Annotated in this window: 37 protein-coding genes, 1 tRNA gene and 2 riboswitches (1 of these 40 cut by a window edge); of the genes, 25 read left to right on the top strand and 13 right to left on the bottom strand. The window is 65.6% G+C overall.

The features are described 5' to 3' along the window. The coding region (locus QRX40_RS05065) for an InlB B-repeat-containing protein (RefSeq protein ID WP_313836721.1) at positions 1-2,538 on the bottom strand (2,538 nt) is incomplete at its 3' end. A gap of 196 nt (positions 2,539-2,734) precedes the next feature. Then, positions 2,735-2,881, bottom strand: a complete 147-nt coding sequence (locus tag QRX40_RS05060) for a hypothetical protein (RefSeq protein ID WP_313836719.1) — start codon at positions 2,879-2,881, stop codon at positions 2,735-2,737. A gap of 232 nt (positions 2,882-3,113) precedes the next feature. On the opposite strand from QRX40_RS05060, the gene QRX40_RS05055 reads away from it, so the two are divergent. The 6 genes from QRX40_RS05055 (at position 3,114) to QRX40_RS05030 (ending at position 9,220) form a co-directional block, all read left to right on the top strand. Then, positions 3,114-4,493: an alpha/beta fold hydrolase gene (locus tag QRX40_RS05055; protein ID WP_024627310.1), complete on the top strand. Its 1,380-nt coding sequence runs from the start codon at positions 3,114-3,116 to the stop codon at positions 4,491-4,493. 10 nt (positions 4,494-4,503) lie between these two features. Next, positions 4,504-5,307 (top strand): pyrroline-5-carboxylate reductase, encoded by an 804-nt coding sequence (gene proC, locus QRX40_RS05050; RefSeq protein WP_313836718.1) that lies wholly within the window; start codon positions 4,504-4,506, stop codon positions 5,305-5,307. A gap of 42 nt (positions 5,308-5,349) precedes the next feature. Then, positions 5,350-6,456 (top strand): redox-regulated ATPase YchF, encoded by a 1,107-nt coding sequence (gene ychF, locus QRX40_RS05045; protein WP_045924585.1) that lies wholly within the window; start codon positions 5,350-5,352, stop codon positions 6,454-6,456. Next, positions 6,453-7,253 (top strand): alpha/beta hydrolase, encoded by an 801-nt coding sequence (locus QRX40_RS05040; RefSeq protein ID WP_313836716.1) that lies wholly within the window; start codon positions 6,453-6,455, stop codon positions 7,251-7,253. The genes ychF and QRX40_RS05040 overlap by 4 nt, the downstream gene beginning before the upstream one ends. Before the next feature lie 74 nt (positions 7,254-7,327). Further along, positions 7,328-8,092, top strand: a complete 765-nt coding sequence (locus QRX40_RS05035; protein WP_313836714.1) for a L,D-transpeptidase — start codon at positions 7,328-7,330, stop codon at positions 8,090-8,092. 120 nt (positions 8,093-8,212) lie between these two features. Beyond that, a complete protein-coding gene (locus QRX40_RS05030; protein ID WP_045924581.1) occupies positions 8,213-9,220 on the top strand; it encodes a bile acid:sodium symporter family protein in 1,008 nt (335 codons plus the stop codon). A 33-nt stretch (positions 9,221-9,253) separates the two neighbouring features. Here QRX40_RS05030 and QRX40_RS05025 read toward each other — a convergent pair whose 3' ends face one another. From QRX40_RS05025 to QRX40_RS05010, 4 genes are all read right to left on the bottom strand, one after another. Further along, a complete protein-coding gene (locus QRX40_RS05025; protein ID WP_313836713.1) occupies positions 9,254-9,634 on the bottom strand; it encodes a CrcB family protein in 381 nt (126 codons plus the stop codon). Continuing rightward, positions 9,631-10,068, bottom strand: coding sequence for a CrcB family protein (locus QRX40_RS05020; protein WP_313836712.1), 438 nt, complete (start codon positions 10,066-10,068; stop codon positions 9,631-9,633). Before QRX40_RS05020 ends, QRX40_RS05025 begins: the two co-directional genes overlap by 4 nt. Positions 10,069-10,157: 89 nt before the next feature. Further along, a riboswitch (Fluoride riboswitch) is annotated at positions 10,158-10,230 on the bottom strand. Between the two features lie 46 nt (positions 10,231-10,276). Continuing rightward, positions 10,277-11,629 (bottom strand): nitrate/sulfonate/bicarbonate ABC transporter ATP-binding protein, encoded by a 1,353-nt coding sequence (locus QRX40_RS05015; RefSeq protein WP_396184333.1) that lies wholly within the window; start codon positions 11,627-11,629, stop codon positions 10,277-10,279. 20 nt (positions 11,630-11,649) lie between these two features. After that, a complete protein-coding gene (locus QRX40_RS05010) occupies positions 11,650-13,389 on the bottom strand; it encodes an ABC transporter permease subunit (RefSeq protein ID WP_313836745.1) in 1,740 nt (579 codons plus the stop codon). Positions 13,390-13,486: 97 nt separating this feature from the next. Then, positions 13,487-13,645: riboswitch (M-box (ykoK) riboswitch) on the bottom strand. A gap of 133 nt (positions 13,646-13,778) precedes the next feature. On the opposite strand from QRX40_RS05010, the gene QRX40_RS05005 reads away from it, so the two are divergent. The 13 genes from QRX40_RS05005 (at position 13,779) to QRX40_RS04945 (ending at position 28,518) form a co-directional block, all read left to right on the top strand. Then, positions 13,779-14,411 carry an NAD(P)H-dependent oxidoreductase gene (locus QRX40_RS05005; protein ID WP_045924577.1) on the top strand — a complete coding sequence of 211 codons (633 nt, stop codon included), beginning with the start codon at positions 13,779-13,781 and terminating at the stop codon, positions 14,409-14,411. Further along, on the top strand, positions 14,408-15,571 hold the full coding sequence (locus QRX40_RS05000) for a glycosyltransferase family 4 protein (RefSeq protein ID WP_313836710.1): 1,164 nt from the start codon (positions 14,408-14,410) through the stop codon (positions 15,569-15,571). The genes QRX40_RS05005 and QRX40_RS05000 overlap by 4 nt, the downstream gene beginning before the upstream one ends. 9 nt (positions 15,572-15,580) lie before the next feature. Next, positions 15,581-18,787 carry a UPF0182 family protein gene (locus QRX40_RS04995; RefSeq protein WP_313836708.1) on the top strand — a complete coding sequence of 1,069 codons (3,207 nt, stop codon included), beginning with the start codon at positions 15,581-15,583 and terminating at the stop codon, positions 18,785-18,787. Continuing rightward, positions 18,784-19,314, top strand: coding sequence for an N-acetyltransferase family protein (locus QRX40_RS04990; RefSeq protein ID WP_313836706.1), 531 nt, complete (start codon positions 18,784-18,786; stop codon positions 19,312-19,314). Before QRX40_RS04995 ends, QRX40_RS04990 begins: the two co-directional genes overlap by 4 nt. Positions 19,315-19,354: 40 nt before the next feature. Next, entirely contained in the window at positions 19,355-19,954 is a 600-nt protein-coding gene (pth, locus tag QRX40_RS04985; protein ID WP_313836704.1) for an aminoacyl-tRNA hydrolase, read from the top strand. Continuing rightward, positions 19,944-23,546 carry a transcription-repair coupling factor gene (gene mfd / locus QRX40_RS04980; protein ID WP_313836702.1) on the top strand — a complete coding sequence of 1,201 codons (3,603 nt, stop codon included), beginning with the start codon at positions 19,944-19,946 and terminating at the stop codon, positions 23,544-23,546. The genes pth and mfd overlap by 11 nt, the downstream gene beginning before the upstream one ends. 43 nt (positions 23,547-23,589) lie before the next feature. Further along, the gene (gene eno, locus QRX40_RS04975) at positions 23,590-24,885 is read left to right on the top strand and encodes a phosphopyruvate hydratase (RefSeq protein WP_144085704.1); all 1,296 of its coding nucleotides are present in this window, start codon (positions 23,590-23,592) and stop codon (positions 24,883-24,885) included. A gap of 100 nt (positions 24,886-24,985) precedes the next feature. Next, a complete protein-coding gene (locus tag QRX40_RS04970; protein ID WP_313836699.1) occupies positions 24,986-25,540 on the top strand; it encodes a septum formation initiator family protein in 555 nt (184 codons plus the stop codon). Between the two features lie 181 nt (positions 25,541-25,721). Then, the gene (locus QRX40_RS04965) at positions 25,722-26,312 is read left to right on the top strand and encodes a DUF501 domain-containing protein (protein WP_396184343.1); all 591 of its coding nucleotides are present in this window, start codon (positions 25,722-25,724) and stop codon (positions 26,310-26,312) included. Between the two features lie 11 nt (positions 26,313-26,323). Beyond that, the gene (locus tag QRX40_RS04960; RefSeq protein ID WP_313836697.1) at positions 26,324-27,325 is read left to right on the top strand and encodes a Ppx/GppA phosphatase family protein; all 1,002 of its coding nucleotides are present in this window, start codon (positions 26,324-26,326) and stop codon (positions 27,323-27,325) included. 24 nt (positions 27,326-27,349) lie between these two features. Beyond that, positions 27,350-27,435: transfer RNA gene (locus QRX40_RS04955), tRNA-Leu, on the top strand. A gap of 90 nt (positions 27,436-27,525) precedes the next feature. After that, positions 27,526-27,933 carry an FKBP-type peptidyl-prolyl cis-trans isomerase gene (locus tag QRX40_RS04950; protein ID WP_024627330.1) on the top strand — a complete coding sequence of 136 codons (408 nt, stop codon included), beginning with the start codon at positions 27,526-27,528 and terminating at the stop codon, positions 27,931-27,933. A 105-nt stretch (positions 27,934-28,038) separates the two neighbouring features. Then, on the top strand, positions 28,039-28,518 hold the full coding sequence (locus tag QRX40_RS04945; protein ID WP_024627331.1) for a transcription elongation factor GreA: 480 nt from the start codon (positions 28,039-28,041) through the stop codon (positions 28,516-28,518). Positions 28,519-28,675: 157 nt separating this feature from the next. Here QRX40_RS04945 and QRX40_RS04940 read toward each other — a convergent pair whose 3' ends face one another. Beyond that, positions 28,676-29,596, bottom strand: coding sequence for a hemolysin III family protein (locus QRX40_RS04940; protein WP_313836694.1), 921 nt, complete (start codon positions 29,594-29,596; stop codon positions 28,676-28,678). Positions 29,597-29,763: 167 nt separating this feature from the next. On the opposite strand from QRX40_RS04940, the gene QRX40_RS04935 reads away from it, so the two are divergent. Continuing rightward, positions 29,764-31,251, top strand: a complete 1,488-nt coding sequence (locus tag QRX40_RS04935) for a histidine kinase N-terminal domain-containing protein (protein ID WP_313836692.1) — start codon at positions 29,764-29,766, stop codon at positions 31,249-31,251. Between the two features lie 81 nt (positions 31,252-31,332). Here QRX40_RS04935 and QRX40_RS04930 read toward each other — a convergent pair whose 3' ends face one another. From QRX40_RS04930 to QRX40_RS04915, 4 genes are all read right to left on the bottom strand, one after another. Further along, a complete protein-coding gene (locus QRX40_RS04930; RefSeq protein ID WP_015021978.1) occupies positions 31,333-31,611 on the bottom strand; it encodes a WhiB family transcriptional regulator in 279 nt (92 codons plus the stop codon). A 78-nt stretch (positions 31,612-31,689) separates the two neighbouring features. Continuing rightward, positions 31,690-33,663, bottom strand: coding sequence for an FtsK/SpoIIIE domain-containing protein (locus QRX40_RS04925; RefSeq protein ID WP_313836691.1), 1,974 nt, complete (start codon positions 33,661-33,663; stop codon positions 31,690-31,692). Positions 33,664-33,757: 94 nt separating this feature from the next. Beyond that, on the bottom strand, positions 33,758-34,996 hold the full coding sequence (locus QRX40_RS04920) for an LCP family protein (RefSeq protein ID WP_313836690.1): 1,239 nt from the start codon (positions 34,994-34,996) through the stop codon (positions 33,758-33,760). Between the two features lie 74 nt (positions 34,997-35,070). Next, complete coding sequence (locus QRX40_RS04915; protein WP_313836689.1) at positions 35,071-36,507, bottom strand: LCP family protein; 1,437 nt, start codon at positions 36,505-36,507, stop codon at positions 35,071-35,073. Positions 36,508-36,811: 304 nt separating this feature from the next. On the opposite strand from QRX40_RS04915, the gene QRX40_RS04910 reads away from it, so the two are divergent. Genes QRX40_RS04910 through QRX40_RS04900 form a run of 3 tightly spaced genes read left to right on the top strand, consistent with a single transcriptional unit; the run spans position 36,812 to position 41,788 of the window. Beyond that, on the top strand, positions 36,812-37,069 hold the full coding sequence (locus QRX40_RS04910) for a WhiB family transcriptional regulator (RefSeq protein ID WP_029676165.1): 258 nt from the start codon (positions 36,812-36,814) through the stop codon (positions 37,067-37,069). Positions 37,070-37,127: 58 nt separating this feature from the next. Continuing rightward, positions 37,128-40,268, top strand: a complete 3,141-nt coding sequence (locus QRX40_RS04905; protein WP_313836688.1) for a glycosyltransferase — start codon at positions 37,128-37,130, stop codon at positions 40,266-40,268. After that, a complete protein-coding gene (locus tag QRX40_RS04900) occupies positions 40,265-41,788 on the top strand; it encodes a DUF5719 family protein (protein ID WP_313836686.1) in 1,524 nt (507 codons plus the stop codon). Before QRX40_RS04905 ends, QRX40_RS04900 begins: the two co-directional genes overlap by 4 nt. 10 nt (positions 41,789-41,798) lie before the next feature. Here the strand turns inward: QRX40_RS04900 and QRX40_RS04895 are convergent, their stop codons facing one another. Further along, the gene (locus tag QRX40_RS04895; protein ID WP_024627339.1) at positions 41,799-42,233 is read right to left on the bottom strand and encodes a metallopeptidase family protein; all 435 of its coding nucleotides are present in this window, start codon (positions 42,231-42,233) and stop codon (positions 41,799-41,801) included. 92 nt (positions 42,234-42,325) lie between these two features. Here QRX40_RS04895 and QRX40_RS04890 point away from each other — a divergent pair, with 92 nt between their 5' ends. Continuing rightward, the gene (locus tag QRX40_RS04890) at positions 42,326-43,138 is read left to right on the top strand and encodes an HAD-IIB family hydrolase (RefSeq protein WP_101432790.1); all 813 of its coding nucleotides are present in this window, start codon (positions 42,326-42,328) and stop codon (positions 43,136-43,138) included. Between the two features lie 112 nt (positions 43,139-43,250). Then, positions 43,251-43,991 carry a phosphoribosyltransferase family protein gene (locus QRX40_RS04885; protein WP_313836684.1) on the top strand — a complete coding sequence of 247 codons (741 nt, stop codon included), beginning with the start codon at positions 43,251-43,253 and terminating at the stop codon, positions 43,989-43,991. Here the strand turns inward: QRX40_RS04885 and QRX40_RS04880 are convergent. Further along, positions 43,988-44,250: the end of a DUF4113 domain-containing protein gene (locus QRX40_RS04880; RefSeq protein WP_313836682.1), read on the bottom strand. The gene runs 1,090 nt beyond the window's last position; 263 of the gene's 1,353 nt are visible here — the last part of the coding sequence; its start codon lies off the right edge, out of view; its stop codon occupies positions 43,988-43,990. The genes QRX40_RS04885 and QRX40_RS04880 overlap by 4 nt on opposite strands.

Below are 44,250 nucleotides of genomic sequence, written 5' to 3'. Positions count from 1 at the left end.
GACCGGCGTGTACTGGCTGCTGCTCGTCCCGTTGCCGAGCTGGCCATTGTAGTTGTATCCCCAGGCGTAGGCGTTGCCGTCGCTGCCCACGGCCAGGGAATGCCATCCTCCGGCGCTGACCTGCAGGTAGGTGAAATCCTTGGGCGGGTCCGGGTACTTGTTGCGGTCGGGCGTCTTCACCCTGACCGGCGTGTACTGGCTGCTGCTCGTCCCGTTGCCGAGCTGGCCATTGTAGTTGCATCCCCATGCCCAGGCGTTGCCGTCGCTGCCCAGGACCAGCGAAAAATCGTATCCGGCGCTGACCTGCACGTAGGTGAAATCCTTGGGCAGGTCCGGGTACGTGTTGCGGTCGGGCGTCTTCACCCTGACCGGCGCAGACTGGCCGCTGTAGCTTGTCGTTCCGTTGCCGAGCTGGCCATAGTTGTTGGCTCCCCAGGCGTAAACGTTGCCGTCGCTGCCCACGGCCAGGGAATGCTGGTATCCTGCGCTGACCTGCAGGTAGGTGAAGTCCGCTGGCAGGTCCGGGTACGTGCTGCGGTCGGGCGTCTTCACCCTGACCGGCGCATTCCGGTTGCTGCTTGTCCCGTCGCCGAGCCGGCCATTGCCGTTTAATCCCCAGGCGTAGGCGTTGCCGTCGCTGCCCAGGGCCAGCGAATGATCCCATCCGGCGCTGACCTGCAGGTAGGTGAAGTCCGCTGGCGTGCCTGCAGGCTTCCTCACCATGACAGGCGTATTCCGGTTGCTGCCCGTCCCGTCGCCGAGCTGGCCATAGTAGTTGGATCCCCAGGCGTAGGCGTTCCCGTCGCTGCCCACCGCCAAGGAAAAACCATAGCTGGAGTCTTTTCCGGCGCTGATCTGGTTGAATCTGATGCCCCGGCTGGCGTTGTCGGGCGGGGTGATGGTCGTGGATTCCCTGCCCAGCTGGCTGCCCTTATCAGGGCTGATGCTCCACCTGCTGTTCCGGCCTGCGGGCGTCCAGTGGGCGGCCAGGGTCAGGTCCTTGTCGACGGGCCTGCTGAAATCGTAGGCGACCTCGCCAATGAACCAGCCGTCGAACAGGAAGCCTTCCCGCACAGGGTCGGGGGAGGGCCGCTTCGCCCGGCCGTACGGGGAGGAGACATGCTGGTCTGCTGGTGCGGGGCTTCCGCCGCCTGTGTCGAAGCGGGCCGTGAACGCGGATCCTGGCTTTGCAGCCCGTGCCAGCGGCTGGTCGACCGTGTACCTGAGGCTCCTGCTGAACGGCTTATCGTCCTGCCTGCCCGTGATGAGGATAGTCGCTTGTCCCGGCTGGCGTGCGGGCATGTCCGCCTGCCAGGAGCCGTTGCTCCTGGTGAGCGTCAATGCCTGCCCGTCCAGGCTGGCCGTTTCCAGGGTGGGCGCCTGCATGGTGTCGAGCCTCGCGGGCCGTCCTGCCTGGCCCTGCCCGTCCAGGCTCCACCCGTATATGCTGCCCGGCCTGCTGATGGCGGTGACCCTGCCGCCGGCGCTGACGGCCTGCATGTACTGCCGGCTCCCGTCGTCCGCCCGGGTGGGCGTCTTGCCGGGCTGCCAGGCCCAGGCATGGCCGTCCGTGCCGACGATCATGGCCTGATTGTCGCCGCTGTTGATTCTGCCGATCTGCGCGCCGCCGGGCAGGCTGACAGCGGTGAGGCTGTTGTTGCCGTCGGCCAGGTGATAGGCCTGCCCGTTCTCATTCAGAAGGAGGAACCCCTGATTGAGGGCCTGGGCTTGAGTGAAGCGCATGCCCGGGTCCTGCTTGACGCGTTCGGGCTTGGCGTTTCCAGAATTGGCCTTGTCCCAGGTCCAGGCTTGCCCGTCCGCGTCCATGATGAGAGCCTGGCTGGCGGAGGCGGCGGCGGTGACGGCCGGCGCCTGAGCGGGCAGGCTGACCGTGGCCTGCTGGATAAGTTCTGGATTCTGGCTGTCGGCCTTGCTGGCCTGATAGGCGTGGACCTGTCCCTGCCGGTCCACGGCCAGCAGGAGGTTGTCGTTCATGCTGATGCTGGTGAACCTGCCGCTCCGGCTGGTGTCGAGGAGGGTGGGCGTGGGCTGTTGGCCGGCCCAGGTGTAGATCTGCTGGTCAGATCCGAGAGCCGCCTGCCGGCGGCTGCCGGCTGCGGCCTGCAGGTAGCGGAACCCGTCGGGAGCCTGGGCAGGGAAGGGCACCTGATTGGGCGGGCTGTCCTGCATCCATGTGTAGATGCTGCCGTCGCCGGTCAGGCCGACGGTCTGGTCTCCGGCGGCATCAAGGCTGGCGAATTGGGGCTCCTGCCTGTCGGGCGGGCTGATGGTCAGCTTGCTGCCGAAAGCGGGCCCGTGGTCCGGGCTCAGCGTCCAATCCGTGGTCTTCGACCACTGGGCTTTCAGGGTCGTGTCCTGCAGGATGGGGGTCTGGAAGTCAAAAGACTGGCCGTCGTATGTCCACCCGTCGAACCGGAAGCCCTCACGCTGAGGATTCTGCTGCGGGGGAGCGGCGAGCGTCCCGGTCTTCACGGTTGACTGTGTCGGCTTGCTGCCGTCCGCCGGGTCGAAGCGCACTGTGTGTGTGGCTTGATTGTCTGTCTTATTGGATGGCTTGGTTGGAGCGGCATCTGTGTTTTCAGGCGTTCCCGTCGTCGATGACGGGGTACCGGGCTTGGATGATGCTGGGCTTAATGGTGTGGCGGTTGGTATCGGTGAGGGCGAGGGCAGTGGAGTGCCTGGTGCGCTGCTGGGGGGAATGCCGGGGGTTTGTTCAGCTACGCGAGGGGTCTGACGACCCCCCCCCCCCGGTGTGGATGGGAGCGTCCGCCTGGGCGGATGCGACGCCCAGGCCTGCCAGCATTCCCAGCAGGACGATCGTCGTCGCCAAGGTGCGACGCAGACGGGAAACCAGATGCATCAAACCAAAACCCCTTCACCAAACACCAAACGGAATCAACGCCGTTTGCCAAAGTTTTTGCCTGCCAGCGCCCACCCTGCATCACATCGCAGGAGCCAATGGCGAAGCCAGCCGTCTTCTCGACATCCCCCGCTTTTCACCCTACCACCCAGCCCACGGACAACACACAGGAGCCAGGTCCAACCGCCCGGAGACAATGAACCCAACTGATCTCAAAGAAAGGAGCCAGCGTATGACCAACCAGGGATATTATCTGCCGGGACTCTACGTTCGGGAGGGGTCCATCCCCGTTCCCTTGGACTGGGCGGGCAGTGAACCTGGCGTCTGGCGAGCCGAAGATCATTCGGACCAGGCGGTCATCCGCTGCTTCTACCGCGTGGTCTGCGCCCCCGAGCACATCCACGACGACCTGCCGTTGCTGGTCTACCTGCAGGGCGGACCCGGCTCGGGCGCCCCACGGCCTCTGAACGCCACCGCCGACGGGTGGATGGCCGAGGCCCTGCGCCACTTCCGCATTGTCCTGCCCGACCAGCGGGGTACGGGCCGGTCCAACGCCATCGACGGCTCCACCATGGCCTCCCTGGGCGAGCCCCGGGCCCAGGCCGACTATCTGAAGCATTTTCTGGCGGACTCCATCATCCGGGACTTCGAGCACCTGCGTCGCACGGTCTTCGCCGGCCGTCCCTGGGTGACCCTGGGGCAGAGCTTCGGCGGCTTCCTGACCATGGCCTACCTGTCGAACTTCCCCCAGGGGCTGGCTGCGGCCTTCACTACCGGGGGCGTGCCCCACATCCCCGCTGATGCCCATGAGCTCTACTCGCATACCTTCACCAAAATGGCCCAGCGGTCCAAGGCCTTCTACCAGCGCTATCCGGGGGACCAAGACCGTGTGGCGGCCATTGCCGACCGGCTGGCCCAGGGCGATGTGGTCCTGCCCGGCGGCGACCCCCTGAGCGTGGAGCGGCTGCAGACCCTGGGCGCCGACTTGGGCAAGAGCGGCGGGTTCGAGCGCCTCCACTGGCTGCTGGACACGGCCTTCCTGGACGGGGACGGCAGCCTGCCCGCTTCCGGCGCCAGCAGCTCCCGGGCCATCCTCTCGCAGGCCTTTCTGGAGGGGGTGCGGGCGGCCACTGCCGTTACGCCGCTCTACTGGCCCCTGCAGGAGTTCATCTACGCCGATGGGGACTGTGAACCCCTGCGCTGGGCTGCGCAGCGGGTGCGCGATGCCCGTCCTGAATTCGATACTGCTGCCCGTCCGCTCATGTTCACCGGTGAGGCGATCTTCCCCTGGATGTTCGAGCAGGAGGCGGCCCTGCGTCCCTTCGGCCCTGCGGTCAGCCTGCTCATGGAGGAGGGCTCCTGGGGCCACCTGTACGATCCCGAGCGCCTGGCCGGCAATCAGGTTCCACTGCAGGCCGCGGTCTATGCCGACGACCTCTACGTGCCCTCCGAGCTTCAGCTGGACACCCTCTCGCGCGTGGGCCACGCCCATGCCTGGGTGACCAACGAGTTCGAGCACGACGGGCTGCACGGGGACAGGGTCTTCGCCCACCTTTACCGGCTGGCCCTGGAGCGCGGCGATCTGGAGGGGCTCTTCCCGGCGCGCGGCTAGACTTGAGGGCATGAACACGGACTCATTGACTCTCGGATTCATCGGATACGGCAACATGGCCCAGGCCATGGCCCAGGGGCTGGTCGACGCAGGCGTGCTGCCCGGCGGCCGCATTGTGGCCTGCGCAGCCCACTACGACCGGCTGGTGGAGCGGACGGCCCAGCTGGGGGTGCGGCCCATGCATTCCGGCACCGAGGTGGCTGCGGCCGCCGATCTGGTGATTCTGGCCGTCAAGCCTGGGCAGGTGGCCCAGGTCTGCGAGCCCATCCGCCACGAGCTGGCTGACCCGGACCGCATGGTCCTTTCGGTGGTGGGCGGCATGACCCTTGAGGACTATGCCGACATCCTTGAGGAGGGCACCCACCTGATCTGCGCCATCCCCAACACCCCCATTTCAGTAGGGCAGGGGATTCTGGTCACCCAGGAGGACGATACCCTGACCGACCAGCAGCGGGAGCTCTTCACCCAGGTCTTCGACCCGGTGGCCATGATCGAGCGGCTGCCCCGGGAGCTGGTCTCGGTGGGCACGACCATCGCCGGATGCGCGCCCGCCTACACGGCCATGTACATGGAGGCCCTGGCCGACGCCGGGGTGGAGCACGGGCTGCCCAGGCAGGCGGCCTACCGGCTGGCGGCGCGCATGGTTCAGGGGACCGGAGCCCTCTACCTGGCCACCGGCACCAACCCCGGGGCCATGAAGGACGCGGTCTGCTCGCCGGGCGGAACCACCATCAAGGGGGTCGCCTCCCTGGAGAAGCACGGCTTCCGTGGAGCGGTCATCGAGGCCATCGATGAGGTGGAGCGCGGCGACTAGGGGGAGCCACGCCGGGGCAGTCCGGGCAATAGACTGGTGCATATGTCGTTAACCATAGGAATCGTCGGGCTGCCCAACGTCGGCAAGTCCACACTCTTCAACGCCCTCACCCGCAACAACGTTCTGGCGGAGAACTACCCCTTCGCCACCATCGAGCCCAACACCGGCATCGTGCCCCTGCCCGACGACCGGCTGCCCGTCCTGGCCAAGCTGGTCCACACGGACAAGATCGTGCCCGCCACGGTCACCTTCGTGGACATCGCCGGCATCGTCAAGGGGGCCTCGGAGGGAGAGGGGCTGGGCAACCAGTTCCTGGCCAACATCCGCGAGGCTGACGCCATCTGCGAGGTGGTCCGTGCCTTCAATGACGACGACATCGTCCATGTCAACGGCAAGGTGGATCCGGCCGACGACATCGACACCATCAACACCGAGCTGATCCTGGCCGACATGCAGACCATCGACAAGGCCCTGCCCAAGCTGGAGAAGGACCAGCGCGGCGGCAAGATCAAGCCCGCCTACCTGGACACCGTCCGCAAGGCCAAGGAGATTCTGGGCCAGGGGCGGACCATCGACCAGGCGGCCCAGGCCGGGGACATCGACAAGGACGAGCTCTACGACCTGCATCTGATGACGGCCAAGCCCTTCATCTACGTCTTCAACGTGGACGACGACGAGCTGCAGAACGAGGACCTGAAGAAGCAGCTGGCCGACTCCGTGGCTCCCGCGCCCGCCATCTTCCTCAACGCCCAGTTCGAGTCCGAGCTGACCGAGCTGGACGAGGCCGACGCCCGCGAGATGCTGACCGATGCCGGGCTCAAGGAGTCCGGCCTGGACCAGCTGGCCCGGGTGGGCTTCGACATCCTCGGCCTGCAGACCTTCCTGACCGCCGGGGTCAAGGAGGTGCGCGCCTGGCAGATCCACAAGGGCTGGACCGCCCCCCAGGCCGCCGGCGTCATCCACACCGACTTCGAGAAAGGCTTCATCAAGGCCGAGGTGGTCTCCTACGACGACTTCGTGGCCGCCGACGGGTCCTACGCCAAGGTGCGCGAGGAGGGCAAGATGCGCCTTGAGGGCAAGGACTACGTCATGCAGGACGGCGACATCGTGGAGTTCAAGACCGGCATCCCCTCCGGCTCCAAGAAGTGAGCGCCCGTCCCGGGTTCGCCATTCGCCGCGGTCATGGGCTGCCGCTGATCTTCGTGCATGGGTCCGGCGTGGACCACCATATCTTCGATGACCTGGACCCCGTCTTCGAGCGGGTGGGCGGATTCGAGCGGATCTACCTGGACCAGCCCGGCTTCGGCCGCACACCGCCCGACCCGTCCATCCTCGATCTGGACGGCCTCGCCCGGTGGCTGGATGAGCAGGTGGACATTTTCAGCGGCGGCGGCCCCTTCGCCCTGGTGGGCAACTCCCTGGGCGGGCTGCTCAGCCGCCATGCCGCCGCAGGTCGTTTGGATCGCTGCCGGGGGATGGCCCTGCTCTCCTCGGTGGTCGACCCGGTGACCGCCCACAGGCGCCTGCCCCCGCGTCAGGTGCTGGTCCGGGACGACCAGGGCCTGGCCGAGGTGGACGAGTTCACCAGGCATGCCTACCGGCAGATGGCAGTGGTGGAGTCCCGGGAGCATCTCGAGGCCTACCAGCGCACCATCATGCCCGGTGTTCGTTCGGCCGATGCCGACACGGTGGCTCGAATGGAGGGGCACTACCGGCTGGATCTGGACTTCGACCAGGTCTGGTCCGGATTCATAGCCCCTGTGCTCTTTGTCTGCGGCCGCCAGGACGACCGTGTGGGCTACCTGGACCAGTTCGACCTGGCCTGCCGCTTCCCCCGGGCCTCCTACTCGGTGCTGGACCGGGCCGGCCACAATGTGCAGATCGAGCAGACCGCCCTGGTTTGCGACCTGTTGGAGGATTGGGCCAGGCAGGTGCTGAACGGCTGAGTCTCTCCCGGTTTCGTCTGTCACTACAATGAACTGTGCAACAGGTTCGTTCAACGGCGACGAAGGGGAAGGACATGGCTGTCTGGGGATTGGATAGCAAACGCCTTAAGCGGCGTGCGCTTGCCATGCTCCGTTGGCTGCTGGACCCTGTCCGCCGCACGCCTGTAGTAGTGACAAGCGCACTACTGACGCTGCTGCTGACAGTCCTGGTTGTCAACCTGTTCCAGCCTGTGGATGCGGCTCATGCGGAACGATCAGCAGGTGCGAGCGCTTCCAGCACAGCCACCGTTTCGGCGAGACAATTTCCCAAGGCACATCATCCCGGCAAATCTGCCTCCTCCTCAGTCACAAAGAATCAGACGAAGCAGCAGAAGCCAGACCCTGCTGCTACTTCCGCTCATCCTGTTGATTGGCTTAAGCCTTCCCAGCAGGTCGATTATCCGGATCCTGCAGCCCATCCTGGCCTATCCTTGGAGGTAAGCCTTCAGGACCAGCGGGTCTACGTGCGCGATGGGTCTCAACTGCTCTACACCATGTATGCCTCGACGGGCATGGATGACTCCACGCCTAGGGGCAGCTTCCGCATCCAGTCTGAGCGCGGCGACCACTTCTACAACCCCAGCGAGGGGATGGGCGCCCGTTACTACACCAGTTTTCTGAACCATGGGGTCTTCCTCTTCCACTCGGTCCCCACTGATTCCAAGGGCAGCTACATCAAGGAGGAGGCCGATATGCTGGGCATCCGCCCTGGCTCCCACGGCTGCATCCGACTGACGGTGCCTGATGCTCGGTGGATCATGCAGTCCGTGCCCACCGGCACGCCCGTCCTGGTCAAGTGAATCCAGTCGGTGCCGGAACAGCTGCGTCCAAAATGTGACCATTCGCGGTCGTGCATGCTTTCGGTTTTCTAACTTTGCTCTACCACAGAGAAAACTATCGAGAGGAAGTGGTCAGGAATCATGCAAAAGGTGCAGCGGTTCAGTGACTGGTTGACTAAGTGGTTCATCCTGGTGGTCCTGGCTTGGGCCGCCATCAACTTCTTTGTCCCGCAGATTAGCATTTGGGCCCGCAGCTACACCAACTACTTCCTGAGCATCATTCTCTTCGGCATGGGGCTGACCCTGAGCCTGGACGATTTCAAGCGAATCCTCAAGATGCCGCTCATGGTCATCGTGGGCACCATAGCTCATTACCTGATCATGCCCCTGCTGGCCGTGCTCCTCTGCCGCATCTTCCGCCTGGACGGCATGATCGCCGTGGGAGTCATCCTGGTGGGCTGCTGCCCCTCGGGAACATCCTCCAACGTCATGTCCTACCTGTCGCGCGGCGATGTGGCCCTGGATGTGTCCATAGGCCTGCTTTCCACCCTGTGCGCGCCCCTGATGATCCCTATGCTGATGAACCTGCTGGCCAGCCAGTATGTGGACATCCCCACCAAGCAGCTCTTCCTGACGGCCCTTGAGGTGGTGCTGATCCCCATAGCCCTGGGCCTGGCCGTCCACGCCATATTTAAGGAGAAGGTGCAGAAGGTGACCGTGGCCCTGCCGGCGGTCTCGCAGATCGCCATACTGATCATCATCGGCGTGGTCGTCTCCGTCAACCATGCCAAGCTCTTCACCGCCGCCACCGCCCTGGTCCTGCCGGTGGTCATGCTTCACAACCTGTGCGGGTACGGGCTGGGCTTCCTCTTCAGCCGGCTCATGTACCGCCTCTACCCCAAGGGGTTCCGCTACGCCCAGCAGAAGGCCATCACCTTCGAGGTGGGCATGCAGGATTCCGGACTAGGCGCGACCCTGGCCCTGCAGGCCTTCGCCGCCGACCCGATCGTGGCCATCCCCTCAACCTTCTTCAGCGTCTGGCACAACATCTCCGGCTCGGTGCTGTCCGCCTGGTGGCGTCGGCATGACGACCGTCTGGGGATCGCCGCAGACTCTGCCCAGGGTCGTCCGGAACCGGTTCGAGCCTAGGTTCCGCAGCTCCTTGATCGCTGGCTGGATCTGCTACAGGCCCGGTCCGGCCAGCAGGAAGCCCAGGGCCGTCAGCAGGGGCGGCAGGAGCATTGAGGCTGCCAGATAGCCCAGCGCTGCCAGGTGCCGTCTCCACCGGGCCAGGGCCAACACTTCGTTGACCGATGTCGAGAAGGTGGAGAAGCCGCCCAGCAGTCCTGTGGCCAGCAGCAGCCGTCCCCAGGCGGGCAGTCCGTGGAAGGCGGCCAGGGCGGCCACCAGCCCTGCAGCCAATCCGGCCAGCAGGTTGATGATCATGGTCGACAGGGGCAGGTCCACCTGCCAGCGGGCCTTGACCAGGGTGTCCAGCAGATAGCGCAGTCCGGCCCCCAGGCCGCCGCACAGGCAGATCAGCAATGTCAATGTAATGGTCATCGCGCACCTGCTCGGATGTGTGCGGACAGACGGGCTCCCAGCGCTGCCATGGCCCAGGAGACCATCAGGCCTCCGGCAAAGGAGACCAGCAGGTAGGCAAGGGTTGCCCGGACTTGACCGCCCGACAGGCCTTGGACCAGTTCCAGCGAGAGCGTGGACATGGTCGACAGCCCTCCGCACAGGCCCATACCCAGACCCTTGTTGGTCAGTTGCCTTCGGCGCGCATGCGTGCTTTTGGGCAGCCCGGCCAGGAAGGCGGTCAGCAGGGCGTAGCCTGCGCAGGCGATCAGGTTGGCCAGGAGGGTTCCCGGATGCAGCGGGCCGCTCTGGCCCGGCAGCAGGCTCAGGGCGTACCGGCAGCCTGAGCCCAGGGCTCCGCCCAGTATCACCACCAGGGCTGTGGCCATGTCAGGTCCGGCAGAGGGTTTGGTCATTGGAGGCCTCGGTTCCCGACGGACCATCGTCCACGGGGTCGGGCTGGATGGCATGCGCCTGCACCCGGCCCACAGACGGGTCGTCGAATCATAGTGCAGGAACTATCAGCAGTTTGCGGTTCGGGGCTCAAGCCCCGGGCGGGTTCCATCGCCCGAGGCTTATTCTAGGAGCCCAAGGGGACCGCAGCCGTCGCAGCTGCGAGACTGCTCACTCGGTGTGGTTCTCCGGGTCCAGGGTCAGCCGGTCGTCGTCGGCGTCGTAGTCGAAGAGCTCGCCGTAGCGGCCCCAGGTGATGGCGGTGTCGAACTGCTGGACGGCCTCCCTGTCCGAGTGGTGGGCCCGCAGCAGATCCAGGATCAGGGAGCCGTGCAGGCTCTTGTCGTCGCTGTTCTTCAAGGCCCGGTCGATGATGCGGATCAGCGGAACATGATCCATCAGCATGCGTGAGAACATCTCCTTGCTCTCAAGGATGTCGGCATCGTGCCAGGCCCGGCCCTGGTCGGTCAGCCTGACATGCCCGTTGTCCGCCTGGAAGATGCCCAGCATGAGCCCGGCGTCGATCAGGGGGAAGAGGTCGTCCACCTCGAAGGAGAGCTTGGCGGCCAGGTCGGCCAGGTCCATGCCGTTGGGCTGGTTGACCATGACATCGGCCAGACCGGCCAGGCCGCCGGGGGTGGCGTCGGGCAGGTTGCGCTCGGCGGTCTCCTCGTCCCGCACCGAGTCCCGCACGGCCTGACGGTTGCGCACCTTGGTCTGCAGACGGCGGCGGATGTCCTCGCTGTCGCGCTGGCCGGTCAGGATGGAGTAGAGGTAGTCCACGCAGGACTGGAAGAGGTCGGACTGCTTGTCCCGAGGCCTGTCCAGGTTGATGGGCACGTCGGCGATGACCCGGCCGGGATGCGAGTCCAGGACCAGGACCCGGTCGGCCATCTCCACGGCCTCCTCGATGTTGTGGGTGACGATCAGGACCGACTTGACGCTGCCCGCCTCCTCGGACCAGACCTTGAGGACCTCCTGACGAAGGTTTTCGGCGGTCAGCACGTCCAGGGCCGAGAAGGGCTCGTCCATGAAGAGGGCGTCCGGCTTGAGGACCAGGGCCCGGGCGATGCCCACGCGCTGGCGCATGCCCCCGGAGAGCTCCTTGGGGTAGGCGCTCTCGAAGCCGTCCAGGCCGATGGCGTCGATGGCGGCCAGGGAGAGTTTCTCGCGCTCCTTCTTGGGCACGCCCCGGGCCTGCAGGCCCAGCTCCACGTTGTCCTTGACGGTCAGCCAGGGCATCAGGGCGAAGCTCTGGAAGACCAGAGCCACGCCGGGGTTGGGCCCGTCCAGCTGCTTGCCCCGGTATTCGACGCTGCCCTTGCTGGCCGGGACCAGGCCGGCCAGGATGCGCAGCAGGGTGGACTTGCCGGCGCCTGAGCGGCCCAGGATGGCCACCACCTCGCCCTCGTGCAGGGTGAAGTCGATGTTGTCCAGGACGGTCAGCTCCGCGCCCTTGTCGGACTGGTAGGTCTTGGTCACGTGCTCGGCCGTGATGATCCCGTTGGAATTGATCTTGGTCATTGTCGAACCTCTCAGACTTCTCATGTCAGGGAATAGCGCCGTTGTGCCAGTGATTGCAGGGGAGACCAGAAGAACCGGTCGGCCAGGACCACGAAGATGCTCATGACGGCCACCCCCAGGATGATGCGGGGGGTGTCGCCGGTGGCGGTCACCTGGGCGATGTAGGCACCCAGGCCCTTGGCCGTCAGCTCGGTCTTGCCGTAGGAGACCACCTCGGAGACGATGGAGGCGTTCCAGGCCCCGCCGGCCGCTGTGATGCCGCCGGTGCACCAGGAGCCGAACAGGGCCGGCAGGATCAGGGTCTTCCATCGCTGCCAGCGGTTCTGGCCCAGGCTGCGCGACATCTCCAGCAGGTCGTCGGGGATGGCCGAGGCCCCGGCGATGACGTTGAAGAGGATGTACCACTGGGTGCCCAGGGCCATGAGCAGGATGCTGCCCCAGTTGATGTCGATCCGCCAGATGATGAAGACCATGGTGACGAAGGGGAAGATGAAGTTGGCCGGGAAGGAGGCCAGGATCTGCACCAGGGGCTGCAGGTAGCGGGAGATGCGCGGATTCATGCCGATCAGGGCGCCGATGGGCACCCAGACGATGGTGCAGACCACCATCAGGATCAGCACTCGCAGGAAGGTCAGCAGGCCCAGCTGGAAGACGTGGCCGACCTCGCCCAGGCCCAGCGGGCGGATGACCAGGCGGTCCAGCTGCCAGAGACCCCACAGGCCGATCAGGGCCAGGCAGGCCCACCAGACCAGGTCGCTTGCCCGCCTGCGTCCGCCGCCACGGCTCCAGCGCGCCCCGGTGCGGCCCAGGGGGCGGGTGATCCGGTCCAGCAGGTCGGCCAGGGGGTGGCCCACCAGGCCCAGCAGGTCCTTGACCCCGGACAGGCGGATGATCGTCAGCACCAGACTGCGCCGGGGCTCGGTGGACTGGCTGCTGGTATAGCGGAACTTCTCGGCCCAGGCGGTCAGCGGCTTCCAGAGCAGGAAGTCAATCAGCAGCACCACCACGATCATGGTCAGGATGGCCAGGCCCACCTTGCCCAGGTCCTGCTCGGCGGTGGCCTCCTCCACGAAGGAGCCGATGCCGGGCAGGGCCAGGGTCCGGTTGTTGACCGAGATCATTTCGGAGGCGGTCAGGAAGAACCAGCCGCCGCCCATGCTCATCATGCAGTTCCAGAGCAGGGGGATCATGGAGTTGGGCACGTCCAGCTTCCAGAAGCGCTGCCAGCGGGTCAGGCGCATCAGCCGCACCGCCTCGTCCAGGTCGGCGGGCTCGCTGGTCAGGGAGTTATAGAAGGAGAAGGCCATGTTCCAGGCCTGGCTGGTGAAGATGGCGAAGATGGAGGCCGCCTCCACGCCCATGATGGACCCGGGGAAGAGGACCAGCCAGATGGAGATGGTGGCCGACAGGAAGCCCAGGACGGGCACCGACTGCAGAATGTCCAGCAGGGGGATGAGCACGGCGCCCAGGCGGCGGGAGCGCGCGGCGGCCAGCCCGTAGAGGAAGGCGAAGACCAGGGAGATGATCAGAGCCGTGAACATGCGGAAGAGGGAGCGCAGCGCGTAGTAGGGCAGATTGGCCGGGTCGGTGGAGACGTGCGAGGGTACCCCGGCCGGGCCGATGGGTGCGCCCAGGGCCGGCAGCAGATAGGCCAGGGCCCCCAGCAGGACCAGAGCGCCAATGGCTACGGCCAGACCCGTCCATATGCGGGTGGAGCGCGATGCCTGGCTGCGGTCGTCGTTCAGTGGCGAACGGAGCATTCCTGGCAGTGCGACAGTATTCACGATGGCCTCCCTCCAAGGTGCGGAACATCCCTGTCGGCAGCCTCGAAGACGGCGTGGCGATCGGCCATGAGCCGACCATTGTCATCGTTCAAGCTTCGGCTTCGCATGGTATTTGGCCCTGCATTAGTCCCTGCCTTGATCCGACGGGGACTGTTGACCTGCGCGGGGTGTCTCCACCACTTTGCGGCAGCATGCCTTGTCCATGCGGTAGCTTCACCTACCGACCACCCAATAACATAGATGGGCCTCAGAGCAGTGTCAAGCATTTGCCAAACCGGTGTTGCCGTCCTTGCCAGGACTGACAATGACAAGGGTCTGCATGCAGTCGGTGCAGGCGTGAAATGGAATGTAAGGAGCGAATCCCTATGAAGATCGTGGCAGTCACGGCCAACCCCGAACCCAAGAGCCTGACCGATGCGGCGGGCAACGCCCTGCTGGACGGGGCGGCCGAGGGCGGGGCTCGCACCGAGTTGATCGACCTTTGCGCCGAGGGATTCAATCCCGTCTTCGGCATGGAGGACAGGACCCACTACCTGGGCCAGGGACCCATGCCCGAGGATGCCCAGGCCATGCAGGAGCGCATCAAGGATGCGGACGTGCTGGCCCTGGTCTTCCCCGTCTACTGGTACAGCATGCCGGCCATCATGAAGGGCTTCATCGACCGGGTCATCTGCCGGGGCTTCGCTTACCACGCTGATGGCACCCCGGGTGCCCTGGCCGGACGTCGGGTGGAGCTGGTCATGCTGACCGGCGGAGACAAGGAATGGTACCAGTCCAGCGGCATCGGCGAGGCCCTGGACAACCAGCTGCGCAGGCAGACCTTCCTCAAGTACTGCCAGGTCGCTCAGGTGGAGACCATCTATGTGGACAATCTGGACTCGGGCAACGATGACCAGCAGGCGCGGGAGGCCGCCGACCGGCACCTGGTGGCCCTGGCCTTGAAGGGTCGTCAGCTGGCCGCAGGGAACGAGCCCGGAGCTGGCCAGGACGCTCAGTGACGCTCAGCATCGGATTCGTCTTCGATGACACCCTGGACGTCTTTGACGGAGTCCAGCAGCACATTCTGACCCTGGGACGGGAGCTGGGCAGGCGGGGCCACAGGGTCCAGTATCTGGTCGGTCAGACCGCCCATCCGCCGGTTGACGGTGTCCACTCCCTGTCCCGCAACGTCATGGTCTCCTTCAACGGCAACAGGATGCGCATACCGCTGCCTGCGCCCAAGGCGCCCATCCGCCGGGTCCTGGAGGCCGGGCACTTCGACCTGCTGCACGTCCAGGCCCCCTACAGCCCCTTCCTGGCCGGGCGGGTCATCCGCGCCGCGGACCCGGCAACCGCCCTGGTGGCCACCTATCACATCGCCCCCACGGGAAACCTGCAGCTGCTGGGCGGCCGGCTGCTGGGGATGATCAACCGCAGGACCCATAGGCGCATCGACAGGGTCATCGCAGTCTCGCCTGTGGCGGCCAGCTATGCCCGGCAGACTGCCGGCGTGCCCAGCAGGGTGGTGGCCAACCCCGTGGATGTGGATGCCCTGCGCCGGGCCCGACAGGCCGCTGGCGACCAGGAGGTGGCGCGCCTGCACGGCCAGGGGCCGCATCTGGTCTTCCTGGGGCGGTTCGTGGCCCGCAAGGGGGCGGGGATCCTGCTTTCGGCCCTCCAGGCGGGGGAGCGGGCCGGCGTCCTTCCCGAGGGCCTGCATGTGACCATGGCCGGCAAGGGCCCGCTGCTGGAGGACTGCCGTCGGAAGGCCGCCGCCCTGCGCACACCGGTGGCCTTCCCCGGATTTGTGGACGAGAAGGACAAGCCCGCCCTGCTGGCCTCCTCCGACCTGACCGTCTTTCCCTCCACCGGGGGCGAGTCCTTTGGCATCGTCCTGCTGGAGGCCATCGCCTCGGGCACGGCTCCGGTGCTGGCCGGGGACAATCCCGGCTACCGGTCCACCCTGATGGGCGACGAGCGGGCTCTTGTCCCTGTCGACTCGCCCAACACCCCCGAACTGCTGGCCCGGCGAATCACCCAGGCTCTGGGGGACCCCTCCTGGAGGCGGAATGTGCGCCATGACCAGCTGGCGCTCTTGGACCGTTACGACGTGACCACGGTGGCCGATCAGGTGGAGGAGGTCTACCGGCAAGCCATCCAAGACCGCCGTCTCATGTAGGCTAGGTACATGTCATTCTTTGATTTCTTCGGTTCCATGTTCGACCCTGAGGGCGGTCCAGGCGGACCAGGCCGGCGTCGCAATGACGACGACCCGGTCATCCTGCATGTGCAGACCGATGGGGAGGGTCCCGGCCAAGGGGGCGGCAGCACGCCCCGTTTCCGCTTCGCCGGACCAGGTGACCCCCGGCTGACTTCCCGCAAGAAGGACAATAACGGACCTTCCAGGGGCATGCGGATTCTGGCTGTGGTTGTCGCTGTCGTCCTGGTCGTCCTCCTGCTTTTATTTGGGCTCAGCCGCTTCATCACCGATGTCATGTGGTTCTCCCAGCTGGGGGCGGCACGGATTGTCTGGACCCAGCTGGGCATCAAGGTGGGCCTGTGGCTGGCCTACGCCCTGCTGCTGGCTGCGGTGACCCTGTTCTCGGCCTTCCTGGCCATCCGCAGCCGTCCCGATTCGCCCGACGGGTCCACCATCAGGGTCAGGGGCGATCTGATCGAAGTCGGCAAGGGGGTCTCTTCACGCAAGGCGCTCAAGGTGGCCGCGGTGGTCTCCCTGGTCGTCGGTGTTTTCTTCGGTTTCCAGTTCAACGCCGATTGGAAGCAGGTGCTCCTGCTCTTCAACGCCCAGTCCTTCGGGGTGCGCGATCCCCAGTTTGGCCTGGACAACGGCTTCTACGTCTTCATCCTGCCCGGCCTGCGGCTGCTGGTCTCCTCCCTGCTGATGATGCTGCTGGCGGCCACGGTCTTCAGCCTGGTCACCAACTTCCTCATGGGCGGTATTCGCTTGACCATGCCCGTGCAGGGCCGCGGCATTCTGGAGATGACCCGTGCCGCCCGCAGACAGGTAGCCGTCTGGCTGATCCTGTTCATGTTGGTTTGGGCCGGTGATATGGCCTTGGGCGTCTTCGGCAGGCTGACCGAGGAGGGCGACCGGATCACCGGCGCCTCCTACACTTCAGTCAAGGCGGCCATTCCCGTCACCCTGATCATGGCTGTGGTCATGGCTTTGCTAGGCATCATCCTGGCGGTCTGGATTCTGAGGTCGTCCACCCTGGAACCCGGCCGTGTCCATGCAGGATCGCTGGGTTCGGCCGTCAAGCAGTGGCGGGTTCCCGTCCTGGCTGTAGCCGTCACCGTCGTCCTGTCCCTGCTGCTGACTGTTTTCTGGCCGGCGCTGGTCCAGCGCTTCCGGGTCAACCCCAATGCCCAGGAGATGGAGTCCGCCTACATCCAGCGCAACATCACCGCCACCGCCCAGGCCTATGGGCTGGACAGGCTGAAGACCGAGGCCTATGACGCCACCACCGAGGTCCAGTCGGGTGCCCTCTCCCGTGATGCCGAGACCACTGCGCAGATCCGCCTGCTGGATCCCCAGGTGGTTTCGCCCACCTTCCGTCAGCTGCAGCAGTCCAAGCAGTACTACACCTTCGAGGACACCCTGGCCGTCGACAAGTACGACATCGACGGGGTCAGCCAGGACACGGTCATCGGCGCTCGCGAGCTTGACCTGGAGGGCAACGACAACCGCAACTGGGTCAACGACCACACGGTCTTCACCCACGGCTACGGGATCGTGGCCGCCTACGGCAACAAGGTCACCCCGGACGGGCAGCCCGAGTTCTTCGAACAGGACATCCCTACCAAGGGCAAACTGACCGACAGCCAGCACTACGAGCCGAGGATCTACTTCTCGCCCAACGCGCCCGAGTACTCCATCGTCGGCGCGCCCCAGGGCTCCTCAGGCTGGGAGTTCGACTATCCCACCGGCTCCAAGGGAGCCACCAACACCTTCAAGGGCAACGGCGGTCCCTCGGTGGGCAACTTCCTGGCCCGGGTCCTCTACGCCATCCGCTTTGGATCCGACCAGATCCTCTTCTCGGACCGCGTCACCCCCGACTCGCAGATCCTCTACAACCGCTCGCCCAAGGAGCGCGTGGCCCAGATCGCCCCCTATCTGACCCTGGACGGGCGCGTCTACCCGGCTGTGGTGGATGGCCGGGTCAAGTGGATCGTCGACGGCTACACCACCTCTGACGCCTACCCCTACTCCCAGAAGGTGGACCTGGGTCCCATCACCCAGGACACGACCACCCTGAGCTCGGAGGCCGTCAAGGGACTGGGCTCCCAGAAGGCCAACTACATCCGCAACTCCGTCAAGGCTACGGTCGATGCCTACGACGGCTCGGTGGATCTGTATGCCTGGGATGCCAAGGATCCGGTGCTCAAGGCCTGGCAGAAGGTCTTCCCCGGCCAGTTCAAGCCCCTCTCGTCCATTTCGGGCGACCTGATGAGCCACATGCGCTACCCGGAGAGCCTGTTCAAGGTGCAGCGCCAGCTCCTGTCCCAGTACCACGTCAACTCGGCCAGCCAGTTCTTCTCCGGCGAGGACTTCTGGCAGACCCCCGTGGATCCGACCGGGAGCAGCAAGGAGCAGAAGGCCGGGGTCAAGCAGCCTCCCTACTATCTGACCCTGCAGACCCCGGGGACCGACAAGCCCGCCTTCTCGCTGACCTCCACCTTCATCCCCGCCGGCACCTCCACCAGGGAGATTCTGACCGGGTTCCTGTCCGTGGATTCCGACGCCGGGTCCACCAAGGGGGTGATAGGACCGGACTACGGGACCATCCGGCTGATGGAGCTGCCCAAGAATTCCAATGTGCCCGGCCCCGGGCAGGCCCAGAACAACTTCAACTCGGATGCTGCGGTCTCCACCGAGCTCAACCTGCTCCAGTCCGGGTCCACCAAGGTCAAACGCGGCAACCTGCTGACCCTGCCCATAGGCGGCGGGCTGATCTACATCCAGCCGGTCTACGTCCAGTCCAGCGGCGCCACCAGCTTCCCCCTGCTCAAGCGGGTTTTGGTGGCCTTCGGGGACAAGGTGTCGTCGTCCGCCACCCTGGACGCGGCTCTTGACAAGACCTTTCAGGGCAACTCGGGCGCGTCTGCCGGCGATGCCGACAACACCGGACGCACCAATGCCGAGGCTGACCAGAGCAAGCAATCCGGCAAGGCCCCGGATAAGACCACCGGGTCTGGCGAGGCATCGGCCACAGGGGGGCAGGCTCTGAAACAGGCCTTGGACAAGGCCAACCAGGCCATGAGCGACGGCGATGCCGCCCTGAAGAAGGGCGACTTCAGCGCCTACGGCGAGGCGCAGAACCGTCTGCGGGAAGCCCTCAAGGAGGCCTCCGACCAGGAGGGCGGCAACAAGTGAGCGCCACCCCGCGCATTAGGCTCTGCCGTCGCGGGGACCTGGAGGCGGTCACCGCCATCTACAACCAGGCGGTCATGGATGGCGGTTCCACGGCGGATACGGCCCCGGTCAGCCTGGACCAGCGCCTGCAATGGTGGCTGGGCCACGATCCGGACCAGGGCCATCCGGTCATGATCCTGGAGCAGGAGGGCCGGGTGCTGGCCTTCGGCTCCCTGTCGGCCTACTACGACCGGCCCGGCTACCAGGAGACCTGCGAGCTGGGCTACTACGTGGATCGCGGCAGCCGTGGACGCGGCCTGGGAGCCCTGATGTTCCATTCCCTGCTGGAGCGCGCCCAGCAGGTGGGCATGCGTCTGGCCGTGGCCATCATCTTCGATGACAACTCGGCTTCCAAGGCCCTGCTGCACCGGTTCGGGTTCAGCCGCTTCGGCCTCCTGCCCCAGGCCGCCTGGGACCGGTTCGCCCTGCATGATGTCTCCTACTGGAGCCTGTCCCTTGAGCGAAACGGGGTCGGGGAGCCTGTGTAGAATCTCACCGTCCCGTTTGAGAGCAGGAGGTATCACCTACATGGCATCCGATTTCTGGCTGATGGCCGGACTGGGCAACCCGGGTGACGAGTACAAGGGCACCAGGCACAACATGGGCTTCATGTGCGCCGATCTGCTGGCCGAACGATGGTCGGTCAACCTGCGCGACCACAAGGGCCTGGCCCAGCTGGGCCGTGGCACCCTGGATCTTGACGGACGCCGCATACCCTTCTTCCTGGCCAAGCCGCTGACCTTCATGAACGACTCCGGCGATGCCCTGGCCTCCATCTGCTCTTACTACCACATACCTGTTGGCCGGGTCGTGGTCATCCATGACGATATGGACCTGGAGTTCGGCAGGATCAAGGTCAAGGCCGGCGGGTCCTCGGGCGGGCACAATGGCATCCGTTCCATCGACCGCTCCCTGGGCAGCAACGCCTACGCCCGGGTCCGCATGGGCGTGGGGCATGCCCGAGGAGGTCCGGACGCCCATCGGCGCACGGTGGACTGGGTGCTGGGCACCTTTGCCGGCGACCAGCGCAAGCGTCTGCCCGAGTTCCTGGCCGACGGGGCGGATGCGGCAGAAACCGTAATCATCAAGGGCCTCAGCCAGGCTCAGGAGCAGTTCAATGGTCGATGAGCATACCCAGAAGGCGGAGTCACAGGAATCGCTGAATGGATCCCTGCGTCCGCTCCTGGACGACCTGAAGGCAGACGCTGCCTTCACCAGATTGGTCCAAGGAGACTCCCAGCCTGCCGCCGGCACCGACACCTCCCTCATGGTCCAGGCTCCCCAGGGCATCAGGCCAGCTCTGGCGGCCGCAGCTGCTGGACGTGCCCCAGTCGTCCTGGTGGTCCCCTCCGAACGTGACGCCCAGGAGATGACCGGCGCCATCCGCTCCTGGTACCAGGGTGACCCTAGCGACGTGGCTCTGCTGCGCTCCTGGGAGACCCTGCCTCATGAACGGCTCTCGCCCCGGGCAGACACCGTGGCCTCCCGGATGGCCGTCTTCAGGCGGCTGGCCCATCCGGTCCAGGGCGACCCTGACTTCGGACCCATCCGCATCCTGGTCATGCCCGTGCGCTCCCTGCTGCAGCCGGTGGTCAAGGGTCTGCAGGATGTGGAGCCCCTGGTCTTTCTGCGCGGCCAGGACCTGCCACTGGACCAGGCCGTCGAAGCTCTGGTCCGCAACGCCTACACCCGGGTGGACCTGGTCATGGAGCGCGGCCAGTTCGCCGTCCGAGGCGGCATCCTGGATGTTTTCGTCCCCACCATGGCCCACCCGGTGCGCATCGAGTTCTTCGGCGACGAGGTGGACACCATCCGCAGCTTCCACGCCTCCGACCAGCGCACCTACGGCCCTGACCTGGACCGGATCTGGGCGCCGCCCTGCCGCGAGCTGCAGCTGACCGACCAGGTCCGCGCCCGCGCCCGCTCCCTGATCGGGAGCATCCCCAACGCCGACGACATGCTGGAGTCCATCGCCCAGGCCATTCCGGTGGAGGGCATGGAGTCCCTCCTGCCTGCCCTGGTCGACGACCTGGTGCCGGTAGGGTCCATGCTGCCCGAGGGCGCTCTGATTCTGCTCTCGGAGCCGCAGCTGCTGGCCCGTTCCGCCCAGGACCTGGTCAAGACCGCCAACGAGTTCCTGGCCGCCAGCTGGCATGTAGCCGCCTCCGGGCAGGGCTCGGGCGCGCCCATCAGCTTCGACAGGGCCAGCTTCCTGGACTACGACGAGGTCATCTCATCCCTGGAGTACCGCAAGGGGGAGGTCTGGAAGCTGACCGACCTTTCGGTGGACCCGGACCGGGAGGGGGCCGAGCGTCTGGATGCCCTGGCTCCGGACCAGTACCGCGGCGACGAGGATAGGGCCGCCTCGGGCATTGCCTCCCTGCTGGAGCGCGGCGACCGGGTTGTGGTGACCGCTCCGGCCCAGGGAACCCTGAGCCGTCTGCGCCGGGCCGTGCAGACCACTGGTGTTGTCGGGGTGGAGTACCACCGTTCCCTGGCCGTGGACGGCTTCGTGGACCAGTCCGCCCATCTGGCCCTGCTGACCGAGCGGGACCTGACCGGGCGCACCAGCGTGGCCGCAGGCAGCAAGACCTCCAACCGCCGGCGCAAGGCCATCGACCTGGACGAGCTCAAACCCGGCGACTACGTGGTCCACGACCAGCACGGCATCGGCCGCTTCCTGGGCATGCGCCAGCGCAGCGTGGGCGTGGGCCCCAGCAAGGGCAGCCGGGAGTACCTGGTTCTGGAGTACGCACCCTCCAAACGCAACGCCCCGCCAGACAAGCTCTTCGTGCCGGCCGACCAGCTGGACCAGGTCAGCCGCTACATCGGCGCCGAGATCCCCAGGCTCAACAAGCTGGGCGGATCCGACTGGTCGGCCACCAAGGCCAAGGCCCGCAAGCACGTCCACAAGATCGCCCAGGGCCTGGTCAAGCTCTACTCGGCCCGGCAGCGCACCAAGGGCTTCGCCTTCAGCCCCGACACCCCCTGGCAGAAGGAGCTGGAGGATGCCTTCCCCTACCAGGAGACCCCCGACCAGCTGACCGCCATCGACGAGGTCAAGGCCGACATGGAGAAGCCGGTGCCCATGGACCGCCTGATCTGCGGGGATGTGGGCTTCGGCAAGACCGAAATAGCCATCCGCGCCGCCTTCAAGGCCGTTCAGGACGGCAAGCAGGTGGTGGTCCTGGTGCCCACGACCCTGCTGGTCCAGCAGCACTATCAGACCTTCACCGAGCGGTTCGAGGGCTTCCCGGTGGACGTGGCCGCCATGAGCCGCTTCCAGACCGCCAAGGAGAACCAGGCCACCATGGAGGGCCTGGCCAGCGGGGCCGTGGACGTGGTCATCGGCACCCACAAGCTGCTCAACCCCCGCATCCGCTTCAAGAATCTGGGCCTGATGATCGTGGACGAGGAGCAGCGCTTCGGCGTGGAGGCCAAGGAGACCCTCAAGGCCATGCGGACCAATGTGGACGTCCTGTCCCTGTCGGCCACGCCCATTCCGCGCACCCTGGAGATGGCGGTGACCGGCATCCGGGAGATGTCCACCCTGGCCACGCCCCCCGAGGACCGTCTGCCGGTGCTGACCTATGTGGGCGCCTACGAGGACGCCCAGGTGACGGCGGCCATTCGCCGCGAGCTTCTGCGCGGGGGGCAGATCTTCTACATCCACAACCGGGTGGAGGACATCGGCAAGGTCTCGGCCAAGGTGCAGACGCTGGTCCCCGAGGCCAAGGTGGGCGTGGCCCACGGCAAGATGGGGGAGAAGCAGCTGGACGGGGTCATCCGCGACTTCTGGCACCGGGACATCGATGTGCTGGTCTGCACGACCATCGTCGAGACCGGCCTGGATATCCCCAACGCCAACACGCTGATCGTGGACCGGGCCGACCGCTTCGGGCTCTCCCAGCTCCACCAGCTGCGCGGCCGGGTGGGACGCGGCCGGGAGCGCGCCTACGCCTACTTCCTCTACGACCCCAGCAAGCCCATGACCCAGACCGCCCACGACAGGCTGGCCACCATCGCCCAGAACACGGCCCTGGGGTCCGGCTACGACGTGGCCATGAAGGACCTGGAGCTGCGCGGCACCGGCAACCTGCTGGGCGACGAGCAGTCCGGCCACATCGAGGGGGTCGGCTTCGACCTTTACGTGCGCATGGTCTCCGAGGCGGTGGAAGAGTACAAGGAGCCCGGGCGGACCGAGCCGGTCACCGTCAGCATCGACCTGCCCCTGGAGGCCTCCATTCCGGTGGACTACATCGACTCGGACAAGCTGCGTCTGGAGGCCTACCGCAAGCTGGCCTCGGCCCGCAACGAGCAGGATCTGCGCGACCTGCACGAGGAGTTGACCGACCGATACGGACGTCCGCCCGCCCAGTTCGACACCCTCTTCGCGGTAGCCAGGCTGCGGGCCAAGGCTCGCTTCCTGGGCATTTCGGAGATCGCCTCCCAGGGCTCCCGGGTGCGGATCAGGCCCGTGACCATGCCCGACTCCCTGCAGGCCAGGATCGCACGAATATACAAGGGCAGCCAGTACCGCCCGGTGACGCAGACCCTGCTGATCCCGGCGCCCTTCGCGGGCTCCCTGGGATCGGGGCCCATGGATTCGTCGGCCATGACCGCCTGGGTGGACACCCTGCTGGACGACCTGGCCTGGGGGCTGCCCAAGTCCTCGGACGATGGCACGCCAGCGGGTCCCGCCCCCGTCCAACAAAACTAGTATCCTGTAAGAGACATCACAACAACTTATTGAAGGAGCAGTTGTGGCAGCAATTGAAAGCGTGTTCGCGCGCGAAATTCTTGATTCCCGTGGCAACCCGACCGTCGAGGTCGTTCTGCAGACCGAGGACGGCGCCGAGGGGCGTGGTCTGGTTCCCTCCGGTGCTTCCACCGGCGAGGCCGAGGCCTGGGAACGTAGGGATGGCGACAAGAAGCGCTATCAGGGCAAGGGTGTGCTGGACGCCGTCAAGGCGGTCAATGAGACCATCGCTCCCAATGTCATCGGCATGGACGCCACCGATCAGCGCGCCCTGGACGAGACCATGATTGACCTGGACGGAACCCCCAACAAGGGCAAGCTGGGCGCCAACGCCATCCTGGGCGTCTCCCTGGCCGCGCTCTATGCGGCTGCCGAGTCCGCCGAGCTGCCTCTCTACCGTTACCTGGGCGGCACCAACGGCCACATCCTGCCTGTGCCCAACATGAACATCATGAACGGCGGCGCCCACGCTGACTTCGCCACCGACATCCAGGAGTACATGATCTCCCCCTACGGATTCGACTCCTACCGGGAGGCCCTGCGCGCCGGCGTCGAGGTCTACCACACCCTCAAGGGCATCCTGAAGAAGGACGGCCACGAGACCGGCCTGGGCGACGAGGGCGGCTTTGCCCCCAAGATGAAGTCCAACGAGGACTCCCTGAAGTACATCGTCGACGCCATTGAAGCTGCCGGCTACGAGCCCGGCAAGCAGATCGGCCTCTGCCTGGACGTGGCCTCCTCGGAGTTCTACAACAAGGACACCGACAAGTACCGCTTCGACGGCGAGGATCGCGACGCCGACTACATGCTGGACTACTACCAGGGCCTGGTCGAGCGCTACCCGCTGGTCTCCATCGAGGATCCCTTCGCTGAGGAGGACTGGGGCGCCTGGCAGAAGATCACCGCCGCCATGGGCGACCGCCTGCAGTTCGTGGGCGACGACCTGCTGGTGACCAACCCCAAGAGGCTGCAGAAGGGCATCGACCTGAAGGCCGCCAACTCCCTGCTGGTCAAGCTCAACCAGATCGGCACCGTGACCGAGACCCTGGACGCCATCGAGCTGGCCACCGCCAACGGGTTCACCTCCATGGTTTCCCACCGTTCCGGCGAGACCTCCGACACCACCATCGCCGACCTGGCCGTGGCCAAGAACACCCGCCAGATCAAGACCGGCGCTCCGGCCCGTGGCGAGCGCATCGCCAAGTACAACCGACTGCTGGAGATCGAGGAGGAGCTGGGCTCCACCGCCGAGTACGCCGGCTACAGCGCCTTCAAGGCCTGCAAGAAGTACACCAAGTAAGGTCTTGCCAGCCGGGTCCTAGCCCCTGCAGGTTTTGACCCGACGGTGAATCTTTCACCCGTGGCGGTCCGCGTCGGCTGCCGCGGGTATTTTTATGGGTATGGCCAAGAACAAACGTGACGGCGCCAACCGGCGGACAGGCAGGCGGTCGTCGGGACCCATCACCTTCTTTGTGGCCGTCATCATCGTGGCCCTTGGGCTGATTCAGCTGGTCTCCACCTTTCACGCCTACGCCATCAATCTTTCCGAGCTCAACGGCCTGCGCAACCAGCAGGCCCAGCTTATCGAGCACAAGCGTGACCTGGAGAACCAGATCCGCCGCTGGGACGACAAGGCCTATGTGACCGCCCAGGCCCGGGATCGGCTGGGATTCGTCTTCCCTGACGAGGAGGCCATCCGGGTCCTGCACCCGGAGGCGGTCACCGGCAGCAAGGACAAGGACCAGGCCGGAAGCAAGGGGGTCCGGGCCCCCAGGGAGAACTCCCTGCCCTGGTATCAGGAGATGGCCTATTCCTTCGCCAAGGCCGACCAGGATCCTGCTGCCGACAGAAGCAAGGGGGAATCCAGTCCGACCGGCTCTGCCAGTCCGTCTGGTTCAAGCAGTCCAGGCGGTGCTGATGGCCCCTCTCCATCAGAGGGCGGGGGAGCGCAGTGAACTCCGAAGGTTCGGATTTCGCCGTGCCAACGGGTGATGAACTTAGCAGCAGGAAACAATCAGGGAAGATGAGGACAGCGTGATCAAGGCCCAGGAAAGGCCCCAGGCAGCAGTGGAATCTCAAGCCGCAGACAAGGGCCGGGTCGAGCCTAAAGCCACCAGCCTGGTTACCGGCCGGGATCTGGCGGCGGTCAAAGACCGTATCCAGGAGCTTCTGGCGACCCCGGCCACGCCGGAGCAGACAGCCGTCGTGAACCGGCAGCTGGGCCGCTATCCGCGGGGCATGGTGGCCGTGGGCGCCCGCTGCGTCTGCGGCAATCCGCTGGCTGTGGTCACCCGGCCCCAGCTGGAAGATGGCACACCCTTTCCGACCACCTGCTATCTGACCAGCCCCGAGGCCGTCAAGGCCGTCTCCCGGCTGGAGGCCGACGGCGTCATGGCCGACTGGAATGCCGAGCTTGGTTCGGATCCGGACCTGGCCAGCGCCTACCGCAGGGCTCACGAGCTCTATCTGGCCTTCCGTTCCGCCCTGGCCCAGCGGTTGGGCGACGACGAGGGGCACATCGCCGGAATCTCGGCCGGTGGCATGCCCAAGAGGGTCAAGTGTCTGCACGCTCTGACTGCCCAGTCCCTGGTTATGGGGCCTGGGGTCAATCCCCTGGGCGACCGGGTTCTGAGTCTGGTGCGTCGGATATTCGACCCGCAGGTCTGCCGGTGCGCGCAGCCTTGGACTGAGGCATCCGGGCAAGCGAGCCAGCAGGAAAACCAATGAAGGGGGCTTCCATGGATCAGGTTACGGTGGCGGGCGTGGACTGCGGCACCAACTCCATACGTCTGCTGATAGCCCAGGTGGACCGACAGGGGCTCCACCCGGTGGCTCCCAGGCTGATGCGGGTCATCCGGCTGGGGGAGGGCGTGGACCGCAACCACCGCTTCTCCGATCAGGCTCTGGAGCGCGCCTTTGAGGCCTGTCGGCTCTTTGCCCGGCAGCTGCAGGAACACCCGGTGGATGGCCTGCGCTTTGTGGCCACCTCGGCCACCAGGGATGCCGACAACCGCGAAAGCTTTGAGGAGGGGGTGCGCTCCATCCTGGGGGTCACGCCCGAGGTCATCAGCGGCTCCCAGGAGGCCTCGCTGAGTTTTCTGGGCGCGGTCAGCGTGCTGGAGCAGCGGTGTAGCGCCGACATGCCTCCTGCGCCCTACCTGGTGGTCGACCTGGGTGGCGGCTCCACCGAGCTGGTCCTGGGCGGGGACGGGAGCGATCTGCCTGTGGACCAGGTCAGGGCCTCCTACTCCATGAACATCGGCTCCGTGCGGATGACCGAGCGCCATCTGCTGGGCGATCCGCCCACCCAGGAGCAGATCGACCAGGCGCTGGAGGATGTTGACGGCTGGATCAACCGGGCCTTCGAACAGGTTCCCGTAGCCGGGGTAGGCAGCCTGATCGGGGTCTCCGGCACGGTCACCACCATGAGCGCCCTGGCCCTGGGATGCGAGGTCTACGATCGCCATGCCGTCGATGGCCGGTCCATTGCGGTCGATGCGGCCCGCCGGGTTGACGACCGGGTGCTGAACATGAGCCGGCAGGAGCGCAGGGAACTCAAGGCCATCCATCCCGGTCGTGTGGATGTGATCGGCGGCGGCGCCCTGATCTGGAGCCGTCTGCTGGAGCGTCTGGGCCAGGCCAGTCCCAGTGCGCTGGCTTCGGGAACCTATGTGGCCAGCGAGCACGGCCTTCTGGATGGCCTGGTCCTGGACTACGGCCGGACCCTCCTGCGCGAATGATATACTAAGGCGTTATGGGTTACGGCCCCGGTGGCGAAATGGTATACGCATCGGACTTAAAATCCGCCGCCTTCACCGGCTTGTGGGTTCGATTCCCACCCGGGGCACCAAGGCCTCATCGGCTTGGACGGCAGTGTCGCAACTTGTCACCCGGCCGACGAACCGATACTCTGGTACGCAAGAAAACCAAAGGAGTTGTCATGAGTGACCAATCCATGCCCGAGGTGAACGCCGAATTCGGCGCCACGCCGACCATAACCTTCCATGGTCCGGCGCCCAGCGGGCTGCGCGCCGTGGAGCTGGTCGAGGGGGACGGGCCGGTCGTCCGCAAGGGCGATACCGTCACCGTCAACTATCACGGCGTCGTCTGGGGTTCGGATCAGGTCTTCGACTCCAGCTTCCAGCGCCATCAGCCGGCCAGCTTCGGCATTGGCGTGGGGCAGGTCATTCGCGGCTGGGACCAGACGGTGCCCGGTCACAACGTGGGGTCCAGGTTGGTGGTCTCCATTCCGCCGGAGTATGGATATGGCCGTCAGGGGATGCCCCAGGCGGGCATCGGCGGCGACGATACCCTGGTTTTCGTGATCGACATCATATCGACACGGTAGACAAGGGTCTCCAGGCGCCGGTGAGGGCCGGCGCCTTTTTCATACCCTTGACTTTGCAGTTCAGGTCGGGCCACGAGACAAGCGCATCAAACAAGGAGGAATCACATGGCTGAGGAAAAGACGATTCTGCTGACACAGGCCGCTTACGACAAGCTGAAGGAGGAGCTCGACCACCGTCAGGGCGAGTACCGCGACGAGATCACCGAACGCATTGCGGCGGCTCGTGCCGAGGGCGATCTGAGCGAGAACGGCGGCTACCAGGCTGCCCGCGAGGAGCAGGGCAAGAACGAGGGGCGGATCAACGAGCTGATCGTCAAGCTGCGCAACGCCAAGATCCTCAAGGCCCCCAAGGCGGGCACGGTGGGCAACGGCTCCCTGGTGACCCTGACCATGGCCGGCAACGAAATGGTCTATGTGCTGGGCTCCAGGGATCTGACCGTGGCCACCGACTACGACGTCATCAGCCCCGAGTCGCCCATCGGCGCGGCCCTCATGGGCGCCAAGAAGGGCCAGACCGTGACCTACAAGGCACCCAACGGCAAGGACATCTCGGTCACCGTCAAGGATGCCCAACCCCTCAAGTAGCGGGACGACCCCTCACCGTCCCGGCCCGGCCTGAATGAAGCCGCTCCCCGCCATGGTCGACGGAGAGCGGCTTTTTGTCACCGCTTGATTCGTAAGGTCGGCCGGTGGCTTGTGTTGGATGGTGCTCGCTGAACAGACCGCCAGGTTGGCGATTTGTTCAGCGCAGGTTGCAGACCACCAGGTAGATGGCCACGATGTGGCAGGCGTAGCCTACGACCGTGCCGCAGTGGAAGATCTCATGGAAGCCGAATACCCGCGGCCAGGGATCCGGCCGGCGCAGACCGTAGACAATCGCCCCAAGGATGTAGGCCAGGCCGCCGGCCACGATCAGCCACACCACCGGCGGACCGGCCATGGGGGAGTCCCAGAAGAGCTTCAGGAAGCCCACGCCCGAGACTCCGAAGACCACGTAGACCAGGGTGTAGAGCCAGCGGGGAGCCTCGATCCAGAAGACGTGGACGATCATGGCCACCAGGCTGGCCCCCCACATGCCCAGGATGATGATCCGCCGCCAGAAGGGATCCAGGGCGAAGGAAATGGGCGTGTAGGTGCCGGCGATGAGCAGGAAGATGTTGACATGGTCCAAGCGGCGCAGCACGTCCGTGGTCCCCGGGGTCCAGTCGCCCAGATGGTAGAGGGCGGAGTTGCCGAAGAGGGCCAGTGAGGCGACCATGAAGACCGCGCAGGCCAGCTTGAGCCCAGTGCCGTGGGCCAGGCAGATCAGCACGATGCCGGCGGCCAGGGCCAGGGGGGCGGCCACGGCGTGGATCCAGCCACGCAAGAGGGGCTTGGGACGGCCGTGGACATCCAGGCGGACCTTGCGCTCGATCTCCATGTCGGGGATGCCCTCGATTCGCGAGGCCTTGATCTCAGCCTTGGCCATGATCCGCGCAGCCTTGGCCTTGGCCTTGGCACGCACCGCGTCAGCCCTGGCCTGCAGATGGGCCTCGTGGGCCACCTCCGCATCCCGGCGCAGGTAGGTCAGCTCCTGACGGCGCTGCTGACGACGGCGTTCGAGATCGGGATCGACCTCCTGATCCTCGGACGGTCTGCCGTCCTCGCTGGTCCTGGTTGCCATGGCCCTCCCTTGGCCCCTTGACTGGTCCGGGCCTGTGGGTCCGGTCGCCGGGGCGAAACATCCGTCAACCACCCTACCCCAGACCTGCGCATTGGACGCGCATGTCATCATCGCCCTTGGCATGACCCGCCTGTCTGCTTCCGAGGGCCCTTTGTATGATGGGGGGCATGGCTGATTTTTCCGAGATTCTGGCATCCTGCGACGACTGCAATGAGGAGGACCGTGAGTGGCTCCACCACCTGGTGGCCGACTGGCAGGTCATCGCCGATCTGAGCTTTGCGGACCTGCTGCTCCTGCTGCGCACCGGCGAGGGGGAGTTTACCGTGGCCGAGCAGTGCCGGCCCTCCACGGTCATGTCCCTGCGCACCGAAGACGTGGTGGGGGAGCACTTCCCGCCGGATCAGCGCGGGGAACTGGAGGCGGCCATGCAGTCCAAGGGGGTGCTGCGGTCCACCAAGCTGCGCACCATCGGCCGTGCCACGGTCTGCGACGTCTATGCTCCTATCAGGCACCAGGGCAGGACCCTGGGTCTGGTGGTCCGCGAGACCAACATGGCCACCCGCGAGTCCAACGGCCGTTACGAGAGCGAGAGCATCAACGCGGGCAAGGAGCTCTTCGAGATGATCACCCGGGGCGAGTTTCCCTACGCGGATTCAGTGCTCAACCAACGGCACAACGCCAGGGTGGCCGACGGCTTCTTCGTGCTGACGTCAAGCGGCGTGGTGCGGTACGCCTCGCCCAACGCCATCAGCTGCTTCCGCAGGCTGGGCTCAGTGGAGACCATGATCGGCCAGTACCTGAGCGAGATCGGCACCTCCCTGCTCAAGGAGAACGATCCCGTGCCCGACTCCCTGCCACTGGTCCTGTCGGGCAAGGCGGCCGTGGACTCGGAGCTGGACGCCAATGGGTCGGCCGTCTCCATGCGCTCCCTGCCCCTCTATGGCAAGCAGGGCCGGATCGGCGCCATCGTGCTCTGCCGGGATGTGACCGAACTGCGCCGCCGGGAGAAGGAGCTGCAGACCAAGGATGCCACCATCTCCGAGATCCACCACCGGGTCAAGAACAACCTCCAGGCCGTGTCGGCCCTGCTGCGGCTGCAGGCCAGGCGCACCAAGTCCGACGAGGTCCGCAAGGAGCTGGAAGAGGCCCAGCGACGCGTCCAGACCATCGCCGTGGTGCACGAGGGCCTCAGCCAGACCGCCGACGAGATTGTGGACTTCGACAAGGTGATCGCCAACCTGCTCAAGATGAGCGTGGACCTGGCCACCACCAGCGACCAGCACATCACCATCTCCTACGTGGGCAAGTTCGGGATGATGCCCGCCCAGGACGCCACACCCCTGTCCCTGGTGCTGACCGAACTGGTCAACAACGCTGTCGAACACGGCTTCGAGGGCCGTGACGAAGGGCATATCACCATATCAGTGGGCCGGGGCGGCAACAACCTCAATGTGGTGGTCGAGGATGACGGCAACGGCTACAGCACCGAGTCGGATCAGGGCCAGGCTCGTTCCACCGGGTCCGGCCTGGGCACGCAGATCATCAACACCTTCGTCACCAACGACTTCGGCGGCACGGTCAAGTGGGAGCCCCGCCGGGATGGCGGCACCCGGGTGGTCATCAACATCAAGCTGCGCGTGGCCCAGGACGTGTGATGCCTGGCGCCTTTTAGGAAAAGAGAGGGGCGACGGCATCAAGCCGTCGCCCCTCTCCTGTTTTGCGCAACCGGGAAGGTGTCAGGACTGCATCTGCATGGCCTGGGACCTGCGCGCACGCATGGCCCTGCGCTTGAGAGCCCTGCGTTCGTCCTCGCTCAGTCCGCCCCAGACACCGTAATCCTGGTTGGTGTCCAGCGCGCACTTCAGACAGGCGTCAATGACCTTGCAGGTCCTGCAGACAGCCTTGGCCTCCTCGATCTGCTGATAGGCTGCACCGGTGTTGCCGACGGGGAAGAACAGCTCAGGGTCCTTGTCACGGCAAGCAGCCTTGGCGCGCCAATCAAACGCATTACTCATCTACCTAAGCCTCCAAGAAGTTTTTATCGATGCTTTTATCACTACCCTATGCAAGATAAGCACGATGAGTGACTTTTTTCAAGGGTTCATTTGTTTTACGGCTAAAGAGAACACCTGTAGCGGAATGGCGAGACCCGCCTCCAGAACCAGACACCGTCCGGGAATGGCGCTGGCCCGGGTGGGGAGGGTGGCCAGCTGATCGGCGGGGATGCCAGCTGCCAGATCGGCTCCCCGTTCGCCGCAGGGGAACACCAGACGACGGCTGAAACGCTCTGGTCTGCGCAGGGCGCTGGCCGTCTCCACGGCCAGGATCACAGAGGTTCCCTCCTGTCCCAGAGCCTCCTGTAGAAGAGGGGCCAGAGGATCCCGACAAAGCGGATCCAGCAGATCCTGGGCGTCGTCAAGAATCCAGACCAATGCACGGCTGCCATCCTGGCGGCCATGAGGCGGTGGCGGCACCGTGGCGGGAAAGTCCCGACTGCTGTAGCCATGGCCTGTCCGGCTCGTGATGCGCAGGTCGAAGCTTGGCTCTGGTCGGGCTCCGGGCTTCATCAGGGTGAGCAGGGAACGAGCCAGCAGAGCCAGAAGGGTGCTCTTGCCCCGACCTCGAGGTCCGATCAGGGCCGTATGACCGTTCAGCGGCAGGCGATAGAGATGGAGCAGAACCCCGTCGTCCATGTGTCCCAGAGGTATCTGGGGCTGTCCCGATTGCCAGAGGACCTGCCCGCAGGCCGGATCATGCTCTGGCAGGGGAGGGGAGAAGAGCGGTGCCGGCGGTCGGCTGCCGCAAAAGCGACTGGCCTTGATGATCTGGCCCACCAGGGCCTGCGGGTCGGCTGCAGGGCAGGTGCGGAAGGCTTGTGGACCCCGGCCCTGCTCCAGGAAGCCCAGACCCGGACAGGCAGGGTCGATCGCCGTGGCACAGGAGGAGCCCAGCAGCTCCCTGGACTGCAGGGGGTCCCGCACTCGCAGACAGATGCCCAGGTTCATGTTGGCACGCATCTGGGCGCTGACCTGCCCCATGGTCTGCTGGGTGCAGGCCACCAGGTTCATGCCCAGGGATCTGCCCTGAGAGGCCAGAGAGGTCAGCCTGTCCAGGTAGTCAGGCAGGAGTTGGCGCAGGGCCTGGAACTCGTCAATGACCACCACAAGGCGTGCCGGTGGATCGGCCATACGGGCAGTGTCTTCAACCCCTGCTCTGGCGACCAGGCGCTGGCGGCGCTCCAACTCCCGCTGAAGGCCGTTCAGCGCGCGTACGGCCCGGTCCAGGTCCAAATTGGTCACGCAGCCCACGGTGTGCGGCAGCCGGGCCAAGAGGCCGAAGCCGGCACCGCCCTTGAAGTCCAGCAGGACCAGATTGAGCCGGTCTGGCGGCTGACTGGCGGCCAGGGCCAGACACCAGGTCTGCAGAAAGACCGACTTGCCCGAACCTGTGGTGCCTGCCACCAAGGCGTGGGGTCCGTCGCGGGGCAGATCGATGACCAGCGGGCCATGATCAGGCCGGATGCCGATGACTGCCGGTGCCGACCTTCCTGATGCGGCAAGCCATGCGCGGACGATGCCCTGCCAGGGCAGACCTTGCGATCCCGAAGGCCCTGATTCCAAGAGCCGGGACTCCAGCTGAGGGCCGGGGTCAGAGGCCAGTCCAGCCAGGTCCTGCAAGGTCTCGTTCTCCGTAGTCATCGATAGGGATGCACGATCCGATACTGTGCCGTATGCCGATTGTGCGCCTGCCGGCGGAGCGGACGATGACCGGCGATGCATTCGCAGCAGGCTCAGAAGCACCATGGCCAGGGTGCCCGTCAAGCTGGGCAGCAGCAGGAGGAGGAGCATCCAGCGGCCCTGGCCGACCACGTACCAGATCATGCCCGCCTGGGCCAGGGCTGGAGCCGTCTGCGCAACCAGGGTCAAAATGACCTGGGCGCTTCCCCTTTTGGCCTTCCCCTCTTTGGTGCCAGCAGAGTGCCGATCGCCGCATGCAGCCTCGCTCGGGACTGTCGGCCCGGCTGCTGGCAGTGGAAATACAGTTGCTGATGAATCGGCCTTGATCATGCCTTCAGCATGAGCTGCCTGACGCAGGAGCGCTAGAGCAAGCCTGGCATGTGGTCAAATGTGGACGGGATTGATGGTGTGCGCAAAGCGGGCGCTACATGCCGCCGACAGTTCCAGCGGCATGACTGCCCTGGGCCAGTTGGTTGAACAGGTCGGTGTTGCGGGCTTGATCCAGCAGGACGGTGGAACCGATGCCTCCGCCCGGATAGTAGTCGGGGTCTGTCCAGTAGACGCTTCCGGTGACCCCATTGCTGCTGCTGGCGCTGCGGAAGGCCAGGACCATGCGTACAAGGTCTATGGGGTTGGCCCGCTCATCCACCACCAGGGCATCCAGACCTGCCGAAAGGACCTTGCCGGCCCTGGACGGGTTGAGCATGACCGAAGGCTGCAGGGCCTTGGCGCTGATGGCCGAGATGGCCTGGCGCTGGCGTTCGGCACGCCCAAAGTCTCCCTTGGGATCCGAGTAGCGCATGCGCGTGAAGGCCAGGGCCATGCCGCCGTCAGCCTGATGGCAGCCGCGGGACCATACCATGCCTGAGTTGGGGTCGTTGACGTCTGCGTCGTAGCAAAGCCTGACACCCCCCAGGGCGTCGACCACCTTGCTGAGGCCTCCGAAACGGATCAGGGCCACATGATCGACCTTATGGCCGGTGATGTCCTCGATCTGGCCGGTCAGGGCCCGGTAGCCCGATGTGTAGGCCACGGCGTTGATCTTCATGTAATCCCCGTCCTGCTTGACCAGGGAGTCTCGGGGAATTGAAATCAAGGAGGCGGCTCCGTGCCGGGGCTTGGTCAGCACCAGGATGGTGTCGGTGCGGAAGCCGGTGATGCTGGCATCCTGTCCGGCCCCGGGAGAACCGTCGCGCTGGTCCGATCCCAGCAGGAGCCAGGTGCTGGCTTCCGAGCCAGGGGCATCGGTCAGCATCTTGTCGCGGGTGAGTCTGCCATTGATCCAGAACCATCCCCCACCCGCCAGCACGACCAGCGCCAGCAGCAGAACCAGCAGCAGAATGGCAGCGAACCTGCGCAAGGGATGTCTGCGGACGAGGGCCGTGCCGTTCCGCATGTTGCGGTTATGGCCCCTGCTCCGGTCGTGTTCAACAGGTGCAGCTGCAGCCGCTGGTCTGGGTGTGGTTTTCGAGGATCCGCTGGTGCGTCGGGCTTTCTGATGTCCAGCCCCGGCGGAGGGGGAGAAGCTGGGAGGCGTCTGGCTGCGGCTGTGTCTAGCCCCGGTACCCGGGGTTTGGGGGTCGGCCGAGGGACGGCGATGCCCGGAAGGCATGAAGCTAGGAGGCTCCTGCCCTTGTCCGCCTTGGTCTGATCCAGTCCGCATACCCTTAACCTCCGTAGCTTTGGCCGACTAGGTCAGCAATAGCATGCCTGAACGACCCTAGGGGGTTCAATCGGCTATCTCTGCGCCGGAACCGCACAGACCGTAGCAAACAGGTAGCGGTCCGCCATGCCGATGTACTGTCCGGTATTTGCATCCTTGATGGTTCCGTCGTCCGGATCGACGGTCCCGCCCGTGTTCGGATCGATCAGGGTCTTGTCGGGCATGGTGATCAGTCCGGTGCGTGGATCGGGCTTGGGCAGAGCGGCATCGGACGCAGAGGGGGACTGGGCGCTGTTCCCTGCGTCAGAGCCGTTGCCCGCTGTCTGAGCGGCATCCTGGGCATCCTGACCATTGCCGGCCTGGCTGCCTGGTGAGGATGCCGACTCTGCAGCCTCATTGGCCTGGGTCAAAGGCTTGCCCTCTCGCAGCAGGTGCCAGATGGTTTCGGCCTCGTCCGTCCATACCACCCGGTTGCTGTCCTGGGACCATTCTTCGACAGGTATGGTTCGGGCGTAGATATGCGTGGTGTCTATATGCTTGAGCGAATTGCCCAGGCCCAGCAGGGTCTGGAAGCTGCCCAGCCCCTCGCTCAGCTGCAGGGTGGACATGGAGGTGGTGGCCAGACGGTAGGCCTTGGGCAGATCGGAATAGATGTTGACGGCCTTGGCCTCGTTGACCAGGCTCTTGATCAGGTACTGCTGGCGGGTGGTGCGCATGATATCCGACCCGTCGGCGCCGGTTCCGTGGCGCATGCGAGCGTACTCGGTGGCCTGGGTTCCGTCCAGATGCTGCAGGCCGCGCTTCAGGTTGATGCCGGTGTAGCCGTCCCAGGTGTCCTTGGGGATGCACACGTCGACCCCGCCCAGGGCGTCGATGATGGACTTGAGGCCGTTGAAGTCAGCCACCACAAACTGCTGGATGTCCAGGCCGGTCAGGGAGCGGACCGCCGCCATGGAGCAGCTGGCGGCCGAATTCGCATCGCCGCCCTGGTTGTAGCCCTCGGCGAAGATGGAGTTGAACATGACCTGGCGGCGGGCCGGGATGGTCTCCCCCTTGCTGGTGGTGCAGGCCGGGGCGTTCACGATGGAGTCCCTGGGAATGGAGACCACATTCACATAGGAGCGGTCGGCGGCGATCTGGACCACCATGGCCGTATCCGACTGGTGGTTCTCCTCCAGGCCGTCGCCGCTGCCGCCCACCTCGGCATTGCCCTTGCCGTCGCGGGTGTCTTGGCCCAGCACCAGGACGTTCAGGGTTTTGCCCTTGTAGATGTCCTCCGGGGCCTTGTGGGTTTGAGCCAGGCTGACGGGCTCGAGCACGTGCATGTGACCGTTGATGTCGGTCCAGAAGGCCGCCACCGTCGAGGCCACGAAACAAAGAACGAAGGTAAGGGCCAGACAGATGCCCGTGCGCAGACGGTGGCTGCTGCGGAACCCGTCGCTGTGCTGGGGCTTGCCGTTCCTGCCCGCCTTGATGTTGGGCAGACCCATCTTTCTGGTTGGGGACGTCAATGGTATGCCTTCCTCATCGGCTGTCGCTGTAGGGGTCATTCCGGCGGGAAGAACCGGGATGGCGGCGAAGCGTGCTTGAACCAGTCATAGTATAGTCTGACCCCCATCCGCAGCTCCTCTTCGGGCGATATGGCTCCCTGCATGTGTTGCTCAGTTGCGCTGGCAGATATTTAGGGGTTGACAGATGACCCCTACAGCAGCTGTAATGAAAGTGTGTAAACACACTAGGGACTGGGGGGTCGCTATGAGTGGATTTGTTGACACTCGGTATAGCAGTACAACTAAAAACAGGCTGACGCCGCTGATGCAGTGGTTCGAAGTCAACGTCGGACCATCCTGGCGAAGCGAGGCGCTCTGTGCGCAGACCGATCCGGAAGCGTTCTTCCCGGGCAAGGGAGGCTCCACCCAGGAGGCCAAGAGGGTCTGCGCCGACTGCACCGTCCGCAAGCAGTGCCTGGACTGGGCGGTCGAACACGACGAGCGCTTCGGCATCTGGGGCGGCATGAGTGAACGGGAGCGCCGCCGTTACAAGAAGAGGATGCGCGCACAGCGTCAAGTCTGAATCGCCGCGGATGCCCGAGCGAGGCATTCGGTGACCTGGTTTGCGTAGACTGGAACGCATGAGTTTCGTCGCGCCTCAAGCCCAGGATGTCCGGCAGGTCCTCTCTTCGGTCATGAACGAATGTTCACCCGCCGCCAGTCCTCATGTGGAGGATGCCGTGGCGGCGGTGATCACGGTCGAGCATGATCTGACCTATTTACCGGACACCCTGCGTGCCCTCTTGCGGCAGAGCCTCTTGCCGCGGGTCCTGGTCATCGCGGACTGTTCGGGGTCCACCGCAGAGCCGCTCTATGCGCAGTTTCCGGTGGATGGGCCCGCGCGGGTGGAAGTGCAGGTGGTTCGCGCGCGAGGCGCCTCCTCCTTTGGCGATGCCTTGGACAAGGCGCTTGGCTATGCCCGCCTGCCTGGTCGGATCCGGGCTCTTTGGCTTCTGCACGACGACTGCCGTCCACTGGACAATCATTGCCTGGACGAGCTGGTGGACACCTGGCACAGCAATCCCACTGCCTCCCTGCTGGGTGCCAAGCAGTATGACTGGCAGGGCGAGGGGCTGCGTGACGTGGGTCGTTACGCCTACCGTCACCGAACGGTGAGCCTGGTAGTGGACAGCGAGCCCGACCAGCAGCAGTATGACGCGCGTCAGGATGTCTTCGCGGTGAGCCTGGCCGGCGCCCTGGTGCCCATGCAGACCATGAAGGACTTGGACGGACCAGGCGCCTGGGCTGGCACTTTCGGCCAGTCCGACGATCTCTGCCGCCGTATCTGCCTGTCAGGGGGACGGGTGGTAATCGTGCCGGGAGCCCGGATGGCCCATGCCAGCGCCCGAATGAGCGGGTTGCGTGATCGGAACGGGCGGGCGGTGCAGCCCGACCGCCCCTTGGACGCTTCCATGGGTCCCATACTGGCCCGGGAACGCTACCTGCTGACCGATTTTGCCCTGCCCTGGTGGCCGCTGGTCTGGCTCTGGCGAGTTCTGGCGGCATTGTGGCTCATGGCGGTTGATCTTATCGGCAAGCGGCCCTACAGGGCCCTCTGCCGTCTGTGCGCGCCCTGGCGGATCCTGGCTCGACCTGCAGCGCTGCTGACCATGCGCCGCCGTCTGACCTCCGCCTGCCATGGCAGTCCCCGCCGGTTGGACATTCTTCAGGCCAACGGCCAGCAGATCCGGCAGTGGCGGCAGCGCAGGCAGGCCTTTCATGATCAGCGTGAGCATCCCATGCTCAGCCACCTGGCCCTGGCTCATCTGCGGCAGCAGTTCCTGCGTCGCATGGCCTGGGCTACAGGGATGACCCTAGCGGTCTTGGCGGCCTTGGTGGTCACCCATTGGCCCCTGTGTCGCGCTATCTTCTCGGGAGGGGCCATCCATGCGCCCTCCCTGCCCTCGTCAGGAGCCGATTGGTCCCGGCTGCTGACGGCGGCCACCACCTCCTGGTCCATGGCCGGAGGCGTTGGGCAGCCTGCAGTTCCCGCCCCCTTCCTCCTGGTGCTCCTGCCCTTCGCTCTGCTGACCGGCGGTCACGTAGCCCAAGCCATGGCCCTGATGCTCCTGGCGGAGACGGGACTGGCCGCTCTGTCGTTCTGGGCTCTGGCCGGCGTGGTCACCAGGTCCAATCCCGTCCGCGTCCTGCTGGGGTTGCTCTGGGCTTGTCTGGCATTCGCCCTGGGCATAGTGGATGGCCTGCAGCTGCCCATGCTGACGGTCATGGCCTTCATGCCTGCCGCCTTTGCCTTTGTTTTCAAGGCCGTGGGGCTGTATCAGACCGAGGCTCCCGTGCATCCCAAGGCTTCGGTGCAGCAGGCGGCTCTGGCCTCTATCTGCTTCCTGCCGGTCCTGGCTGCCGAACCTCAGCTCATGCTGGCCATGATTCCGCTCTTCATCATGGCGATCTGCCTGGTGCCCTCCCATCGGGTCATGCTGCTCCTGGTGCCGCTGCCCTCGGCGCTGGCCCTGGCGCCCACCCTGGTCAATTCCTTGCACCATGCCAATCAGGGGCTGTGGAGGCAGCTGTTCGCAGATCTGATGATCCCCTCGACGGGCCTGACCGGTCAGCCCAGAACCGGGAGCCTGGGGCAACTGCTGGCCCGCCTGCTGGACCTGGACGTTTCGGCCCAATGGCCCATCAGGTGGCGACCTGAGCTCTGGCGCCCGACCACCCTGGCCTGCGCTCTGCTGGTGGTGGCCCTGCTGGCCTTTATCGCCTTGGTTGTGCCTCGGGCGCTCAAGACTGCCAGGATTCTTTGGATTACCGTTCTGCTGGGCCTGATTCTGGCGCTGATCTCCCAGGCGGTCTGCACCGGCTTGGACGAGACCGGTCCAGTGGCCGGTTCGCTCCTGCCCGGCGTGATGCTTGCACTCATGGGACTGCTGGCTTGTCTGGGCCTCCTGGCTGGCCGGGCCGTCCGTCCCTTCTCGCCTCTTGCTCCCGGGCACGACCAGGATCCAGACGGCGATGGTGATCGTCCGCCCCTGCCTCCTGCGCAGTCCTCTTCAACCTCTGCAGCTGCGGCTGATGGCGGAGGACGGATTTTCAGGCTCCTGCTGGGTTTGATCCTGACCCTGGTCACGGCAGGCGTGGCAGCGGCTGGTCTGGCGGCGCCAGTCGGAGGACCCCTGTCCGCTGATGACCGGCAGCTTCCGGCAGTGGCGGTGGACTATCTGAACAAGGATCCGTCCCACCGGGTGCTGGTGCTGACCTCGCCCTCACACGGCCGCGTGGCCTACACGGGTCTGCACACCTCACGAGGCGAGCTGATCGATGCCTCGCCTGCCCTGCGCGCCCAGATGGTGAACGGCGGGAAGATGGCCGGTCAGGATGTCCTCTCGCGTTCGGCGGCGGCTCTGATGGCCAATGCCGACTCCAAGGCTGTAGCGGCTGTATCCGGCCTGGGCTTCGGAGGAATCTATGTGCCTGCCGACCATTCTGGTGCCGGCGGCATGGGATCCACGCCCAACGATGACCTGGTATCCAACATCACCGCCAGCGATGGCGCCCAGCAGGTGGCGACCAATGCCCAGGGAACCTATTTCCGTTTGAGCTCGCAATCCGGCAGGGATGTGGGGGTCAACATGGCCGGGGCCCGTCAGGCGGCGGCCAGCACCTGGAGGAGGGTCTGGCTCTGGACCCTGGGCTTGGTCCTGCTGGGATACTGCCTGGTGGCTCTGCCGCGTCCTGGCTACTTTGGAGGGGAGCAACTATGAGTGCACGAAGCAAGGGATCCCTGGTGGCTGCCCTGGTTACGGCGCCCCTGGTGGCGGCTTTGATCGCCGTTCTGGTGGTATGGTCGCCTCCGGCCTCCCTGGCTGATGGGGCCCAGGGCTCGGCATTCGTTGCCAGCCGGGTCAGTCAGCGTGAGGTAGCGGCCTACTGCCCGGCTCGCATGACGGTAGCGGATGAGGACAAGGTCGGCGATGACCAGTTCAAGGCCTCGGAGGGCGATCTGAGCGCCCGTGTCACAGCCGCTGCCTTCGGATCCATCGGCAGTGCCAGCCTGACCCCGCTTGGCGGCGGGCGACGCACCGTGATGACTGATCCCGATCTCTTGGACGGGCAGAAGACCATGGCTGCATCGCTCGACCCAGGTGCCTCGGCCACGGCCTTCGATTCCCGGATGCTCAAGTCCCAGCCGGGCACGGGGGCGGCTGTCGGTATGGTCTCCTGGGCCACCAAGGGCGATCTGCGAGGGATCCAGGCGCTGGCCTGCCCTCGGGCCGTCATGGATGCCGACTTCCTGTTGCCCGCCACCGGCCGAGGGGCCGCACAGCGGCTGGTGGCCTACAACCCGTCATCCAAGGCTACGGTCATCAGTCTTGAGATCCAGGGTTCGCATTCCTCCGGCAACCTGTCCTTGGAGACCGGGAACACCATGACTGTGGCGCCTGGAGGCTATGCCTCATACGACCTGTCTGCGGCGGCTCCCGGACAGCAGGCCATCTATGTCCGGGCTCGCAGCTCCCAGGCGCCAGTGGCCATGTCGGTCTCGGTCAATGTCATGGCTGGACTCGATCCACGCGGGTCGGATCAGGCAACCGCCTTGGCGGCGCCCGGCCATGATCTGGTTATTCCCGGCCTGCGCGGGGCAGACCAGGCCACCCTGCTTCTGCAGGGTTCCAAGGCCACTGCGGTGGAGCTTTCCTGGATGGATGAAGACGGTCGGGAATCCCTGCGGCGGGTGGATTTGCAGGGTTCCAGGGCCACTGCGGTGGACTTGGGCGGCGTGCCTGACGGCAAGCTGGCTCTGCAGGTGCATGCCGACCAGCCTGTCCGAGCGGTTCTGCAGGTGACCGGCCAAGGCAGCCAGGACCAGTCGCAGTCCGACCTGGCCCTGATTCCTGCGGGTGCTGCTGCCGCCTCCTCGGCCCTGACCATATCCCAGCCTGCCCAGGCTGCACTGACCCTGGTCAACCCATCGACGGATCCGATCAAGGCCGAACTGGTCGGGTTCGACGAGAAGGGCAAAAAATTGGATGAGCGCTCGCTGACGGTTGAGCCGGGTCGGGCCCATGAGCTTTCAGCCCACGATCTGGGCGACCAGGTGGCCGCCGTGCGGCTGAACGAGGATTCCGGGCATGGCTCCTCCCGGCTGATCTGGAATGCCCGCCTGAGCGTGGACGCGGTCAACCAGGCTGGCCTGGCCGGTCTGGCGGTCATGGCTCCTGACGGGCTCATGCCTGCCACCACGCTGATCCGCTCCGGCCCGGACTCCGCTGTCCTGCCCTGAAAGTCGGCTGTCAGCGTCCCCACATGGGGTCGATTTCCTCTGGGTCGCGCCCATAAAGGTCAGCCAGCTGCAGAACCAGTTCGTCGCGGATAATCAGCTCCAGCTCGGTGCGGTCTCGGGTCTTGCTCTGGATGGGCAGCCGGTAGAGGACGATTCTGGCGGGGATGCCGCGGCCTGCCGGGAAACTGCGTGAGAAGAGGTCCGCCCTGTCCTCCCAGGGGGTGGGGTCGGAGGGCGGCACATCCTCGACCGCGAATTGAACGGGCTTGACCAGCTGGGGCCAGCCGGCTCCCAGCCGCCGGATCTGGGCCGCGGTCAGATCGTCGAAGATCCCGCATCTGGTGCGATAGCGGGGCAGGCGGGTGCCGAAGGTGGGCCGACGAATCCCGCGGCCATGACTGTCCCGATAGACGCTGCGGGACCAAGGCGGCTGATCGTTGATCATGACACTCACCATAGCCCCTCAATCCAGTGGCAGTTTCGATTCAGGGTGTCTTGTAGCATGGAGCGATGATCGACAAGCGGATGGGAGCAATCATGGCGGAGGACGGTGCGGTGAACGTGGCCTGGTGGGGCAGCCAAGACATAGGGTCCATCTGCGCACGGGCACGGGTGCTGGCCTTCGATCTGGACAATACCCTGGCGCTGTCCAAGACCCGCATGGACCAGACCATGGCCGTCCATTTCGCCGCCCTGACCCGGCTTCGGCCCGTAGCCATCGTCTCTGGCGGGCGGTTCAGCCAGTTCCGCGACCAGGTGCTGGATGCCCTGCCTGACGATACCCGTTTCGGCCAACTGCATCTGATGCCCACCAGCGGCACCCGCTACTACCGCTGGCAGGATGGAAGCTGGGATTGCGTCTACGCCCACGACCTGAGCGCCCAGGACCGGCAGGCCGCCGAGGCCAGCCTGGAGCGCAGGGCCAAGCAGCTGGGCGACTGGGAGGAGCAGGTCTGGGGGCCGCGCATCGAGGATCGCGGCAGCCAGATAACCTTCTCCGCCCTGGGTCAGCAGGCCCCCGTAGAAGCCAAGGAGGCCTGGGATCCGGACAACAGCCGCAAGGACGCCCTGGCCCGGGCCGTGGCCGCTGATCTGCCCAACCTGCAGGTGCGCTCCGGCGGCTCCACCAGCGTGGACATCTCGGCCAAGGGCATTGACAAGGCCTACGCCGTGACCTCCCTGGCTAGGATACTGGGTGTGGATGTCGGCGATATCGCCTTCGTGGGCGACCGGATGGATCCTGACGGCAACGACTATCCGGCGGCCCTGGCCGGGGCCATGGCTCTGCGGGTGCACAATCCTGCTGATGCCCTGGACCTGATTCAGGCCATGGAGGCCGATCTGGTCTGAACCTGTCCGCAGACAATTCTGTGAACAGACAGCCTGTTCATGCACATGGATCTGATCTGCTTGCCTATCCTCTGTGTATTGGGGTTGGCTGGGCGGTATGCGCAACCCTTCATTGGCATTTGATCGACTCCGACAGGCCGCTTGTGCTGTCGCCTCGGCCTTGGCGGGCTCGGCCCTGGACCTGCTGGCTCCTCGAGCCTGCGCCGGCTGCGGCCGCCCTGACCTTCTGCTCTGCCCCAGTTGCAGATCCCTGCTCTTCCGGCCCCTGTCGGTGCCTGCGCCCGCCTATGCCGTAGGTCTGGCCCTGGCCTGCGCGCCCTATCGAGGACCTGTCAGGCGGATCATTCTGGCCTGGAAGGACCATGACAACCGGCCCTTGGACAGGCCGCTGGGCCAGGTCATGGCCGATCTGGCTCCAGCCCTGTCCAGGCTGATCGATCCTCTGCTCCGGCCCAAGCCTGCCAGGGCCATTCTGGTGGTTCCCGCCCCCTCCTCGTCCTCATCCCTGCGAAGGCGGGGGAGGGTTCATCTGCAGCCGATCCTCCTGTCTCTGGTCCAGGCCCTGCAGCGGCAGGGCCTGACCGCCCGTGTGGAATCTGCTCTGATCATGAACTCCGTCAGGACCAAGTCTGTCCAGGCGGGCGGCCGTCGGAACCGTTCGCGTCGGCTGGCAGGCCGGATCGCGGTTGCGGATCCCTCACGGCTGTCCGGTCATCCTGTCTTGGTGGTGGACGACATCATCACCACGGGATCCACCATCCGCCAGTGCGCCCGTGCCCTGGAGACTGCGGGTGCCCTGCCTCTGGCTGCCCTGGCTCTGGCGGCTGTTCCTCCAGGCCATGAGGACCTCTAACGGGCCTGTGCTACGGCCATCTCGTCCCAGCGGGTGGTGGCCCTGGGGGAGAGCATGCCCCGGTTCATGGCCCAGTCGGCCCCCGTATCCTCGTCGCCCCGGCCCTGGCCGCGGATGCCTCCGTAGCCTACGCCCACGCGGAAGGGGCCGAAACGACGGGTAGCGTCCTCCAGGACGTCCCCCAGACCATGGGTGTCCCGGGCTGCGTCCAGTCCTTCCAAGGTGTGGAAGTGGTCGGCATCGGTCAGGTCCAGCAGAA

It is taken from the genome of Bifidobacterium sp. H6bp9 (genome assembly GCF_032193695.1).
Taxonomy (GTDB): domain Bacteria; phylum Actinomycetota; class Actinomycetes; order Actinomycetales; family Bifidobacteriaceae; genus Bombiscardovia; species Bombiscardovia kimbladii.
The sequence above is the reverse complement of the archived record's forward strand: the minus strand, read 5'-3'. Positions and strand labels throughout refer to the sequence as shown.

Bases quoted from the DNA above. Each gene is read 5' to 3' on its own strand.
- QRX40_RS05060 (WP_313836719.1), bottom strand. From the start codon at position 2,881: ATGCATCTGGTTTCCCGTCTGCGTCGCACCTTGGCGACGACGATCGTC.
- QRX40_RS05055 (WP_024627310.1), top strand. From the start codon at position 3,114: ATGACCAACCAGGGATATTATCTGCCGGGACTCTACGTTCGGGAGGGG.
- proC (WP_313836718.1), top strand. From the start codon at position 4,504: ATGAACACGGACTCATTGACTCTCGGATTCATCGGATACGGCAACATG.
- ychF (WP_045924585.1), top strand. From the start codon at position 5,350: ATGTCGTTAACCATAGGAATCGTCGGGCTGCCCAACGTCGGCAAGTCC.
- QRX40_RS05035 (WP_313836714.1), top strand. From the start codon at position 7,328: ATGGCTGTCTGGGGATTGGATAGCAAACGCCTTAAGCGGCGTGCGCTT.
- QRX40_RS05030 (WP_045924581.1), top strand. From the start codon at position 8,213: ATGCAAAAGGTGCAGCGGTTCAGTGACTGGTTGACTAAGTGGTTCATC.
- QRX40_RS05025 (WP_313836713.1), bottom strand. From the start codon at position 9,634: ATGACCATTACATTGACATTGCTGATCTGCCTGTGCGGCGGCCTGGGG.
- QRX40_RS05020 (WP_313836712.1), bottom strand. From the start codon at position 10,068: ATGACCAAACCCTCTGCCGGACCTGACATGGCCACAGCCCTGGTGGTG.
- QRX40_RS05015 (WP_396184333.1), bottom strand. From the start codon at position 11,629: ATGACCAAGATCAATTCCAACGGGATCATCACGGCCGAGCACGTGACC.
- QRX40_RS05010 (WP_313836745.1), bottom strand. From the start codon at position 13,389: ATGCTCCGTTCGCCACTGAACGACGACCGCAGCCAGGCATCGCGCTCC.
- QRX40_RS05005 (WP_045924577.1), top strand. From the start codon at position 13,779: ATGAAGATCGTGGCAGTCACGGCCAACCCCGAACCCAAGAGCCTGACC.
- QRX40_RS04995 (WP_313836708.1), top strand. From the start codon at position 15,581: ATGTCATTCTTTGATTTCTTCGGTTCCATGTTCGACCCTGAGGGCGGT.
- pth (WP_313836704.1), top strand. From the start codon at position 19,355: ATGGCATCCGATTTCTGGCTGATGGCCGGACTGGGCAACCCGGGTGAC.
- mfd (WP_313836702.1), top strand. From the start codon at position 19,944: ATGGTCGATGAGCATACCCAGAAGGCGGAGTCACAGGAATCGCTGAAT.
- QRX40_RS04970 (WP_313836699.1), top strand. From the start codon at position 24,986: ATGGCCAAGAACAAACGTGACGGCGCCAACCGGCGGACAGGCAGGCGG.
- QRX40_RS04960 (WP_313836697.1), top strand. From the start codon at position 26,324: ATGGATCAGGTTACGGTGGCGGGCGTGGACTGCGGCACCAACTCCATA.
- QRX40_RS04950 (WP_024627330.1), top strand. From the start codon at position 27,526: ATGAGTGACCAATCCATGCCCGAGGTGAACGCCGAATTCGGCGCCACG.
- QRX40_RS04945 (WP_024627331.1), top strand. From the start codon at position 28,039: ATGGCTGAGGAAAAGACGATTCTGCTGACACAGGCCGCTTACGACAAG.
- QRX40_RS04940 (WP_313836694.1), bottom strand. From the start codon at position 29,596: ATGGCAACCAGGACCAGCGAGGACGGCAGACCGTCCGAGGATCAGGAG.
- QRX40_RS04935 (WP_313836692.1), top strand. From the start codon at position 29,764: ATGGCTGATTTTTCCGAGATTCTGGCATCCTGCGACGACTGCAATGAG.
- QRX40_RS04930 (WP_015021978.1), bottom strand. From the start codon at position 31,611: ATGAGTAATGCGTTTGATTGGCGCGCCAAGGCTGCTTGCCGTGACAAG.
- QRX40_RS04925 (WP_313836691.1), bottom strand. From the start codon at position 33,663: ATGATCAAGGCCGATTCATCAGCAACTGTATTTCCACTGCCAGCAGCC.
- QRX40_RS04920 (WP_313836690.1), bottom strand. From the start codon at position 34,996: ATGCGGACTGGATCAGACCAAGGCGGACAAGGGCAGGAGCCTCCTAGC.
- QRX40_RS04910 (WP_029676165.1), top strand. From the start codon at position 36,812: ATGCAGTGGTTCGAAGTCAACGTCGGACCATCCTGGCGAAGCGAGGCG.
- QRX40_RS04905 (WP_313836688.1), top strand. From the start codon at position 37,128: ATGAGTTTCGTCGCGCCTCAAGCCCAGGATGTCCGGCAGGTCCTCTCT.
- QRX40_RS04900 (WP_313836686.1), top strand. From the start codon at position 40,265: ATGAGTGCACGAAGCAAGGGATCCCTGGTGGCTGCCCTGGTTACGGCG.
- QRX40_RS04895 (WP_024627339.1), bottom strand. From the start codon at position 42,233: ATGATCAACGATCAGCCGCCTTGGTCCCGCAGCGTCTATCGGGACAGT.
- QRX40_RS04890 (WP_101432790.1), top strand. From the start codon at position 42,326: ATGGCGGAGGACGGTGCGGTGAACGTGGCCTGGTGGGGCAGCCAAGAC.